Origin of the sequence: Rothia nasimurium (genome assembly GCF_928392795.1) — a bacterium.
Classification (GTDB): Bacteria; Actinomycetota; Actinomycetes; order Actinomycetales; family Micrococcaceae; genus Rothia; species Rothia nasimurium_F.
This window is the reverse complement of sequence record NZ_CAKMTJ010000001.1, coordinates 1-57,671: the sequence shown is the minus strand read 5'-3', so window position 1 is coordinate 57,671 and position 57,671 is coordinate 1. Positions and strand designations below refer to the sequence as shown.

45 protein-coding genes, 1 tRNA gene and 2 riboswitches (1 of these 48 running past the window's edge) are annotated in these 57,671 nt (G+C 61.2%); of the genes, 8 read left to right on the top strand and 38 right to left on the bottom strand.

The features are described 5' to 3' along the window. From tuf to L6963_RS00210, 5 genes are all read right to left on the bottom strand, one after another. Positions 1-357: the 5' end (the start) of an elongation factor Tu gene (tuf, locus tag L6963_RS00230; protein ID WP_237204773.1), read on the bottom strand. 834 nt of this gene lie to the left of the window's left edge; 357 of the gene's 1,191 nt are visible here — the first part of the coding sequence; the start codon lies at positions 355-357; its stop codon lies beyond the left edge, outside the window. 194 nt (positions 358-551) lie between these two features. Continuing rightward, a complete protein-coding gene (gene fusA, locus L6963_RS00225; protein ID WP_237198911.1) occupies positions 552-2,666 on the bottom strand; it encodes an elongation factor G in 2,115 nt (704 codons plus the stop codon). Between the two features lie 74 nt (positions 2,667-2,740). Then, positions 2,741-3,211 carry a 30S ribosomal protein S7 gene (gene rpsG, locus L6963_RS00220; RefSeq protein WP_135012878.1) on the bottom strand — a complete coding sequence of 157 codons (471 nt, stop codon included), beginning with the start codon at positions 3,209-3,211 and terminating at the stop codon, positions 2,741-2,743. After that, positions 3,211-3,585 (bottom strand): 30S ribosomal protein S12, encoded by a 375-nt coding sequence (gene rpsL, locus L6963_RS00215; protein WP_083090707.1) that lies wholly within the window; start codon positions 3,583-3,585, stop codon positions 3,211-3,213. Before rpsL ends, rpsG begins: the two co-directional genes overlap by 1 nt. Before the next feature lie 448 nt (positions 3,586-4,033). Continuing rightward, entirely contained in the window at positions 4,034-6,124 is a 2,091-nt protein-coding gene (locus tag L6963_RS00210; protein WP_237206209.1) for a neutral/alkaline non-lysosomal ceramidase N-terminal domain-containing protein, read from the bottom strand. 152 nt (positions 6,125-6,276) lie between these two features. Here L6963_RS00210 and L6963_RS00205 point away from each other — a divergent pair, with 152 nt between their 5' ends. After that, positions 6,277-7,182: a shikimate dehydrogenase gene (locus tag L6963_RS00205; RefSeq protein ID WP_237206208.1), complete on the top strand. Its 906-nt coding sequence runs from the start codon at positions 6,277-6,279 to the stop codon at positions 7,180-7,182. A gap of 133 nt (positions 7,183-7,315) precedes the next feature. Here the strand turns inward: L6963_RS00205 and L6963_RS00200 are convergent, their stop codons facing one another. The 17 genes from L6963_RS00200 to modA form a co-directional block, all read right to left on the bottom strand. Continuing rightward, on the bottom strand, positions 7,316-11,206 hold the full coding sequence (locus L6963_RS00200; RefSeq protein WP_237206207.1) for a DNA-directed RNA polymerase subunit beta': 3,891 nt from the start codon (positions 11,204-11,206) through the stop codon (positions 7,316-7,318). A gap of 56 nt (positions 11,207-11,262) precedes the next feature. Beyond that, positions 11,263-14,763 (bottom strand): DNA-directed RNA polymerase subunit beta, encoded by a 3,501-nt coding sequence (locus tag L6963_RS00195; protein WP_237185973.1) that lies wholly within the window; start codon positions 14,761-14,763, stop codon positions 11,263-11,265. 282 nt (positions 14,764-15,045) lie between these two features. Beyond that, positions 15,046-16,563, bottom strand: coding sequence for an L-serine ammonia-lyase (locus L6963_RS00190; RefSeq protein WP_272878942.1), 1,518 nt, complete (start codon positions 16,561-16,563; stop codon positions 15,046-15,048). Positions 16,564-16,692: 129 nt separating this feature from the next. After that, entirely contained in the window at positions 16,693-17,811 is a 1,119-nt protein-coding gene (gcvT, locus tag L6963_RS00185) for a glycine cleavage system aminomethyltransferase GcvT (RefSeq protein WP_237206206.1), read from the bottom strand. Positions 17,812-17,832: 21 nt separating this feature from the next. Beyond that, positions 17,833-20,676, bottom strand: a complete 2,844-nt coding sequence (gene gcvP / locus L6963_RS00180; RefSeq protein ID WP_237206205.1) for an aminomethyl-transferring glycine dehydrogenase — start codon at positions 20,674-20,676, stop codon at positions 17,833-17,835. 56 nt (positions 20,677-20,732) lie between these two features. Then, positions 20,733-20,845, bottom strand: a riboswitch (glycine riboswitch). Next, positions 20,846-20,959, bottom strand: a riboswitch (glycine riboswitch). It lies immediately after the preceding riboswitch. Between the two features lie 200 nt (positions 20,960-21,159). Next, positions 21,160-22,380: an MFS transporter gene (locus L6963_RS00175; RefSeq protein WP_237206204.1), complete on the bottom strand. Its 1,221-nt coding sequence runs from the start codon at positions 22,378-22,380 to the stop codon at positions 21,160-21,162. A 10-nt stretch (positions 22,381-22,390) separates the two neighbouring features. Continuing rightward, positions 22,391-23,179 (bottom strand): respiratory nitrate reductase subunit gamma, encoded by a 789-nt coding sequence (narI, locus tag L6963_RS00170; RefSeq protein WP_237185969.1) that lies wholly within the window; start codon positions 23,177-23,179, stop codon positions 22,391-22,393. Next, positions 23,176-23,964 (bottom strand): nitrate reductase molybdenum cofactor assembly chaperone, encoded by a 789-nt coding sequence (gene narJ, locus L6963_RS00165; RefSeq protein ID WP_237206203.1) that lies wholly within the window; start codon positions 23,962-23,964, stop codon positions 23,176-23,178. Before narJ ends, narI begins: the two co-directional genes overlap by 4 nt. A gap of 2 nt (positions 23,965-23,966) precedes the next feature. Then, positions 23,967-25,601, bottom strand: a complete 1,635-nt coding sequence (narH, locus tag L6963_RS00160; RefSeq protein WP_237194736.1) for a nitrate reductase subunit beta — start codon at positions 25,599-25,601, stop codon at positions 23,967-23,969. After that, positions 25,601-29,323 carry a nitrate reductase subunit alpha gene (locus L6963_RS00155; RefSeq protein WP_237206202.1) on the bottom strand — a complete coding sequence of 1,241 codons (3,723 nt, stop codon included), beginning with the start codon at positions 29,321-29,323 and terminating at the stop codon, positions 25,601-25,603. Before L6963_RS00155 ends, narH begins: the two co-directional genes overlap by 1 nt. A 119-nt stretch (positions 29,324-29,442) precedes the next feature. Then, positions 29,443-30,663, bottom strand: coding sequence for a ThiF family adenylyltransferase (locus L6963_RS00150; protein ID WP_237206201.1), 1,221 nt, complete (start codon positions 30,661-30,663; stop codon positions 29,443-29,445). A gap of 174 nt (positions 30,664-30,837) precedes the next feature. Continuing rightward, positions 30,838-31,359 (bottom strand): molybdenum cofactor biosynthesis protein MoaE, encoded by a 522-nt coding sequence (locus L6963_RS00145; protein ID WP_237206200.1) that lies wholly within the window; start codon positions 31,357-31,359, stop codon positions 30,838-30,840. Beyond that, the gene (locus tag L6963_RS00140) at positions 31,349-31,852 is read right to left on the bottom strand and encodes a MogA/MoaB family molybdenum cofactor biosynthesis protein (protein ID WP_237206199.1); all 504 of its coding nucleotides are present in this window, start codon (positions 31,850-31,852) and stop codon (positions 31,349-31,351) included. The genes L6963_RS00145 and L6963_RS00140 overlap by 11 nt, the downstream gene beginning before the upstream one ends. Beyond that, entirely contained in the window at positions 31,849-32,340 is a 492-nt protein-coding gene (gene moaC / locus L6963_RS00135) for a cyclic pyranopterin monophosphate synthase MoaC (protein WP_237206198.1), read from the bottom strand. Before moaC ends, L6963_RS00140 begins: the two co-directional genes overlap by 4 nt. Positions 32,341-32,420: 80 nt before the next feature. Further along, positions 32,421-33,782, bottom strand: coding sequence for a molybdopterin molybdotransferase MoeA (locus tag L6963_RS00130; RefSeq protein WP_237206197.1), 1,362 nt, complete (start codon positions 33,780-33,782; stop codon positions 32,421-32,423). After that, positions 33,779-34,648 carry an ABC transporter permease gene (locus L6963_RS00125; protein ID WP_237206196.1) on the bottom strand — a complete coding sequence of 290 codons (870 nt, stop codon included), beginning with the start codon at positions 34,646-34,648 and terminating at the stop codon, positions 33,779-33,781. The genes L6963_RS00130 and L6963_RS00125 overlap by 4 nt, the downstream gene beginning before the upstream one ends. A gap of 9 nt (positions 34,649-34,657) precedes the next feature. Then, on the bottom strand, positions 34,658-35,425 hold the full coding sequence (modA, locus tag L6963_RS00120) for a molybdate ABC transporter substrate-binding protein (protein ID WP_237206195.1): 768 nt from the start codon (positions 35,423-35,425) through the stop codon (positions 34,658-34,660). Between the two features lie 144 nt (positions 35,426-35,569). Here modA and moaA point away from each other — a divergent pair, with 144 nt between their 5' ends. From moaA to L6963_RS00095, 5 genes are all read left to right on the top strand, one after another. Next, a complete protein-coding gene (moaA, locus tag L6963_RS00115; RefSeq protein WP_237194746.1) occupies positions 35,570-36,703 on the top strand; it encodes a GTP 3',8-cyclase MoaA in 1,134 nt (377 codons plus the stop codon). A 59-nt stretch (positions 36,704-36,762) separates the two neighbouring features. Continuing rightward, complete coding sequence (locus L6963_RS00110) at positions 36,763-37,044, top strand: MoaD/ThiS family protein (protein ID WP_237206194.1); 282 nt, start codon at positions 36,763-36,765, stop codon at positions 37,042-37,044. Between the two features lie 9 nt (positions 37,045-37,053). Then, positions 37,054-37,668, top strand: a complete 615-nt coding sequence (gene mobA / locus L6963_RS00105) for a molybdenum cofactor guanylyltransferase (protein WP_237206193.1) — start codon at positions 37,054-37,056, stop codon at positions 37,666-37,668. Positions 37,669-37,679: 11 nt separating this feature from the next. Next, a complete protein-coding gene (locus L6963_RS00100) occupies positions 37,680-38,909 on the top strand; it encodes a molybdopterin molybdotransferase MoeA (protein WP_237206192.1) in 1,230 nt (409 codons plus the stop codon). Between the two features lie 138 nt (positions 38,910-39,047). Then, a complete protein-coding gene (locus L6963_RS00095; protein ID WP_237206191.1) occupies positions 39,048-40,058 on the top strand; it encodes a LacI family DNA-binding transcriptional regulator in 1,011 nt (336 codons plus the stop codon). Positions 40,059-40,148: 90 nt separating this feature from the next. Here L6963_RS00095 and L6963_RS00090 read toward each other — a convergent pair whose 3' ends face one another. The 16 genes from L6963_RS00090 to L6963_RS00015 all read right to left on the bottom strand — a co-directional run bounded on the left by L6963_RS00090 (position 40,149) and on the right by L6963_RS00015 (position 54,723). Then, the gene (locus L6963_RS00090; protein ID WP_237206190.1) at positions 40,149-40,793 is read right to left on the bottom strand and encodes a GNAT family N-acetyltransferase; all 645 of its coding nucleotides are present in this window, start codon (positions 40,791-40,793) and stop codon (positions 40,149-40,151) included. Between the two features lie 243 nt (positions 40,794-41,036). Continuing rightward, entirely contained in the window at positions 41,037-43,025 is a 1,989-nt protein-coding gene (locus L6963_RS00085; protein WP_237206189.1) for a sucrose-specific PTS transporter subunit IIBC, read from the bottom strand. Positions 43,026-43,222: 197 nt separating this feature from the next. Continuing rightward, positions 43,223-43,789, bottom strand: coding sequence for a PTS sugar transporter subunit IIA (locus L6963_RS00080; RefSeq protein WP_185174253.1), 567 nt, complete (start codon positions 43,787-43,789; stop codon positions 43,223-43,225). A 163-nt stretch (positions 43,790-43,952) separates the two neighbouring features. Next, positions 43,953-45,434 carry a glycoside hydrolase family 32 protein gene (locus L6963_RS00075; protein WP_237206188.1) on the bottom strand — a complete coding sequence of 494 codons (1,482 nt, stop codon included), beginning with the start codon at positions 45,432-45,434 and terminating at the stop codon, positions 43,953-43,955. 154 nt (positions 45,435-45,588) lie between these two features. Next, complete coding sequence (locus L6963_RS00070; RefSeq protein WP_237206187.1) at positions 45,589-46,611, bottom strand: endonuclease/exonuclease/phosphatase family protein; 1,023 nt, start codon at positions 46,609-46,611, stop codon at positions 45,589-45,591. A gap of 132 nt (positions 46,612-46,743) precedes the next feature. Beyond that, positions 46,744-47,121 (bottom strand): 50S ribosomal protein L7/L12, encoded by a 378-nt coding sequence (rplL, locus tag L6963_RS00065; RefSeq protein WP_185174250.1) that lies wholly within the window; start codon positions 47,119-47,121, stop codon positions 46,744-46,746. A gap of 120 nt (positions 47,122-47,241) precedes the next feature. After that, positions 47,242-47,751, bottom strand: coding sequence for a 50S ribosomal protein L10 (gene rplJ, locus L6963_RS00060; protein ID WP_237185947.1), 510 nt, complete (start codon positions 47,749-47,751; stop codon positions 47,242-47,244). Positions 47,752-47,990: 239 nt separating this feature from the next. Beyond that, on the bottom strand, positions 47,991-49,049 hold the full coding sequence (locus L6963_RS00055; RefSeq protein ID WP_237206186.1) for an ABC transporter ATP-binding protein: 1,059 nt from the start codon (positions 49,047-49,049) through the stop codon (positions 47,991-47,993). Between the two features lie 155 nt (positions 49,050-49,204). Continuing rightward, on the bottom strand, positions 49,205-50,116 hold the full coding sequence (locus L6963_RS00050; RefSeq protein ID WP_237206185.1) for a hypothetical protein: 912 nt from the start codon (positions 50,114-50,116) through the stop codon (positions 49,205-49,207). A 258-nt stretch (positions 50,117-50,374) separates the two neighbouring features. Next, the gene (locus tag L6963_RS00045) at positions 50,375-50,851 is read right to left on the bottom strand and encodes a hypothetical protein (RefSeq protein ID WP_237204754.1); all 477 of its coding nucleotides are present in this window, start codon (positions 50,849-50,851) and stop codon (positions 50,375-50,377) included. Continuing rightward, complete coding sequence (locus tag L6963_RS00040) at positions 50,844-51,425, bottom strand: DUF2599 domain-containing protein (RefSeq protein WP_237206184.1); 582 nt, start codon at positions 51,423-51,425, stop codon at positions 50,844-50,846. The genes L6963_RS00045 and L6963_RS00040 overlap by 8 nt, the downstream gene beginning before the upstream one ends. Before the next feature lie 343 nt (positions 51,426-51,768). Continuing rightward, positions 51,769-52,461, bottom strand: a complete 693-nt coding sequence (gene rplA / locus L6963_RS00035) for a 50S ribosomal protein L1 (protein WP_237206183.1) — start codon at positions 52,459-52,461, stop codon at positions 51,769-51,771. A 140-nt stretch (positions 52,462-52,601) separates the two neighbouring features. Further along, positions 52,602-53,033: a 50S ribosomal protein L11 gene (gene rplK, locus L6963_RS00030; RefSeq protein WP_135012423.1), complete on the bottom strand. Its 432-nt coding sequence runs from the start codon at positions 53,031-53,033 to the stop codon at positions 52,602-52,604. Positions 53,034-53,460: 427 nt separating this feature from the next. Continuing rightward, complete coding sequence (gene nusG / locus L6963_RS00025; protein WP_237204752.1) at positions 53,461-54,207, bottom strand: transcription termination/antitermination protein NusG; 747 nt, start codon at positions 54,205-54,207, stop codon at positions 53,461-53,463. A gap of 104 nt (positions 54,208-54,311) precedes the next feature. After that, positions 54,312-54,575 carry a preprotein translocase subunit SecE gene (secE, locus tag L6963_RS00020; protein WP_237194772.1) on the bottom strand — a complete coding sequence of 88 codons (264 nt, stop codon included), beginning with the start codon at positions 54,573-54,575 and terminating at the stop codon, positions 54,312-54,314. Between the two features lie 75 nt (positions 54,576-54,650). After that, positions 54,651-54,723, bottom strand: a tRNA-Trp gene (locus L6963_RS00015). Between the two features lie 251 nt (positions 54,724-54,974). Between L6963_RS00015 and L6963_RS00010 the strand changes: the two genes are divergently transcribed. Then, positions 54,975-56,177: a pyridoxal phosphate-dependent aminotransferase gene (locus tag L6963_RS00010; RefSeq protein WP_237184881.1), complete on the top strand. Its 1,203-nt coding sequence runs from the start codon at positions 54,975-54,977 to the stop codon at positions 56,175-56,177. Between the two features lie 401 nt (positions 56,178-56,578). Continuing rightward, entirely contained in the window at positions 56,579-57,610 is a 1,032-nt protein-coding gene (locus tag L6963_RS00005) for a 6-phosphofructokinase (protein WP_237194775.1), read from the top strand. Positions 57,611-57,671: the final 61 nt, after the last annotated feature.

Below are 57,671 nucleotides of genomic sequence, written 5' to 3'. Positions count from 1 at the left end.
GCGGGTCTGAGCCATGGGGCCGTCGGTAGCAGCAACAACGAGGATTGCGCCGTCCATCTGAGCAGCACCGGTAATCATGTTCTTGACGTAGTCAGCGTGACCGGGGGCGTCAACGTGTGCGTAGTGACGCTTCTCGGTCTGGTACTCGATGTGAGCAATGTTGATGGTAATACCGCGCTGGCGCTCTTCAGGAGCGGAGTCGATCATACCGAAGTCGCGCTGCTCGTTCAGGTCAGGGTACTTGTCAGCCAGAACCTTGGAGATTGCAGCGGTCAGGGTGGTCTTACCGTGGTCAACGTGACCGATGGTACCGACGTTTACGTGAGGCTTGGAGCGCTCGAACTTAGCCTTAGCCAAGAGTATTCCTCCTATAGAGAAGATTTGAGAACCTGCACTCGGGTTTCACACCGGCGCACTCCGCCGTAAAAGGCGGTCTAGCTACCACAATAGCGGATAAGGCCGGTGGGGCGAAACCCGAATGCGGGTTCATTTACTAGGTTTTTTTGAAAAGCGGTGCGGCTCACACGGGGTGAGCCGTACCCGGGCAAGTATTACTCGCCGCGGCTCTTCTGGATGATTTCATCAGCGACGTTCTTGGGAACCTCGGCGTAGCTGTCGAACTCCATGGAGAAGACTGCACGGCCCTGGGTCTTTGAACGGAGGTCACCGATGTAACCGAACATTTCTGACAGCGGAACAAGAGCGTGAACGATCTTGACGCCTGCTGCATCTTCCATGGACTGGATCTGACCACGACGTGAGTTCAGGTCGCCGATAACGTCGCCCATGTAGTCCTCGGGGGTACGTACTTCAACAGCCATCAGGGGCTCCAGCAGGACGGGAGCGGCGCGGCGGGCGCCTTCCTTGAAGACCATTGAGCCAGCGATCTTGAACGCCATTTCTGACGAGTCAACATCGTGGTAAGCACCGTCGATCAGGGTTGCCTTGACACCAACAACGGGGTAGCCAGCGAGGATACCGAGCTGCATTGCGTCCTGGATACCGGCGTCAACGGAGGGGATGTATTCGCGGGGAACACGACCACCGGTGACGACGTTGTCGAACTCGTAGAGCTCTTCAGCATCGAGGGCGATGGGTTCGAAGGAAACCTGAACCTTCGCGAACTGACCGGAACCACCGGTCTGCTTCTTGTGGGTGTAGTCGACCTTCTCGACCTTCTTGGTGATGGTTTCGCGGTAAGCAACCTGGGGCTTACCAACGTTAGCCTCAACCTTGAATTCGCGCTTCATACGGTCAACGATGATGTCGAGGTGGAGCTCGCCCATGCCGCCGATTTCGGTCTGGCCGGTTTCTTCGTTGAGTGAAACGGTGAAGGTGGGGTCTTCAGCAGACAGCTTCTGGATAGCGGTTGACATCTTCTCCTGGTCACCCTTGGTCTTGGGCTCGATAGCCACGAAGATCACGGGGGCGGGGAAGGTCATGGATTCCAGAACTACGGGGTTAGCAATGTCGCAGAGGGTGTCACCGGTGGTGGTGTCCTTCAGACCGATTGCTGCGTAGATGTGACCTGCCTGGATCTCTTCAACAGGGTTCTCCTTGTTGGAGTGCATCTGGAAGAGCTTACCGATACGTTCCTTCTTACTCTTGGTGGCGTTGAGGACCTGCTGGCCCTGTTCTGCCTTACCGGAGTAAACGCGGATGTAGGTCAGCTGACCGTAGAAGGGGTGAGCTGCAACCTTGAAGGCCAGAGCTGCGAAGGGCTCGTCAGCTGAGGGCTTACGGGTTACCTCAACCTCTTCATCAGAGGGCAGGTGGCCGATCATCGCGGGGACGTCCAGCGGTGAGGGCAGGTAGTCGAGAACTGCGTCGAGCATGGGCTGAACGCCGCGGTTCTTGAATGCTGAGCCACAGAAGACGGGGTAGGCTTCGTTAGCAACGGTCAGGGCGCGAACGCCTGCCTTGATTTCCTCGATGGTCAGTTCGCCCTCTTCGAGGTACTTTTCCATGAGGTCTTCAGAGGCTTCTGCTACGTTTTCAACGAGCTCGGCACGGTACTGCTCTGCCTTTTCCTGCAGGTCAGCGGGGATTTCCTGGATTTCGTAGGAAGCACCCATGGTAACGTCACCCTTGGCATCGCCGGGCCAGACGTAGGCCTGCATGGTGAGCAGGTCAACGACGCCGATGAAGTCGTTTTCAGCGCCGATGGGCAGCTGCATAACGAGGGGCTTAGCGCCGAGGCGCTTGACGATGGTGTCTACGGTGAAGTAGAAGTCTGCACCCAGCTTGTCCATCTTGTTGACGAAGCAGATGCGGGGAACTTCGTACTTGTCAGCCTGGCGCCAAACGGTTTCAGACTGGGGCTCAACGCCTTCCTTGCCGTCGAACACTGCAACAGCGCCGTCGAGGACGCGCAGTGAACGCTCAACTTCAACGGTGAAGTCAACGTGGCCGGGGGTGTCGATGATGTTGATCTGGTTGTTCTTCCAGAAGCAGGTGGTTGCCGCGGAGGTAATGGTGATACCGCGTTCCTGTTCCTGAGCCATCCAGTCCATGGTTGAAGCACCGTCGTGGGTCTCACCGATCTTGTGGTTGATACCGGTGTAGAAGAGGATGCGTTCGGTGGTGGTGGTCTTACCGGCGTCGATGTGCGCCATAATACCGATGTTGCGGACCTTATTCAGGTCGGTAAGCACGTCTAGTGCCACTTTGTTCTCCCTTGTGAGAAACTCCGAAAGCCTGCCGCTATGTACTTGTGTAATAACGGCAGGCTACGAAGAAATTACCAGCGGTAGTGTGCGAAGGCCTTGTTGGACTCGGCCATCTTGTGAGTGTCTTCGCGACGCTTCACAGCGGCACCGAGACCGTTGGACGCATCCAGGATCTCGTTCATGAGACGCTCGGTCATGGTCTTCTCGCGGCGGAGCTTTGAGAAGCCAACGAGCCAGCGCAGAGCCAGAGCGGTTGCGCGGCCTGCACGAACCTCGACGGGGACCTGGTAGGTCGCGCCGCCGACGCGGCGTGAGCGAACCTCGAGTGAAGGCTTGACGTTGTCCATTGCCTTCTTGAGGGTTACTACGGGGTCTGCGCCGGTCTTCTGAGCAACGCCTTCGAGTGCACCGTAGACGATGCGCTCAGCGGTTGACTTCTTGCCGTCCAGCAGAACCTTGTTGATGAGCTGGGTAACCAGCGGTGAGCCGTAAACAGGATCGTTTACGAGGGGACGCTTAGGAGCGGGACCCTTACGAGGCATTACTTCTTCTCCTTCTTTGCGCCGTAGCGTGAACGAGCCTGACCGCGGCCCTTAACGCCCTGGGTATCCAGTGCGCCACGTACAATCTTGTAACGAACACCGGGGAGGTCCTTCACACGACCACCGCGAACGAGCACGATGGAGTGTTCCTGAAGGTTGTGGCCCTCACCGGGGATGTATGCGGTAACCTCGACGCCGCCGTTGAGCTTAACACGTGCGACCTTACGCAGTGCTGAGTTCGGCTTCTTCGGGGTGGTGGTGTATACACGGGTGCATACGCCACGCTTCATGGGGTTGCCCTTAAGTGCGGGCGCCTTGGTCTTTACGACCTTGGGTGCACGGCCCTTACGGACCAACTGCTGAATTGTAGGCACTTGTTCTCCGTTTGGTATCGGTGGCCCCGTTAGGGGCTACCGGTTTACTTGCCTTCTGTCACTTGGGATAAGCGCAAAAGAAAATCTTTATGACTTAGCAGGAGCCCAGACACAACAAAAAATGGCATTTAGGCCTCAAGATCGCTGTTCGGGCTAGATGCCCGGGCGAACAAGGCCAAAGGACGGTGTCCATTCTGCCATTGGTTCTTATGTACTGCTCAGAACGTGTCTGTGCGGGCAGTAGATACTACTGCTAAGTACTCCAGGTACTACTCTAGCTGGTTAGAAAGGCTTAATCTACCCCCTGCGTGCTCTGGGGGCAGCTTTAAGCTCTTTAATCGGGTGATGTCTGGCACTTAAGGCTTTTAAAAGCGCAAGGACGCCGGCGCTCCCCTCCCCTGCCCGGGGAGGGGGTGCCGGCGTCCGCGCCATGAAGGAACCTGCCCGCCTAGCTGACGGTGAAGTTCTGGGTTGCTCCGGTGAAGGGGGTGATGGTGCCGACCCCGTTCTTGGAATCCCCGTGGTAGAGAATCCGGTAGGTGCCGGGAACCGCATCGGCAGGAATCTTCCATTCGATGGTCACACGGGACTGGGCCGCCAGGTGCCGCTTCCAGCGGAAGCGGGTAGCCGGGTCGTTATCACCGGCGACGGTCACCCACTGGTTACCCTCTAGACGCTGAACTTCAAGGTAGCTGGAATTGAGCTGCTGGTCGTTGTTGGGGTGGGCTCCCACAAAGAGGGCGCTGACGGTTGCCCCCCGGGCCGTGTTGGCGGGCTGGGTGAGCACCTTACCGTAGTAGTGGCCAGCACCGGGCAGGTCGTACCAGACCTTGCCCACAGCGCTCTTCATGGGGGTGCGTACGATGGGCTTATCACCCAGGGGCAGCTCGGTGCCATCGCGCAGGGAAGTTGCAACGGTATTGAGGGTCTGGCGGAAGGCCCCCATGGTGTTAATACCGAAGACGGTGGCCCCACCCTCGTACTGCTGCGAAACGTATTCCTGCGGGGTCGTCACATAGTGACTGTAGGCGTTGGTGTAGCCCTGCACGATAATCTGCGACTCGTCAACGCCCAGCAGGGCAGCCATATCCTGGCGGTACTGCACGCCGACCGCGCCGTTGTGTTCACCGGGCATACCCAGCAGGTAGTAGTTACCGAAGCGCATGACCTGCACCGGCAGCTTCTGCTGCACCTTCTCGTGGACGGCCAGCAGGTTAGCCTTGGGGTACTGGCAGGCACTCAGGCTGGCAGATGAGCTGTAGGCCAGCCAGTTGAAGTCGCTCCAGACCTTATTGGCGTTAGCCCCCTCATTGAAGCCGGCTGCGCCGGGGCCATCCTCCACGCTACCGGCGGCAAAGGGGGCACCCAGCGAGGCGTTACAGGTGGAACCTGCATAGCCGGTGCCCGTCCACCGGGCGTCCACCTGCACCTTGGAGAAGTCCACGTAGGTGATGCGGGAATCCAGCCCCTGCCCCACCGGGGTACCGGCGCTGGCAAGCTGAGTGCGGACGGCGTCCGCCTGCTTGGTTCCCTGAATCTCAAGGTTGGTGAACATGTCGTTGGTGGGGCCCATGCCCGGTTGCAGCTGGGTGTTGGGTGAGACGTCACCGGTGTTGCTGTTGGCAAAGGCCGCGATAAAGGCATCGTCCTCGGAACCCGCGTTGAGGTTCACCCCGTGATCGACAGTTTCGAGCAGGTACTGGGCGTAGCCCTTGTTATCGGATGAGACCAGGGTGTTTTTGTTGGTGAGGGAGGTGGGGTGGATAGCAAACCAGTTGAGGACGGCCCGGGTCACCCCGTCGTGCTCAAATCGGAAGGTGGTGCTGGTAGGGTCTACCCCGTTAATAAGTTCGTCGGTAAGGTTGGCCGGGTCTTGTTCCAGGGCTACCGCCGAGCGGTTGACGCCCACACCGGTGAGCTGGCTGCTGGAGACCGTCACATTGCCGGGGGCCAGGTCAGCCAGGGCCTCGCGGATAGCCTGCATAGACCCGTTGACCTGGTTGTTGAAGGTAGGCTCGTTGAAGCCCAGGGTTGCCAGGTTGTAGAGCACGTCCTTGCTCACGCCGCCGGGGGTGGCGTGACTGTGGGAGGCCGTGACCATGATGTTGGCTTCGGTGAACTCGGGGCCGAGTTCGGCCTGGATACGGTTCACCAGTTCAGCGCGAATACTGTTCCAGGCGCTTAGAGCATCGAGTACCACAATCAGGTTGCGGGAGCCGCTAGCAGGGTCAATGACCACGAAGGCGCGGGCGTACTGGCGGGTATGAATACCCGAGCCCTTTTGGGTGTCGGCACCGTAACCTACGAAGGCCACCTCTGCGACCTCACCGGTGATATCGGCAACGCCCGCCCCTACCAGGTAGGGGTTAGCAGCGGTGGGCTGGGTGGAGTTCACCAGCTGGGCCAGGCTCTGGGCATTGACACCCGCCGGTGTCAGCTCAACGTCGGCCTGGGACGGGATCAGGTAGGCTCCGGCTGCTAAAGACAGGGCAGCCCCAAAGACGCCAAGTTTGACCCCAACATGTCGTGATAGTTTCATTCAACCCTCAAAGTGTGCGAAAGGCGAGCAGCTGAGGCCGCTCAAGTGTGCTCAAATAAGCCTACCGATGAGACAGCCATCTAGCTAGCTAGGCTTACCCAGCGATTCGTGGTAGAACGGAAGAGCTTTACTCGTAGACAAAGGACAGCCCCGTGAGCACACCCCAAGAGTCATACCTAGTCGGGTTACTGGGAAGCGGTATTACAGCTTCCTTGACTCCCCCGCTGCACGAGTTTGCGGCCGATCGTGCGGGACTGCGATATCTTTACCGTCCCATTGACCTTGATGCTTTAGGCCCTAGCCAGCGGGCAGCTGGCGCCCTGCCCATCGGTGAGCTCCTACACTGGGGCTTTGATTTTGGCTTCAACGCTTTCAACATCACCTTCCCCTACAAGCAAGCGGTACTTGAGCACCTGGATGAGGTATCGGACGCCGCCGCCCGCCTGGGGGCTGTCAATACGGTGGTAGCACAGGAAGGTAGGCTTCTGGGCTATAACACCGATGTCAGTGGTTTTGCCTCGGCTCTGGGCCAGGGCCTCGAGCCTGCCCCCGGCGATCTGAGAGAGGTCACCCAGCTAGGTGTGGGTGGTGCGGGCTCTGCCACCGCAGATGCCCTCCTCAGCCTAGGAACTAGAACGCTCAATCTATTTGACCTCGATGGTCAAAGGGCTATAGCCAAAGCCCAGCAGCTGGCCGAGCTCTACCCGGGCGCAACCGTCCGCGCCGTCACGGAGGATGAGCTAGCTGCTGTTCTTGCTGCCTCTACCGGCCTGGTCAACGCCACCCCTATCGGTATGCACCACCACCCCGGCGCTCCCCTACCCCTGGACTATCTACACCCGTCTCTCTGGGTCTTCGACGTCATCTACCTACCGCAAAACACCCCGCTGATACAGAAAGCCCGTTCTATTGGGTGCAGGGTACTACCCGGCGGGCTCATGGCAGTGGGACAGGCAGCCGATGCCTTTGAACTCATCACCGGCCTGAGCCCAGACAGGGCAGAACTCCTTACTCACTTCGAAAGGCTCCTGGCAGCACAGGGCAACCAGCTCACCTAAGGGCTCCCCGCAAACAGGCGCCCGTCCGTCCGACTGTTCCTTCGCGCAGACTCAACATGCACCTACAAGCAAGGCCCTCCCCCGCAGAAATGCGGGGAAGGGCCTTACCTATACCGAGCTAACGGCGGACGGTTTACTTACCGAACTCGTAGTCATCCAGCGGAATAGCCTGGAACTCGGGGCTGATAGCACCCTCGTTGGTCTCGGCGTAGCTGAAATCATTGTAGGGAGTTGCGGTCTGAGCAAACAGAGCCTCGCGAGCCTCGTCGGTGGGCTCAACCTCGATGTCGTTGTACATGGCAAGGCCAGTACCGGCGGGGATGAGCTTACCGATGATGACGTTCTCCTTGAGGCCGACCAGCGGGTCTTCCTTACCTTCCATCGCAGCCTGGGTAAGGACGCGAGTGGTTTCCTGGAAGGACGCAGCAGACAGCCAGGACTCGGTAGCCAGTGACGCCTTGGTAATACCCATCATCTCGGGACGGCCTGAGGCAGGACGCTTACCCTCAGCCAGAGCCGCACGGTTGGCGTTCTGGAAGGCGATGTTCTCAACCAGCTCACCGGGGAGCAGGTTGGTCTCACCGGAGTCGATGACGGTGATACGACGCAGCATCTGGCGAACGATAACCTCAACGTGCTTGTCGTGGATGCCTACACCCTGGGAGCGGTAAACGCCCTGGACCTCGTCCACCAGGTGCTTCTGAGCCTCACGGGGACCGCGGATACGCAGGATCTCCTTGGGGTCAACAGCACCGGAGACCAGCTGGGTACCGACGGTGATGTGGTCACCTTCAGCAACTTCCAGGCGGGCACGACGCAGCACGGGGTAGGCTACCGGGTCATCGCCGTTATCGGGGGTGACAACGACCTTGAGGGACTTGTCGGTGTCCTCGATGGTAACGCGACCGGTGACCTCTGAAATCGGGGCAACACCCTTGGGGGTGCGGGCCTCGAAGAGTTCCTGAATACGGGGCAGACCCTGGGTAATATCGTCAGCCGATGCGACACCACCGGTGTGGAAGGTACGCATGGTCAGCTGGGTACCGGGTTCACCAATGGACTGAGCCGCGATAATACCGACGGCCTCACCGATGTCGACCAGGTTGCCTGAAGCCATGGAACGGCCGTAGCAGAGGGCGCAAACACCAACTGCTGACTCACAGGTCAGGACGGAGCGGACGCGAACCTCTTCGATACCGGCCTTGAATAGGTCGTCAATGACGATATCGGAGACGTCGGCACCGGCAGCAGCCAGAACGGTACCGTCTTCAGCCACAACATCAACGGCAAGAGCGCGGCCGTGAATTGAGGACTCGACGTTCTCGTGCAGGGAAACCTTGCCAGAAGCGTCCTTCTCAATCAGGGGCAGGGTCAGACCGCGGCGGGTACCACAGTCATGCTCGCGCACGATGACGTCCTGAGAAACGTCAACCAGACGGCGGGTCAGGTAACCGGAGTTTGCGGTACGCAGCGCGGTATCTGCCAGACCCTTACGAGCACCGTGGGTTGCGATGAAGTACTCCAGAACCGACAGGCCTTCACGGTAGGAAGACTTAATCGGGCGGGGCATAATCTCACCCTTGGTGTTGGACACCAGACCACGGATACCTGCAATCTGACGAACCTGCATCCAGTTACCGCGTGCACCGGAGGTGACCATGCGGTTAATGGTGGTGTTCTTCTCAGCCAGGTTTTCCTTCATGGCCTCGGCAACCTCGTCGGTTGCCTTGGTCCAGATGTCGATCAGTTCGGTACGGCGTTCGGCGTCGTCGATCAGACCCATGGCGAACTGGGATTCGATGTTGGCAGCCTGCTCTTCGTAGCCTTCCATAATGGCGGGCTTGGTGGGGGGCGCTGCGATATCGGAGACCGCAACGGTCACACCTGAGCGTGAAGCGTAGTAGAAGCCGGTGTTCTTGAGGGCATCAAGGGTCTTGGCTACCACGTGCATGGGGTACTTCTCAGCAAGGTCGTTGATGAGGGCACCCAGGGACTTCTTGTCGGCAATGCCGGTGTACCAGGGGTAGTCGGCGGGCAGGGTCTCGTTGAAGATGACCTGACCGACGGTGGTTTCTACCAGGACGGGCTGACCGGGCTCGTAGCCTTCGGGGGCTTCCCAGCCCTCGTAGGGTACGAAGTCGTCCAGCACGATCTTGACCTTGGTGTAGAGCTCAATCTCGTGACGGTCCATGGCCATGATGGCTTCAGCGTAGGACGAGAAGAGGCGGCCTTCGTTCTTTTCACCGTCACGGGCGGTGGTCAGGTGGAAGAGACCGATGATCATGTCCTGGTCAGGTACCGCAACGGGGCGGCCGTCTGAGGGCTTCAGGATGTTGTTGGAGGACAGCATGAGGATGCGGGCCTCGGCCTGAGCCTCGGGTGACAGGGGCAGGTGGACTGCCATCTGGTCACCGTCGAAGTCAGCGTTGAATGCTGAACAAACGAGCGGGTGCAGCTGGATAGCCTTACCTTCAACCAGCTGGGGTTCGAAGGCCTGAATACCCAGGCGGTGCAGGGTGGGTGCACGGTTCAGCAGCACGGGGTGCTCGGTGATGATCTCTTCGAGGACGTCCCAAACCTGGGGGCGGAAACGCTCGACCATGCGCTTAGCAGACTTGATGTTCTGGGCGTGGTTGAGGTCCACCAGGCGCTTCATCACGAAGGGCTTGAAGAGCTCCAGAGCCATCTGCTTGGGCAGACCACACTGGTGCATCTGCAGGGTGGGGCCACCGACGATAACGGAACGACCCGAGTAGTCAACGCGCTTACCGAGCAGGTTCTGACGGAAGCGGCCCTGCTTACCCTTGAGCATGTCAGAGAGTGACTTCAGGGGGCGGTTACCGGGACCTGTGACGGGGCGGCCGCGACGGCCGTTGTCGAACAGGGAGTCAACAGCTTCCTGCAGCATGCGCTTTTCGTTGTTCACGATGATCTCGGGAGCACCGAGTTCCAGCAGACGCTTGAGGCGGTTGTTGCGGTTGATGACGCGACGGTAGAGGTCGTTCAGGTCGGAGGTCGCGAAGCGGCCACCGTCGAGCTGCACCATGGGGCGCAGTTCCGGCGGGATGACGGGAACGTAGTCCAGTACCATACCGAGCGGTGAGTTGTCGGTGGTCAGGAAGGCGTTGACAACCTTCAGACGCTTGAGGGCGCGGGTCTTCTTCTGACCCTTGCCGGTCTGGATGATGTCCTTGAGAGCCTCTGCTTCAGCTTCCATGTCGAAGTTCTCAAGACGCTTCTTGATAGCTTCTGCACCCATGGAGCCTTCGAAGTACATGCCGTACTTGTCGACCATGCCGCGGTAGAGGGCTTCGTCGCCTTCAAGGTCAGCGACCTTGAGGTTCTTGAAGCGGTCCCAGATGCGGTCGAGCTGCTCGATTTCGCGTTCTGCGTTCTTGCGGACGGACGCCATCTGGCGCTCGGCTGCGTCACGCAGCTTGCGCTTTTCGGCGGCCTTGCCACCGTCAGCCTCGATCTTGGCGAGTTCCTCTTCGGTTTCGCGGGCGATCAGGTTGATGTCGGCTGCGAGCTGGTCCTGCAGGACCTTCTTGTCGCGGTCGTGGGCGGCCTGCAGGTTGGGCAGGTCCTCGTGGCGGGCTTCTTCGTCCACATGGGTAATCATGTAGGCGGCGAAGTAGATGATCTTTTCCAGGTCCTTGGGAGCCAGGTCAAGCAGGTAGCCCAGGCGTGAGGGCACGCCCTTGAAGTACCAGATGTGGGTCACGGGAGCTGCCAGCTCGATGTGGCCCATGCGCTCGCGGCGCACCTTGGCACGGGTTACCTCTACACCACAGCGCTCACAGATGATGCCCTTGAAGCGCACGCGCTTGTACTTACCGCAGTAGCATTCCCAGTCGCGGGTAGGGCCGAAGATGCGCTCGTCGAAGAGGCCTTCCTTCTCGGGCTTCAGGGTTCGGTAGTTGATGGTTTCAGGCTTCTTAACCTCGCCGTACGACCAGTCCAGGATGTTCTGGGAGGTCGCCAGGCCAATACGCATCAAACCAAGTGAAGATTCGTTGGACATTTGGTCCTTATCTCTTTCCTAGTGTTTTGAAGTCTTGTTCGAACAGATGGGAGGGTTTAGACCTCTTCGACAGAGCTGGGCTCTGCGTGGGACAGGTCAATACCCAGGTCATCTGCTGCTCGGAAGCCTTCGTCTTCTACATCGCGCATTTCGATGGTCTTACCGTCGGTTGAGAGAACCTCAACGTTCAGGCAGAGGGACTGCATTTCCTTGATCAAGACCTTGAAGGACTCGGGCACACCGGGTTCGGGGATGTTCTCGCCCTTAACGATGGCTTCGTAGACCTTCACGCGGCCGTGAACGTCGTCAGACTTGACGGTCAGGATTTCCTGCAGGGTGTAGGCGGCACCGTATGCTTCCAGTGCCCACACTTCCATTTCACCGAAGCGCTGGCCACCGAACTGGGCCTTACCGCCCAGGGGCTGCTGGGTGATCATGGAGTAGGGGCCAGTGGAGCGTGCGTGGATCTTGTCGTCGACAAGGTGGTGCAGCTTCAGGATGTACTGGTAGCCAACGGATACCGGCTCGGGGAAGGGCTCGCCGGAGCGGCCATCGAGCAGGCGGGCCTTACCTGAGCGGTTGATCAGGCGGTCGCCGTCGCGGTTGGGGTTAGCGTGGTCCAGCAGCTCGAACAGTTCCTCTTCACCGGCACCGTCGAACACGGGGGTTGCGACGTTGGTGGGGCCGGTTTCCTTGGGGAAGTTGTGGAGCTTGTCGAGCCAGGCGGGGTTGCCCTCGATCTTCCAGCCCTGCTTGGCCAGCCAGCCGGTGTGAACTTCGAGTACCTGACCGATGTTCATACGACCGGGAACGCCCAGCGGGTTGAGGATGATGTCGACGGGGGTGCCGTCTTCCATGAAGGGCATGTCCTCGATGGGGAGGATCTTGGTAATAACACCCTTGTTACCGTGGCGGCCTGCCAGCTTATCGCCGACGGTGATCTTGCGCTTCTGGGCAACGTAGACGCGGACCAGCTGGTTGACGCCGCTGGGCAGGTCTTCGTCGTCGGTTTCGCGGTCGAAGATACGGACGCCGATAACGGTACCGGACTCACCGTGGGGAACCTTGAGTGAGGTGTCACGGACTTCGCGGGACTTCTCACCGAAGATGGCGCGCAGCAGGCGCTCTTCGGGGGTCAGTTCGGTTTCGCCCTTGGGGGTGACCTTACCGACCAGGATGTCGCCGGCCTCAACCTCGGCACCGATGTGGATGATGCCGCGCTCGTCGAGAGCTGAGAGCACCTCTTCGGAGACGTTGGGGATGTCGCGGGTAATCTCTTCAGCACCCAGCTTGGTGTCGCGGGCGTCGATTTCGTGCTCTTCAATGTGGATTGAGGTGAGCACGTCATCGGAGATCATGCGCTGGGACAGGATGATGCCGTCCTCGAAGTTGAAGCCTTCCCATGACATGTAAGCCACGAGCAGGTTCTTACCGAGTGCCAGCTCGCCCTTATCGGTGGAGGGACCATCGGCAATCAGGCTACGCTCTTCAACGCGGTCGCCCACCTTGACCACAACGCGGTGGTTGTAGCAGTTACCGGGGTTGGAGCGCTGGAACTTGAGGATGGGGTAGGAGGTGGTGGTGCCATCGTCGTTACGAACGACTACCAGGTCAGCGGAGACCTCAGAGACCACACCGGCCTTCTTAGCAACGACGGAGTCACCGGAGTCAAGAGCTGCGTAGCGCTCCATACCGGTACCAACGACGGGTGCTTCTGATTCGAGCAGGGGAACGGCCTGACGCTGCATGTTAGCACCCATCAGTGCTCGGTTAGCGTCGTCGTGTTCCAGGTAGGGAATCAGGGCGGTTGCCACAGACACCATCTGGCGGGGGGAGACGTCCATGAACTCAATCTCAGAGGCGTCTACCAGCACAGCTTCGCCAGAACCGTCGCCCGCACGGCAGAGGACCTGCTCTTCGGCGAAGGTCATGTCTGCGTTCAAGGGCGCGTTAGCCTGAGCGATAGTGTTGCCCTTTTCGTCATCGGCGGTGAGGTACTTGACCTCGTCGGTGACCTGACCGTTCTTGACGATACGGTAGGGGGTCTCGATGAAACCGAAGGGGTTGATGCGGGCGTAGGTTGCCAGCGAGCCAATCAGACCGATGTTGGGGCCTTCAGGGGTTTCGATGGGGCACATACGGCCGTAGTGGGAGGGGTGCACGTCTCGCACTTCCATGCCTGCGCGGTCACGGGAGAGACCACCGGGGCCCAGAGCGGAGAGACGACGCTTGTGAGTCAGACCTGCCAGCGGGTTGTTCTGGTCCATGAACTGGGAGAGCTGGGAGGTGCCGAAGAATTCCTTGATGGAGGCAACCACGGGGCGGATGTTGATTAGGGTCTGAGGGGTGATGGCCTCGACGTCCTGGGTGGTCATACGCTCGCGAACGACGCGCTCCATGCGGGACAGACCGGTGCGGATCTGGTTCTCGATCAGTTCGCCCACGGCGCGGATGCGGCGGTTGCCGAAGTGGTCGATGTCGTCAACGTCAACGCGGATGTCGACTTCCTGGCCGTCGCGGATGCCCTTGATGCTGGTGCCACCTGCGTGCAGGGTGACCAGGTAACGAATCATGGCTGCGATGTCGTCCTGGGACAGCACTGATGCTGAGGGGTCGTTGACGGGGGTATCGATACCGAGCTTGCGGTTGACCTTGTAGCGGCCGACCTTTGCCAGATCGTAGCGACGGGGGGTGAAGTACATGTTGTCCAGCAGGTTCTGGGCAGCATCAACCGTCGGGGGTTCGCCCGGGCGCAGCTTGCGGTAGATGTCAAGCAGGGCCTCTTCACGGGTCTGGACGGTGTCCTTCTCAAGGGTGGCGCGAATGGAGTCAAATTCACCGAATTCAGCCAGAATCTTGGCTTCGCTCCAGCCCAGGGCCTTGAGCAGGGTGGTGACGGACTGCTTACGGCGGCGGTCCAGACGGACGCCTACCTGGTCACGCTTATCGATTTCGAGTTCGAACCAGGCACCGCGGGAGGGGATAATCTTCGCGGTGTAGATGTCCTTATCGGAGGTGCGGTCGGCGGTCTTTTCGAAGTAGGCACCGGGTGAGCGAACCAGCTGGGAAACAACGACGCGCTCGGAGCCGTTGATGACGAAGGTGCCGGATTCGGTCATCAGGGGGAAGTCACCCATGAACACGGTCTGCTGCTTGATTTCGCCCGTGTTGTTGTTCATGAATTCGGCCTTGACGTACAGGGGAGCTGCGTAGGTCGCATCGCGATCCTTGCACTCTTCCATGGTGTACTTGGGGTCGGCGAATTCGGGATCGGAGAAGGACAGGGACATGGTGCCCTGGAAGTCTTCGATCGGGGAGATTTCTTCGAAGATGTCGGCAAGACCTGAGGTCTGGCTGACGGAGGTATCGCCGGTTTCTGCTGCTACAGCGGCTTTGGCTGCCCAGCGTTCGTTACCGACGAGCTGATCAAAGCTGTCGAGCTGGAGCGCGAGCAGGTTAGGTACCTGCAGGGGCTCAGCAATTTTTGCGAATGAGATTCGGCGCTGCGAACCTACGCCGTTAGCGGCTTCAGTGTTAGAGGTGCTCGAGGCGACCAAGATTGGATCCTTCCACAGACATGTCTGTTCGTACCCGCTCCCCCACCAGGGGCGGTACGCTCAAAGACCCGTTGAAGAGGCAAACTAGCCTGTCATAGCACCTGTGCCGTGCTGGGTGGTGGCTAGATTGATGTTCGAGGGTACTGGGGCGTACTTAAAACCTGTTACAACCTGCCCACCGCTATATGAAGGCACAGAAGATTAGGGAAGCGCAAATATTCATGCTACAGCAAAATATTTGCGCTGTCTATACCCAATCTCCGCTCTTTTTGCAAACTCCGGTTAGCACTCCACCACGTTGACGGCCAGGCCACCCATAGAGGTTTCCTTGTAGCGGTGAGACATATCTTCACCGGTCTGGCGCATGGTTTCGATGACCTGGTCCAGAGAGACTCGGTGCTGACCGTCCCCTCGCAGGGCCATCTTGGCCGCGGTCACCGCGTTGGAGGCCGCCATGGCGTTACGCTCAATGCAGGGTATCTGCACCAGACCCCCCACGGGGTCGCAGGTCAGCCCCAGATTGTGCTCCATAGCGATTTCGGCGGCATTTTCTACCTGCTCGTTGGTGCCGCCCATAACCTGGGCCAGGCCCGCAGCCGCCATAGAGGAGGCGGTGCCCACCTCGCCCTGGCAGCCCACTTCAGCGCCAGAGATTGAGGCCCGCTTCTTGTAGAGGGCACCGATGGAGGCAGCCGCTAAGAAGAAGTCAACGACAGCATCATCAATGACCTTTTGACCGCGGTGACGCACCGAGGGCACATAGTTGAGGGCGTAGTGCAGCACGGCGGGGATAATGCCTGAGGCCCCGTTGGTGGGGGCGGTGACGATACGGCCGCCAAAGGCGTTTTCCTCGTTGACGGCCAGGGCGATGAGGTTAACCCAGTCAATAGCGAACTCGGGTGACTTCTTAGGGTCTTCTGCCAGCAGGTCGCGGTGCCACTGGCCAGCACGGCAGCGCACTTTAAGCGGGCCGGGCAGGTAACCCATTCGTTCCAGAGACGAGCCAATACATTCCTTCATGACCTGCCGAATATGCAAGATTCCGGCACGTACTTCGCTCTCGCTGCGCTCGGTCTTCTCGTTTTCCATCTTGAGCTGGGCGATGGACAGGCCCGCGCTATTGGCCATATCAAGGAGCTCTTCGCCCGACCCGAAGGGATAGGGAGCCTTAGATAGCCCGGTGGAACCCGATGATTCTTCGTTTTCTTCAACGATGAATCCGCCGCCGATGGAGAAGTAGGTGCGCTCTAACAGCAGGCTCTCCCCCGCGTAGGCGGTGACCTTGATGCCGTTGGTGTGGCGGGGAAGTACGGTGAGCGGACGCAGGGTGATATCGGCTTCCTTGTAGGCTAGGACGGGCCCGCTCACCTTGGTTGCCTCCGGGCCGGGGGCACCGGACTCGAAGGCTGCCGAGGGGTAGCCTGCCAGGGGCAGGGTACCGTCCACCTGGTTGCGGTCCATGAGAGCCTCGGCGGCAGCAATATCGATGGTTTCGGGCACGAAACCAGCCAGCCCCTTAATGGCTGCGCTCATGGTGCCGTGCCCGGCGCCGGTAGCAGCCAGGGAGCCGTAGAGGTCGATGTGAACCCGGGTGACGTCCTTGAGCGTGCCAGCATCAATCAGTTCAGCGATGAACCGGTTGGTGGCTCGCATCGGGCCCACGGTGTGGGAGCTGGAGGGGCCAATACCGATGGAGAACATCTCAAAGACAGAGATGTCATAGTCCAGGGCTTCTGCTTTGGTCTGCGCTTCTGAATGGGGTGGCTCAGAAAGGTAGTCGGGAGCGTCGTTGAGGTCCATAGGTGATATTCCTTCGGGGTGTCAAGGGGTCCTAGGTCAGAAAGAACCCTGTGCTACCAACCGGTCCAAGGCCGGTTGTGACGGGGTGGCAGTAGCACAGGGTTCTAAAATAGGGGCGCGCTGAGCGGCTTACTTCTCGCGCTTGTAGAAGGGCAGCTCGACGATGTCGAAGGGAGCAACCTTACCACGGATATCGACGTTGACGGTCGCACCTGCGGTAGCGTGCTCGGTGGCCAGTAGAGCCATAGCAACGGGGTAGCCCAGGGTGGGTGAAGGAATACCCGAAGTAATCTCACCGATCTCGGTGCCATTCTCGTCTACCAGCTTGGAGCCCGCCCGGCCGGGGCGCTTGCCCTGGGCCTTGAGGCCGACCAGGGAACGAGCCGGGGTCTGCTCAGAGAGCTGAACCAGGGCGTCCTTACCCACGAAGTTGGCGGACTTCTTGGTCAGGGCAATCTCGACCAGCTTGCCCATTCCCGACTCGAAGGGGGTAATGTCGCGGCCCAGTTCGTGGCCGTAGAGGGGCATACCGGCTTCAAGACGCAGGGAGTCGCGAGCCGCGAGGCCTGCGGGAATAGCCCCGTGCTTCTCGCCGCGCTCGGCTGCCAGGGCCCAGAGCTTGGCGGCGTCCTCGTTAGCGACATAGATTTCGAAGCCGTCCTCACCGGTGTAGCCGGTGCGGGCCAGCAGGGCCTCAATATCACCGAAGCGGATGGGGGCAGCTGCGTAGTAGCCCATGGAAGTAATGGTCTCGGCATCGGAGGGGTCCATGTCGAGCAGGATGGCCTCTGAGGCAGGGCCCTGAACCGCAACCAGGGAAGTCTGGGCGGTCTCGTTCACCAGCTGCACGTCAAAGCCTGAGGTGCGGGCGCTCATGGCCTCGTAGTCGGCTGCCACGTTAGCGGCGTTGGGAATGACCAGGAACTCTTCCTCGCCCAGACGGTAGGTAATCAGGTCGTCGATGACGCCGCCGTCCTCAGCCAAAAGCAGGGAATACTTGGCCTTGCCCACCTTGAGAATGGACATGTTAGAGAGCAGGGCGTAGTCCAGGAAGGCACCGGCGTCGGGGCCGGTGACGCGGAATTCGCCCATGTGGGAGAGGTCGAAGAGACCGGCAGCTGAGCGCACAGCCTTGTGCTCTTCAACGTCGTTGGTGTACTTGAGGGGCATGTCCCAGCCGCCGAAGTCGGTGAAGGCGGCGCCCAGGTCTGCGTGGACCTGGTAGAGGGCAGTTTTCTGGGGTGACATAGGGGTTAGACCTTTCTTACCTTAGGCGCTGTGGACTTCGAGGTCGAAGGCTTCCATGGGCGGGCATTCGCAGACAAAGTTGCGGTCGCCGCCTGCTCCGTCGATACGGCTCACGGGGGTGAAGTACTTGTTCAGGCGCAGCTCGTGGACGGGGTAGGCTGCCTGGGAGCGGGGGTAGGGGCGGGTCCACTCGTCGGCGGTGACGACCTCGGCGGTGTGCGGGGCGTTGCGGAGCACGGATTCCTCGGCGCTAACCTTGCCGTCGATGACTTCCTGGATTTCAGCGTGGATGTTGGTCATTGCCTCGATGAAGCGGTCCAGCTCAGCCAGGGACTCTGACTCGGTGGGCTCGACCATGAGGGTGCCGGGCACAGGGAAGGCCAAGGTGGGGGCGTGGAAGCCGTAGTCCATGAGGCGCTTGCAGACGTCCTCGGCGGTGATACCGGACGCCGCGGTCAGCTCGCGCAGATCCAGGATGCATTCGTGGGCCACCAGGCCGGTTTCACCCGCGTAGAGCACGGGGTAGAGAGAGCCCAGTTTCTTGGCGATGTAGTTGGCCGAGAGGATGGCGGTCTCCGAGGAAGCACGCAGGCCCTCGGCACCGGTCATGGCGATGTACATCCAGGAGATGGGCAGCACGCCGGCTGAGCCGAACATGGCCTGGGAGATGGGCAGAGGCGCATCTGCCAACTGGCCCTCGGCGTCCGCCTCAAAACCGTTGCCGGGCAGGTACTTCTCCAGGTGGGCGCCAACAGCGACGGGGCCGACGCCGGGGCCACCACCACCGTGGGGAATGGCGAAAGTCTTGTGCAGGTTCAGGTGGGAGACGTCGCCACCGAACTTGCCGGGCTGGGCCAGGCCCATCTGGGCGTTGAGGTTGGCGCCGTCCACGTAGACCTGGCCACCGGCGTCATGCACCAGCTGGCAGACCTCAACGACCTGCTCCTCGAAGACACCGTGGGTGGAGGGGTAGGTAATCATGATGCCGGCGATGGTGTCGCCGTACTTTTCAATCTTGGCCTTGAGGTCTTCGACGTCGATGGAGCCGTCGGGAGCGGTCGCAACACCGGCAACGGCCAGACCCGCCAGGGCGGCAGAGGCAGCGTTGGTGCCGTGGGCGCTCATGGGAATCAGGACGACGGTGCGCTGGGTATCGCCGTTGGCCTCGTGGTAGGCGCGGATAGCGCGCAGGCCCGCGTATTCGCCGGACGCACCGGAGTTGGGCTGCAGGGAGATGGCGTCGTAGCCGGTGATTTCAACCAGCCAGGCAGAGAGCTCGTCAATCAGAGCCTTCCAGCCGGCAGCCTGGTCGGCAGGCACGTTGGGGTGGATAGAGGCGAACTCGGGCCAGGAGATGGGTTCCATCTCGGCTGCTGCGTTGAGCTTCATGGTGCAGGAGCCCAGGGGGATCATGGTGCGGTCCAGGGCCAGGTCCTTGTCTGAGAGGGAGCGCAGGTAGCGCATCATGGAGGTCTCAGAGCGGTAGAGGTGGAAGACCGGGTGGGTCATGTAGTCGTCAGTACGCAACAGGGCCTCGGGTAGCTCGTAGGCGTCGGTCTCCCCCAGTTCCCCACCCAGGGCAGCAACCAGGGCTTCGAGTACCTGCTCGGTGTGGGATTCGCCCACCGAGATAGAGATACGGTCGGCTGAGAGGCGGCGGATGTTGATGCCAGCTTCCAGGGCCTTGGCGACCAGCTCGTCGGCGCGGCCCTCGGCTTCAAAGGCGACGGTGTCGAAGAAGGTCTCGTGGACCAGCTTCAGGCCGGCTGCAGTACCGGCAGCGGCGATGCGGGAGGCCTTGTCGTGCAGGCTGTTGGCAATGGCGCGCAGGCCCTCGGGGCCGTGGTAGACCGCGTAGGCACCGGCAGCGATAGCCAGTAGGGCCTGGGCGGTACAGATGTTAGAGGTAGCCTTTTCGCGGCGGATGTGCTGCTCGCGGGTCTGCAGGGCCAGGCGGTAGGAGGGCTTGCCGAAGGCGTCCTGGGAAACACCCACCAGACGGCCGGGCAGGTTACGTTCCATGCCCTTAGAGACAGCCATGAAAGCTGCATGCGGGCCGCCGTACCAGAAGGGCAGACCAAAGCGCTGGGAGGAGCCAACAGCGATGTCGGCCCCCTGGTGGCCGGGGGCAGCCAGCAGGGTCTGAGCCAGCAGATCGGCAATGACAGTGACCAGGGCGCCGCGGTCCTTGGCGGCTTTGATGAGCGGCTCGATGTCGCGGACTTCGCCGTCGTGGCCGGGGTTGGAGATAATGACGCCGTAGAGGTCACCTTCGGGCAGGCCGTCAGCAAAGTCGGTAATCACGAAGGGAATGCCCAGGGCTTCGGCGCGCCCGCGGACGACCGAGAGGGTCTGGGGCAGGGCACGGGAGTCAATAGCGAAGAAGCCGTTCTTGACCTTGCGGTTGGCCCGGTGCATCATGACGGCGGCCTCAGCAACGGCGGTTGCCTCATCGAGCAGGGAGGCGTTAGCGATGGGCAGGCCGGTCAGTTCCATCACGGTGTTCTGGAAGTTTAGTAGTGCTTCGAGACGACCCTGGGAGATTTCGGGCTGGTAGGGGGTGTAGGAGGTGTACCAGCCCGGGTTTTCAAGAATATTGCGGCGAATCACAGCCGGGGTAATGGCATCGTAGTAGCCGGCACCGATCATCTGGTGCTTGACCTGGTTGAGGGCGGCGTAGGAGGCAATCTTGTTCTGGGCCTCAAGCTCGGTCAGGGGGGCGGGCAGGTTGAGGTCGCCCTCTAGACGAATATTGGAAGGGATGACCTCGTTGATGAGGGCGCCAAGGCTGTCATAGCCCAGCACCGAGAGCATGGTTTCTTGGTCGTTTGAGCGGGGGCCAAGGTGGCGGTCGATAAATGACATGGTGACTCTCCAGGGTAGAGGGTAAACCTGCCCACAGGGGTGCCCTGTGGTGGTGCCCTCCCCGCTCTGTTAAAACCTGAGAGTTTTGGTTCGCAGCTACCCATCACGCTTGGTAGCGGGCGCGAATTTTGCCCCTTCGGTGGGGGTTTGACGCCCCTCTCCAGAGTTGCCTAACTGAGCGGTACATTTGCCTGAGAGTTTCCCGGGGAGGGTTTGCTCCTTCGGCGCCGGTGCCCGTGGTCCCTCAACCTCGGGTGTGTACGGTCTCTCCCGCACCAGTTGTAACGGCGTTTTAGTTTTATCAACCCTTATTGTGCCACACCTTACACCTAGAGCACCAGATGAGCGGCTTTCGCGCCTCAAGGCAGGCGGCATCAGAAGGCGGACGCAACCGCGCCCCGCTTCCCTGCCCGAAGGCAGGAAAACGGGGCGCGGGCGTCCACAGAGTACGTTCCCCCCCTCATAGCTGAGGGGGGTATGAGATTAGGCGGGACGGGCGGCCTTCTTATCTGAAGCCATCCAGAGGGAGACCACAATGGAGATGACGCAGGTGGCGCCCAGGGCCAGAACGCCCCAGAAGTAGTTGCCGAAGGCGGTGTAGGCAGCACCCATAATCAGGGGCGGGAAGTAGCCGCCCAGGCCACCGGCTGCCGAGACCAGGCCCGATACGGTGCCGGTGTCCTGCGGGCGAACGACCTTACCCAGCCAGCCGTAAATGGTGCCGGTACCGAAGCCCACGAAGAGAGCCATGACCACGTGAATCAGGGTATTCACGGCGGTGCTCTCAGGCTCAAAGGCGATGCAGATGGCCAGCACGGTCATAGCAACGAAAACGATGAGGGTAGTGAGCTTGCCACCGAACTTATCGGCTGCGACCCCGCCGAAGGGGCGGGCTAGCACGGCGCAGGCCGCGAACATGGCCGCAAAAGTACCGCCGGCAACGGCCTCATAGCCGTAGATGTTCTGCATGTAGGTAGAGAGGAAGTTCGAGAAAGCTACGAAGGCACCGAAGACCACAGCGTAGATGAAGCAGAGCTGCCAGGTGACCAGCTTCTTAGACACAGCCAGAATCTTGGGTAGAACCGGCTCGGGGGTGCGGGCCTTCATGACGGGTGAGTCACGGATAAAGAGCCAGACAATGACGGCATAGGTCAGGGCGACGCAGCTCATAATGACGTGGGTGGGAAAGTAGCCGAAGGTAGCCAGCATGCGGGGGTTAAAGAAGGCAGCGCAGGCGGTACCGACCATACCCATGCCGAAAATACCGGTGGCTAGGCCCTTGCGGTGGGGTTCAAACCAGGCCGCGGCGAAGGGGATGCCCACCGCGAAGATAGAACCGCCAATACCCAGGAAGAAGGCTGCCAGCAGGAGCAGGGAGAAGTTACCCATCTGCCCCACCAGGCCGGTAATGAGCACCATTGAACCGGTCAGGGTCAGCATGATGGTGAACATGATGCGGCCACCGAAGCGGTCAGTCAGCGCACCCACCGGAATACGGGCCAGGGAGCCAACAATCACCGGGGTAGCGATCAGCAGGGAGCGCTGCCCCTCGGTCAGGCCGTAGGTTTCGGTGTAGTACTTGGCCAGGGGGCCAATCATGGTCCAGCCCCAGAAGCCAATCATGGAGGCCAGGGCCGCCATAATGACGTACTTGAACTGGCCAGCAAGCTGCGGATCTTTCGCAGCAACAGCCGTAGTAGACATGGTGTTTTCCTTAGTGGTGGTGGTGCTGGCGCTCGACCGTGCGGGCGTCCTTATTCACGGAGTCTGCGGTGCCTACCGGCGACCAGCCGCGGGCGTGGTTACGCTTGCCCCGTGAGCGGTAGACGATGTAGGGCCGGAAGATGTAGTGCAGGGGCGCGGTGAAGGCGTGGACCAGGCGGGTGAAAGGCCAGAGACAGAAGAGGATCATGGCCACGATGACGTGGATATGGAAGGAGGTGGTGGCGCTCGCCATGGCCTCGACGTTGGGCTGGAAATAGAAGAGGGAACGGAACCAGACCGAGACGGTTTCACGGTAGTTGTGGTGCCCTTCAATTTCCATGGCGTTGAAGAGGGTTGCTACTGAGCCGAGGACGATGGCGCTGGTCAGGGCTACATACATCATCTTGTCGTTCCAGGTGGTGGCGCGGAAGACGGTGGCCGAGGTGCGGCGGCGGTAAATCATGGCGAAGAGGCCGATCAGGGTAGCAACCGCTGCAATGGAGCCCAGTACCAGGGCGTTGATGTGGTAGAAGTGCTCGGAGATGCCAACCGCGTCAGTCCAGGACTTGGGGATCACCAGACCCACGATGTGGCCCACGAGCACGACCAGGATGCCGTAGTGGAACATGGGCGAGGCAATCCGCAGCAGCTTGGACTCGTACATCTGGGAGGAGCGGGTGGTCCAGCCGAACTGGTCGGTCTTGTAGCGCCAGAGAGTACCGCCGATGACGATGGCGAGGGTGATGTAGGGGAAGATGCCCCAGAGGAAGAAGTCGAGGGCGTTAACTGTGCCGGTCACAGGGTGGCTCCGTTCTTATGGTCGGCACCGATGGTGGCGCCGGGTGTCTGTTCGTGGGGCAGCAAAAGAGGTAGCAGGCGGGGGTCGCCGGGGGCCAGGGCCAGGCCGACGGCTTCTGCGGGCGGGCCTGCGGTGACCAGTTTTTGCACGTCCGCCTGAGTTTCTGGGGAAACTCCGGGCAGGGTCTGGCAGACCGCCTCAATCAGCTCATAGTAGGGCAGGTTGTCATCGCGCAGGGCCAGGCGAAGAAGTTCCAGGGAGGGCCGGTAGGCCTGAAGCGCTGCCCGCCCGGCCCGGGCGTCCACCAGGGCGGTGAACTCGAGAACCATGGGCAGGTAGTCCGGCAGTTCCCCGTGCAGGGTGGTGACCATGCCGGAGTCGCGGTACATCTGCTTGAAACGGGCCAGGGCCTCGCCGCGGCGGCGGGTGTCCCCCTCGGTCCAGTAGGACAGGTGGAAAGCGTGGCGACGCGACAGGTCGTATTCCTGCACATATTCAGCCTGCATGGCGTCAAGCTCGGTTGCCTCGTACCAGGTCTTGATGCGGGCTACACCGCGCATTAAGTAGTCATTACCGGTTTCTTGGGCAAGCGCGGTGAGTTCGGGCAGCAGGGCGCGGGTTTCTTCGCTGGGGTAGCGCATGAGGACGCTGGTGAGCTGGTAGACCACGGCGTCGGCGGGGTGGCCGCTCCCCCAGTCCATGTCGAAGGGGTCGCCCGAGGGCGGGGTGGCAGGTTCCACCTCCGCCTCGTTGCGTTTGAGGAGTTTGGAGAAGAATCCTGCCACTGCTAGACCTTCTTGCTTCCGGAGGTATCGGGGAAGAGGGAGTCGGGGCGGGTTTTGCCGTCCCACATGAAGATGTCGACCTTGCCGTCGGCGCGGGCGGCGTTGGCGTAGGAGCCTGCTGAGACGGGGACGGGGCGGTCGCCGGGGTCGGTGAAGGCTCCGTCGTAGAGCATGCCGGGGCCGCCGTCGGTGTCGAGGGAGCAGCCGATTTCTTCGAGGTTGTGGGCGTCCTCCAGGTGGGCCGGAGGAATGACGTAGCGTTCTTCGTACTTGGAGATAGCCATGAGGCGGTACATCTCGTACATTTCTGCACCGGTCATACCGACTTCGTGGGCAATCTCTTCGTTGCCGACGCCGCCGAGGGTGATGTCTCGCATGTAGGCGCGCATGGCGGCCAGCTTTTTGAGGACGTTGACCACGATGGTGGTGTCACCTGCGGTGAAGAGCTCGGCAAGGTATTCGACGGGGATGCGCAGGGAGTCGATGGCTCCGAAGAGGTTGGCCTGGGACTCTGCGTCGTGGCCCTGTTCCTTGAGCAGGTCGATGATGGGTGAGAGCGGCGGTACGTACCAGACCATGGGCATGGTGCGGTATTCGGGGTGTAGGGGAAGGGCGATCTTCCACTCCTTGGCCAGCTTGTAGACCGGTGACTTTTGGGCTGCGGTGATCCAGGAGTCGGGGATGCCCTGCTTGGTTGCCTCACGAATGACCTCGGGGTCGAAGGGGTCAAGCATGATGTCGAGCTGGGCCTGGTAGAGCTGCTTCTCATCGGGTACAGAGGCGGCTTCGGTCACGCGGTCGGCGTCGTAGAGGAAGATACCGATGTAGCGCATGCGACCCACGCAGGTTTCGGCGCAGACGGTGGGAATACCGTGCTCGATGCGGGGGTAGCAGAAGGTACATTTTTCGGCCTTGCCGCTCTTGTGGTTGAAGTAGATCTTCTTGTAGGGGCAGCCGGTGATGCACTGGCGCCAGCCGCGGCACTGGTTCTGGTCGACCAGCACGATGCCGTCCTCTTCGCGCTTGTAGATAGCGCCGGAAGGGCAGGACGCCATGCAGGAGGGGTTGAGGCAGTGCTCGCAGATGCGGGGCAGGTAGAACATGAAGGTGCGTTCGAATTCGAACTTGATCTTCTCTTCTGACTGCTGGCGTACCTTCTCCACAAGGGGGTCAAGGTGGCCGGACTCGTGGGCGCCGCCCAGGTTGTCGTCCCAGTTGGGGCCCCATTCGATGGAGGTGTCCTCACCGGTAATCAGAGATTTAGGACGCGCGGTGGGAAAGTCATCGCCCAGGGGCGCGTTGGTGAGGTTCTCGTAGTCGTAGGTCCAGGGTTCGTAGTAGTCCGAGAGTTCGGGCTGAACCGGGGAGGCGAAGAGGGTAAAGAGTTTCTTGAAGCGGTTACCGCTCTTGAGTTCCAGGCGTCCGCGCTTGTTCAGCACCCAGCCGCCCTTCCACTTTTCCTGGTCTTCGTAGCGGCGGGGGTAGCCCTGGCCGGGGCGGGTCTCGACGTTGTTGAACCAGACGTATTCGGTACCGGCTCGGTTGGTCCAGGCCTGCTTACAGGTGACGGAGCAGGTGTGGCAGCCCAGGCACTTGTCGAGGGCCATGATCATTGAAACTTGTGCCATGACGCGCATTAGTAGGTTACCTCCTGCTTGCGGCGGCGAATTCTTGAAACGATATCTCGCTGGTTACCGGTGGGTCCCAGGTAGTTGAAGGCGTAGGCCTGGTGGGCGTAGCCACCGATCAGGTGGGTGGGTTTGACCATGATGCGGGTGACGGAGTTGTGAATACCGCCTCGCTTGCCCGAGACCTCTGATTTGGGGATGTTGACCAGGCGTTCCTGGGCGTGGTGCACGTAGACCACACCTTCGGGCATACGGTGGGAGACCACCGCGCGACCCACGAAGACGCCGTTGGCGTTCTCACACTCAATCCAGTCGTGGTCCTTGACCCCGATTTTGGCAGCGTCCTGAGGGCTCATCCAGGCATGGGTGCCACCGCGGGAGAGGGTCTGCATGTAGAGGTTGTCGTGGTAGGAGGAGTGGATAGCCCACTTGTTGTGCACCGTCACGTAACGTACAGCCACCGACAGGTCACCGGTCTCACCAATTTCAGGTTCACCGAAGAGGTTGTGCATATCCAGCGGCGGGCGGTAGACCGGCAGCTGCTCGCCCATCTCGCTCATCCAGTCGTGGTCTAGGAAGAAGTGCATACGACCGGTGAGGGTGTGGAAGGGCTTGAGCTGTTCGATGTTGAGGGTGAAGGGGGCGTAGCGGCGTCCGCCGGTCTCAGAACCTGACCATTCGGGTGAGGTAAAGACGGGGCAGGGTCGGTCCTGGGTATCGCGGAACTTAATGCGCTTTTCTTCGTTACCCTCAGCCAGGTGGTGCATCTTTTTGCCCACCCGCTTTTCCAAGGCCTTGAAGCCCTTGAGGGCTACCGGACCGTTGGAGGTACCCGAAAGAGCCAGGATGGTGTCGGCCAGTTTGATATCGGTGTCGAGAGCCGGCAGGCCAGCGCCCTTACCGCTACCCATGACGCCGTGTTCCTCAGCCAGCTGGGCCAACTGCTCGTTGACGTCCACGGTCACGAACTTGGTGGTGGTACCCAGCTTGGAGAGCAGGGGGCCGACCGAGGTGTACATGTCGTAGATAGCCGGGTAGTCACGCTCCACCACGGTAAAGATGGGCATATTCTTGCCCGGGATACCGGCAATTCCCTGGTTCTTCCAGTCAGGCGCATGGCCGCCGGGCTGGGCCAGCTGGCCGGGGGTATCGTGCTGCAGGGGCACGGATACCAGGTCGCTGCGCTTGCCCAGGTGCTTGGCTGCCCACTTGGAGAACAGGTAGGCCAGTTCCTTGAAGACCTGGTGGTCGGTCTTGGTCTCCCAGGGCGGGTTAATGGCCGGGGAGAAGGCGTGGATGTAGGGGTGCATATCGGTGGAAGAGATATCGTGCTTCTCGTACCAGGTAGCAGCGGGGAAGACGATGTCCGACAGCAGGGTGGATGAGGTCATGCGGTAGTCGGTGGTCACCAGCAGGTCCAGCTTGCCTTCGGGCGCATTCTGGGCCCACTTGACCTCGGCGGGCTTGAAATCCTCGGCGTCCTTCCCCATGACCGAGTTGTGGGTGCCGAGCAGGTGCTTGAGGAAGTATTCCTCGCCCTTGGCGGACGAGCCCAGCAGGTTGTTGCGCCACAGCACCAGGGTGCGGGGCCAGTTGACCGGGTTATCGACGTCCTCCACCGAGAAGTCCAGGTCGCCCGAGTTCAGGCGCTGGGCAACGTAGTCTGCCGGGGACTCGGCGGTGCCAGCAGCAACCGCTGCGGCACCGGCGTCCGCCAGGTCCAGGGAGTTCTCGGGGAACTGGGGGTAGAAGGGCATCCAGCCCATACGTACGGAACGGGCCAGCACGTCGGCGGTGTGGACCCCGCGCAAATCGCCCTTAGCGAGGGGGGACTGCAGGGAGTCGGTGGTGCGTCCATCGGAGCGGAACTGGTCGGTATGCATGTACCAGAAGGCGGTGCCTGCCTGGGTGCGCGGCGGGCGAACCCAGTCAAGAGCGTTGGCCATGTGGGACCAGCCGGTGATGGGGCGGGCCTTCTCCTGACCCACGTAGTGGGCCCAGCCGCCGCCGTTGCGGCCTTCAGCGCCGCACATCATGAGCAGGGCTAGAATAGCGCGGTAGGTGGTGTCGCCGTGGTACCACTGGCAGATGCCGGCGCCCATGATGATCATGGTGCGGCCACCCGAGTCGATGGAGTTCTGGGCGAACTCGCGGGCGGTGCGAATCACAGCTTCAGCGGGGACGGAGGTAATGGCCTCCTGCCAGGCCGGGGTGTACTGGGTTTCGGCGTCCTCAAAACCGGCAGCCCAGGTACCGGGCATGCCGGGGCGACCGATACCGTACTGGGCCAGCATGAGGTCGAAGACGGTAGTGACGGTCTTACCCTCAACCGTGATGGTGGGTACGCCGCGGGTAATGATCTTGCCGCGGCCCGAGGGCTCGTCAAAGGCGGGCATCTGGATTTCGACGGCACGCTCGGCGCCGGTGGGCAAATCCAGGATGGACAGGGCAGGCTTGACGCCCTGTAGGTCCAGGTTCCATTTGCCCTCGTCCTCAGCGTTGTAGCGGTACCCCAGGGAGCCGTTGGGCACCACGACCTCGCCGGTTTCGCGGTTGAGCAGGGCGGTCTTGAAGGACGCATCGGGCACCTGGGCGTGCTCGGCAAGGTTGGCGGCGGTGAGGAACTTAGCCGGAACCGTCACCCCGTCTTCGCGGGTCTCAAGGGTGACCAGGAAGGGGAAGTCGGTGTAGGTGCTCACGTAGTTCTCGAAGAACTCAACGCGGCGGTCAACGAAGTTCTCCTTGAGAATTACGTGCCCCATAGCCATAGCCAGGGCAGCGTCGGTGCCGGCCTGGGCTGGCAGCCACTCGTCGGCGAACTTGGTGTTATCGGCGTAGTCGGGCGAGACGGAGACAACCTTGGTGCCGCGGTAGCGTACCTCGGCCATCCAGTGGGCGTCGGGGGTGCGGGTGACCGGGATGTTGGAGCCCCACATCATGAGGTAGGTAGCATCCCACCAGTCACCGGATTCGCGCACGTCGGTCTGGTCACCGAAGACCTGGGGTGAGGCCACCGGCAGGTCGGCGTACCAGTCGTAGAAGGAGGTCATCACGCCGCCGATGAGCTCGATGTAGCGAGCACCCGAAGCGTGGGAGACCATGGACTTGGCAGGAATGGGCGAGAAGCCGATGTTGCGGTCGGGCCCGTAGGTCTTGATGGTGTGAATCTGGGCTGCGACCACCATTTCCAGGGCTTCTGCCCAGGAGCCGCGTACCAGGCCGCCCTTACCGCGGGCGCTCAGGTAGCGGGAACGCTTTTCGGGGTCAGAGACGATCGAGGCCCAGGCTTCGACGGGGTCGCCCAGGCGGGTGCGGGCTTCGCGGTACATCTCCAGCAGCACACCGCGGATGTAGGGGTACTTCACGCGGGTCGGTGAGTAGGTGTACCAGGAGAAAGCCGCGCCGCGGGGGCAGCCCCGCGGTTCGTACTCGGGGCGGTCGGGGCCGACGGTGGGATAGTCGGTGGCCTGAGCCTCCCAGGTAATCACACCGTCTTTGACGAAGACCTGCCAGGAACAGGAGCCGGTGCAGTTAACGCCGTGGGTGGAGCGGACGACCTTGTCATGGCTCCAGCGATTGCGGTAGAAAACATCGCCTGCGCGACCGCCCTTGAGGAAGGCTGCGCGGCCGTCGTCGGTTTCATCCCACTTGGTGAAGAATTTGCCGAATTTGATGAGCTTGTCAGTGAGCGGCCCGTCGGGCCCAGGTGTGTGTGATGCCTGCTGTGTCATGGGCACCAGTCTACCCAATAATTCGCACAATAAATACCGAATAAAAATCTTCGCTAATTAAGCATCAGGCATACACATATTCAGCGGCGGCAGGGCTTTAAACCACCCGCTCAGAAGCCCTACCCCTGGCTTGTCAGCCAGGAGTCGATGCCACCTTCCACGCTGTAGAGATCACTGAAACCAGCATCGGTGAGCAGCTTCAGCGCCTTGAGCGAGCGCACCCCCGCCGCACAGTAGAGGGCGTAGCGCCCCTGGTGGCTGGGCAGAATCGTGTCAATGGCCGACCCTAGAGCCGGATCGGCAGAAGCGGCTTCAATCAGCGACAGGGGTAGGTTGAAGCTGCCCGGAACAGCCAGCGCTGCGTGCTCGTGGGGCTCTCGCACATCAATGAGGGGAACCCCCTCGAAGTAGGGTGAGCTGGCAATATCAGCCCAGGTAACTTCCATACCGTACTGGTCAGGTTCGGCAGTAGCGGGTTCCCAGTCGGCAGCAGGCGGACGTAGGGGCGCAGGGGCCTGCCCCTTCCCCGCTACCTGCTCACCGGCGTCCGCACCAGAAACTGCCGTGCGGACGCTCGGACCGGTACCCGAACTAGAGGCGGCGCGGGAGGTAGAGGCAAGCAGGGGGATGTACTCCCAGCGTCCGGTCAGACCGGTATAGTAGCCCACCTCGCCCATCAGCGGCTGCCCAATACCGGCCAGCAGCTTAATAACTTCCAGGGCCATCGCGGTTCCAACGACCCCAGCCAGGGCACCGATCACCCCTGCGGTAGCGCAGTTGGGTACCGAACCGGGGGCTGGTTCGAGCGGGTACAGGTCCTCGTAGACCGGCCCATGCCCCGCCCAGAAGACGCTCATCTGGGCGTCAAACCCGAGAATGGCACCCCACACATGGGGAATACCCAGGGCGGCAGCAGCGCGAGAGGCAGTGTAGCGGGTGGGGAAATTATCGGAACCATCAACCAGCACATCCACCCCGGCCAGTAGCTCTGCCGCATTAGCGTCGGTCAGACGCTCCTTGACAGCTTCGACCCTAATCAGGGGGTTGAGTTCGCGCAGGGTTTGGGCGGCTGAGTCAGCCTTGGATGCCCCCACCCGGGCATAGGAGTGGATGACCTGACGGTGCAGGTTAGAGGTTTCTACCGCATCATCGTCGATGATGAGAATACGACCGACCCCCGCCCCGGCCAGGTAGAGCAGAGCCGGGGAACCCAGGCCACCTGCCCCAATCACCGCAACCGTTGCCGCGCTCAGCTTTTCCTGACCAGCCTGCCCCATCTCCGGCAGAATCATCTGCCGCCCGTAGAGCTGGTAGGCCAGCGACGTTAGTTCAGAGGTCATGGTAGGTCTTTCTCTAGAGTGAAGCGGGCTCTTCCCGCTGGTCAGGTCTCGCATTCTCGCCCGCAGACCCTCTTGGGGCTCGCGCTGGGGCGCTCGCCCCAATTCACGCCAGCCCCGAGCCAGCGGGCTCGGAACGCGAGACCTGCCCCAGCAGCATCTGCATCTTCTATGCTTCTAGCCGGTGGGCGTATCGATTCCCACCCACTGCACGCTGCCGTCGGTGAGTTCTTGTTCTTTCCAGATGGGTACTTCTGCTTTGATGCGGTCAGCTGCCAGGGAGCAGGCGGTGAAGGCTGTGCCGCGGTGGGCTGCCGCCGCAAGGACAGTGAGGGCGGATTCGCCGATGGGGATGGGGCCGATACGGTGGGCTGCCCACAGGCGCACGCCGGGGATTTCTTCTGCCACCGAGTGCAGGACGCGCTCCAGGTAGTCGGTTGCCTGGGGGTGGGCGGTGTAAGCCAGAGCCGCTACAGGCTCACCGTGGTCGTGGTCGCGCACGATACCGTCAAAGACGACCAGGGCGCCCATGGCGCGGGTCATGGTCGCTTCTTTAGCTCCTGCCAGGAGCGGTTCGAGAGGGTCTTCGGTAATGGAGGCGTGAACGACCGTGGAGTCCACCGGTTCGAGCGGACGCCCCGCGTAGGGGTTAGCCACCGAGGGGCCTGTGGTGTGAGGGTATGGGTGGTTAGTGGTCATGGTAGTCCTCTAGCTGGCGGCAGATGTGGGTAACGAGGGGTTCGAGCACGGCACAACCGTCTTTGACTCCCCCGGTGGAGCCGGGCAGGGTCATGATGAAGCTGGTGCCGATGACGCCTGCGATTCCGCGGGAGAGCACAGCGGCGGGGGTGTTTTTGAGACCCTGATTCCAGAAGGCGTGCATGATGCCGGGAACTTCTTTAGTCAGGTGGGGGCGCACAGCCTCAACGGTTGTATCGTCTGAGTTGAGGCCGGTTCCGCCGCTGGTCAGAATGAAGGTGGGCAGCTGCCCTGAGGCCACCAGCCGGTCGAAGTAGGCGGGCATGTCGGCGTCCGCCACCACGACGGTGTCGGGGGTTTCAAAGCCCTGGTCGCGCAGCCAGGTGACCGCTAGGGGGCCGGATTTATCTTCGTAGATGCCGCGGGCAGCCCGGGTGGAGGCCACAATCACTAGGCCGGTACGGTTCTCGGGCAGGGCGTAGCTGCTGCTCACTGCTCTACCTTCCAGTCACCGGATTTACCGCCGGTTTTTTCCAGTACCCTGATCCCGGTCAGTACGGCCTGCTTATCAACGGCCTTAATCATGTCGTAGACCGTCAGCGCCGCCCCGGAGACAGCGGTGAGGGCTTCCATTTCCACCCCGGTGACGCCGCGGGTTTTAACCAGAGCCTCGATGCGGATACGGTCGGGGTGCCGCTCAAAGTCGATGGTGATTTTGCCCAGGGGCAGGGGGTGGCAGAGGGGGATGATCTCGGGGGTTTTCTTGGCTGCCATAATACCGGCGACGCGGGCCACGGGCAGGGCATCGCCCTTGGGCAGGTCGGCGTCAAAGATTTTTTCAATGACGTCTGCCCGGGTAACGATATAGCCCTCAGCCACGGCGGTGCGGGTGGTTTCGTTTTTCTCAGTGACATCGACCATGTGGGCGCTGCCGTCGGCGCGCACGTGGGTGAGCTGGTCTGCGGGGGTGGGGGCGGTCATGATTCTTGGCTAGCCTCTCAACACAAAATTAATCAGTATTTACTATACGTGATTTGCAGGCGGGGTAACTTTTGGTGCATCTACAGGGGAATATACCGCACCAGCTCACCGCCGCGATAGGTACGCCCGGGTTCCAGCTCCACCAGGGCATCGGCGCGGGCTGCCTGTAGTAGCAGGTGGGAGCCCGTAGCCGCGCTCGGAGCCAGCAGGGTCAGGACGCTCCCGTCCGGCTGGACCTGCCGGGTCAGCTGAGCCCGCCGGTACTGGGTTTTACCTTCCGGGGCAGCAACGGGAGCTTCGAGCACCAGCCTGCCACGGGCGTCTTCCCGTTCTTCACCCACTAGATGAGCCAGGGCTGGCCGCAGCAGCAAGTGGTAGCTGATGAGGGTACTGACCGGGTTACCCGGCAGGCAAACCACCGGGAGTACCCTGCCAGCAGGAAGACCCAGCAGGGCCAAACCCTGGGGGCCGCCGGGCTGCTGGGTGGCGTGACCAAACCAGTGCGCAAGCACCCGAACCGTGCCTCCAGCAGCAGTGCCCCGAGCAGCAGGGTTAGCAGCCAGGGCCGCCAGACCCAGACGAACCACCTCATACTTACCGTGGCTGATACCGCCGCTGGTGACGATCACATCGGGTACCCACTCTGCGAGCGCCCTGCCTAGGGCCGCAGTAAATTTTTCCACGGAGTCGCCGATGGGTAGGTGGTCGGTGGTGCAACCGTCCTGCTCGGCAAGAGCAGTAAGCACCGGCCCGTTGGCATCAAATATCTGCCCCGAGGCAGGGGCTGTGCCAGCAGAAGCTACCTCGTCGCCCCCGGTAATGATGAGCAGGTTCAGAGGGCGGTAGACCTCCACTTCCCCGATCCCCTGGGCAGCCAGGGCACCAAGCAGGGCCGGAGTCAGACGGCTACCGGCGTCGGCCAGGAGCTGACCGGCGGCAACGTCCTCCCCCACGCTGCGCACAAAAGTACCGGGAGAAGCCTGCGGTAGCTCAACCTGCCCGCCCTCGCCCACGAAACCGGCGGCGTCCGGCTGCCCTACCAGCGGGCGGCTGCGCTCAACCGGTACCACGGTGGTGTAACCTGCGGGCACGGGAGCGCCGGTCATAACGGGGTAGACCACATCATCAGCCACCGGCAGCCCGCTCACGGGCGCCCCGGCGGGAATATCGGGACCCACCCGAAAGATACGAGCTTCCCCCTGTGCCGCACTACTGGTCAGGGCGTAGCCGTCCATCTGGGAGTTGGCGAAGGAGGGCTGTGGAATCAAGGCGTAGAGAGGTTCTGCGAGCTGGCGGCCGGCGGTCTGCTGCAGGGGTAACCGCTGACTGGTGGGGGTGACGGTAGCAGCTACCAGTTCACGCACACAGGCAGCATAGGTGCCCGGCGCGATACTCTCCCCCGCGGGGAGCAGCCGGTCAAGGGTCTCTTGGGCTTGTGTCATGCTCGGCGGTTTCCTTTCAGTCGGCCCAGCCAGAGGGCAAAGGCCCCGGCGGCCAGCAGGCCCAGGTAGAGAGCGATCAGCATGAGCGCCGCCCCCAGGGCAGCATCCATGCGGTTAGAGCTTAAAGCCAGGTCAATAGCCAGCGGAAGAGTGCGGGTCACACCCTCAACATTCCCGGCAAAGGTAACGGTGGCACCGTACTCCCCAAGAGCGCGAGCAAAGGTCAGGACGGCTGCCGTCAGCAGGCCGGGAGCAGCCAGGGGTAAGAGCACACGGGCAGTAACCTCGGTGGGGCTCGCCCCCTCAAGCCGGGCAATCTCGGCGTATTCAGGAGGCAGCGCTCGCAGGGTGGTGACCAGGGTGGCCACAAAGAAGGGCAGGGCCACAAAGGTTTGGGCCAGAACCACAGCCAGCGGGGTGTAGGCCACCGATAGGCCTGCCGTTTCAAGCCAGGAGCCGAGCAGCCCTCGCCTGCCCCAGAAAAAGAGCAGGGCCAGACCAGAGACCACCGGGGAGAAGATGATGGGGGTGTAGATCAACCCGTAGAGGGCCCAGCTCAGGCGGCGAGCGCGAGACTGCTCGAGTACCGTGGCCAACACCAGGGCTGTAGGGGTGCCCAGCAGGGCTGATACAGCGGTGGCAGCTAGAGCGGTGAGCACCGAGAGCCGGACGGCAGCCAGGGCAGCTGGTTCTGCAAGCAGCTGGGGCAGACTCCCCCAGGGCGTACGAACCAGGAGGGAAAGCAGGGGACCCGCAATGAGTGCCAGGGTGAGCAGGGTGGGAAGCACGGCGTGCACGGGGACAGATGTGAAGGAGCTGGCCCGCCCTCGTGGCGGCGGGGTGGGTGCGGGGCCGGGTGTGCTCATGGTTCTAGTTTAGGCAGGTTCGAAGCCGTAGTCGACAAGAATCTGGGCGGCGGCATCCGAGGTCGTCAGCCAGTGCGCAAAGTTTTGGGCGCTTTCCTTACCTTGACCGCTGCCGGTAAGAGCTAGGGGGTAGGCGTTGCGTTCAACCTGGGGCAGGCGGACGACGGTGATATCGTCGGTGGCTGAGATAGCGGTGGCGTCGGTGGAGTAGATGAAGCCGGCATCCACCTGGCCGGTGGCTACCTTGGTGGAAACTGCCGAGACGTTAGCTTCTTCGGTGGAGGTGGCTAGCTCTACGCCCTGGCGGCTAAGTTCCTGGTGGGCCAGGCGTCCGCAGGGCACCTGCTCGGCGCAGATAGCGGTTAGGACGCCGGGTGAGGCCAGGTCATCAACGCTATCAATGGCGGCAGGGTTACCTGGAGCAGTTGCCAGCACCAGGGCGTTGGTGGCAATAGTCTCAGGGGTCGCAGCAGCGAGCTCTTCAACCTTTTCAAGAGCCTGGTTCATGGTGGTGCTATCGGCTGTAATCAGCAGATCGGGGGTAGCACCTTCGACCATCTGCGTAACCAGCTGGGATGACCCCGCGTAGGTGGCAGTGATAGAGACCTGCGGGTTTTCTTGACGATAGGCCGCTATGAGCTCATCGCCCACAGCCCCCAAGGAGGCCGCTGCAAAGAGCTGTACCTCAGCGTCCTGCCCCTGTGGGGAGGTTGCTACTCCCCCGCAGGCGGTAAGACCCAATAGAAGGGGGACGAGAAGGGTGCTCAGGCGGCGCATGGGGTCTCCAATGACGGGGTAACAGTGGCTAGCAGAGGGTCTTTGTCTATAGATTAGTGTAGAGCCAGGTGGTGTTCTTCACCCGGTTTAGCTAGGCTAAATATTACATCTGAAATGCCGATTAAGATTTGTGAAAGTGCGGGTATGCCCCAGTCTTCAGCCCCCAATCCCCCGGTGCCCCTGGGTTCGTCTATCCCAGTTGTGACCGGCGGTGCCAGTGCAGCTGCACACCCGGGCGTGCCCACCACCGGGCCCCTTGCCGACCGCTGGGGCCGAACCGCCACTGACCTGCGCATTTCCCTGATGGACAAGTGCAATCTGCGCTGTGTGTACTGTATGCCCGCCGAAGGCCTCAACTGGTTGCCCGGCACACAGCTTCTAACCCTCGATGAGGTCACCCGCCTGGTAAGGGTAGGTGTGCGAGATCTAGGAATCGAAGAGGTACGCTTTACCGGTGGCGAGCCCCTAGTACGAGCTGACCTCACCGATATTATTGCTGCCGTCCGCGCCGAACACCCCCACTTGCCCATCGCCCTGACGACCAACGGCATCGGACTCGATAAAAAGGTAGATGCCCTGGTTCAGGCCGGGCTCAACCGGGTCAACGTCTCCCTCGACACCATCTGCCCCGAAACGTTCGCGCAGCTCACCCGCAGGGATAAGCTAGCCTCGGTACTCACAGGTATTGAAGCCGCAGCTGCCGCCGGGCTCACCCCCCTCAAAATCAACGCGGTCCTCATGGCCGGCGTCAACGATGAGCAGGGCCATGAACTCCTCACCTGGGCTTTAGAGGGCGGCTACCAGCTCCGCTTCATCGAACAGATGCCCCTGGACGCCGACCACAACTGGACCCGCGAAGGCACCATCACCGCCGAGCAGATTCGTCAGCGCCTGGCTGACCACTACGACCTGCTGCCCCACGGGCGTCCGCGCGGGGCCTCCCCCGCAGCCCTCTGGGACGTCTACCCACTGGGTCACGCCGGCACAGCAGAGCCCCTGGGCCAGGTAGGCATTATCGCCTCGGTCACCGAGCCTTTCTGCTCGGCCTGCACTCGCACCCGCATCACCGCCGACGGCAAGGTGCGCTCCTGCCTCTTCTCCCTGACCGAAACCGACCTCATGGGCGCCCTGCGCGGCGGAGCCAGCGATACTGAACTGGCTCAGATCTGGCGCGGAGCCATGTGGGCCAAGCCCAAGGCTCACGGCAAGGATACCGTCGGTTTCGACGCCCCCGACTTCACCCAACCTACTCGATCCATGAGCGCCATCGGCGGCTAGTCATGGCCAACTAGCGCCTACGAGCCCACCACCTGTACATCGATATAAAGGTAAAAGACATGCAGATTAACTTCTTCGCTGCGGCCCGGGCGGCAGCTGGCCTACCCGGCGTGACGGTTGAGCTAGAGCAGCTCCCCACCCCCACACTCGCCGGTCTTCAGGCCTACCTAGCGCGCGAATTTACCGGGGCTACTCCCTCGGGCCAGACCCTGGCCGATATTCTGCCCCGCTGCACCTTCCTCGTGGACGGGGTTGCAGCAAGCCCAGATTCCCTCGATGATGCAAAACTCCTGCAGGAGGCCCAGCGTCTGGACGTCCTGCCGCCCTTTGCTGGTGGATAGGCAGCGCTTATGACCGACGTGAAGTTTTCAGCCCTGATATTGGCGGGCGGACGTTCCTCCCGCCTCGGAGGGGTACCCAAGGCCCTCCTGTCGAATGGCTCGTCCACCCTGCTTGAGCAGGCCCTGGCAGCCTGCGCCGGGGCCGTTGCCCGGGTTGTGGTGGGCCCAGCAGAACTAGCCCTACCCGCAGGAGTGTCGCAGACCCGGGAAGAACCGGCCTTCAGTGGGCCAGCAGCTGGGATCTCCGCTGGGCTGAGCGCCCTCAAGAAAACCAACCCGGGCCTCTTGAGCTCGTCCCAGCACTGGGTGCTAGTTCTTTCCTGCGACCTGCCCCGCGTTGGGGCCGCAGTTCCCCTGCTCCTTGAGGCGGCGGCGTCCGCACCGGAGCAGGTGACCGGCTACTGGGCTGTGGCGGAGGGTATCACTCAGCCCCTGCTGGGTATCTACCGGGCTACCTCCCTGGCCCCGGCCTTTGGGGGAGAAACCGCAAACGCCTCCGTCCGCCGCTTTCTCAGCCCCCTTGACCCCGCAGAACTAGAGCTACCTGCTGAACTGACCGCCGATGTTGATACCTGGGAGGCCGCCCGCGCCGCAGGCTACACCCAGGCACCGCCCCAGCCCTAAGGAGGACCACCGTGCACCACACCAGCTGGCACCAGGCCAGGCAGCTCCTCCACCGGGCGGGGGCAGCTCTGACCCTCACTGAAGAAGAGGTCCCCCTCGCCAATGCCATGGGCAGGACCCTGGCCCGTGACGCCCGCGCCCTGCTGCCCGTTCCCCACTACAATTCCTCAGCTATGGACGGCTACGCCACCGCCGGGGCTCCGCCCTGGCAGGTACTGACCCACCCGCCAGCTGCCGACGGCGAGAACGTCCACCGCAAAACCCTCCCCCTCGACCCCGGCCAGGCAACCCCCATTCTGACCGGCGGGCTACTTCCCCCGGGTGCCGAAGCTGTCATCCGCCAGGAACATGCCCTGCGAGAAGGCAACACACTCAGCCCCGACCCCCGCTTTTTCGACGGACGAGGCTACCCCAGCCCGGGGGCCGATATCCGCCGGGCGGGTGAAGAGCTCCCTGCGGGCAGCAGTGTGCTTGCAGCGGGCACCCGTATCACCGCCCGGCATCTCGGCGCCCTTGCCACGCTCGGCCTTGACACCCTGACCGTAACCGCCCGCCCCACCGTGGCTATCGCCTACACCGGCAACGAAATTATTACCGCAGGTCTCCCCGGCCCCGGCCAGGTGCGCGACGCCTACTCCCTGGCCTTCCCCTCCATCATCGAAAACCTGGGAGCCAGCGTTAGCAGCGTCCGCCGTCTGCCCGACAGCAAAACCCAGCTCACCAACTGGCTCACCGCCACCGGCGCCGACCTGCTACTTATTACCGGCGGCTCCTCAACCTCCACCGCCGACTGGGTGCGCCGCGCCCTCCACGACCTTCAGGCCAGCTACCTCTTTGAATCCGTCGCCATCCGTCCCGGCCACCCAGCCCTGGCCGCCCGCCTACCTGCCAGCAGCAACCCCACCTCCCCTCTCGTCCTCGGCCTACCCGGCAACCCGCTGGCGGCCTACACCGCCCTCTACTCCTACCTCACCCCCTGGCTCACCGGCGCCACTGCTGCTCCCCTAACCGAGCTGGCTGAAGGCGTCCTCACCCACCCGGTACCCGGCTACCGCAAACACGACCTGCGCCTGCTACCAGCTACCCTTACTCCCACCCCCGAGGGCAGAAAGCTCACCCCCCTGCCCAAGACCCAGTCCCATATGCTCACTTCCTTTGCCACCGCAGACGCTCTGGCGCTCATCCCACCAGACGGAGCTGCTGCCGGTCAGGCTGTCTCCTACCTTCCTCTTCCCAGCTAGCCCCTTACCGGGGCGGCGCCGTCAGTCTCAGGGCACAGCTTAGCTCCCGTCACACAGCTCAACACTTCCCAGGGCCTGTTAGACAGGCCCTATAATTGAGAACAGCCCGAGCCCACCCCCAACAGACCGGAGCACCGCGTGCCCAAACCAAAACTTGGCGATGTCGCTGCGCTGGCAGGCGTCTCCCCCACCACCGTCTCCCGGGTACTCAACAACCGGGGCTACCTCTCCGAAACCACCCGCGTCAAAGTCTTCGACGCCATGCAGCAGCTCGGCTACCGGCCCAACGCCATCGCCCGATCCCTCCAGGGGCAAAAAAGCCAACTCATCGGCCTAGTCTTCCCCTCCGTTGCCAACCCCTTCTACGGGGAAATGGCCTACCGCATCGAATCCCACCTGGCCGACATCGGTTACAAGACGATTCTCTGCAACAGCAACGACCACCCCGAATCAGAGCAGCGCTACCTCGATATGCTCATAGCCAACCAGGTCGACGGCGTCATCACCGGCGCCCACTCCCAGGTTGTTGCCAACTTTCCCCATCTGGGTGCTCCCCTTATCACCATCGACCGCCAGCACACCGGCCGCGGCCCCAACATCAGCTGCGACAACTTCGACGGGGCCTACCGGGCCACCCACCTACTTCTTCACGGTGGGGCCACCAATATCCTGCACATCACCTCAACCATCTCCCTCGACAACGCCCGCCAGCGCGGCTACCAGCTAGCGGTCACCGAAGCCGGCTACCCCCCGCATATTCTCGAACTGGGCTTCACCACCCCGCAGGCCACCAAACGCGAGCGCATCTTCACCTACCTCGACGAGCACCCGCAGGTTGATGCTGTCTTCGCCTCAAACGATGTCTATGCCGCCATGGTGCTGGGCTATGCCCGCGCTAGCGGCCGGCAGGTGCCCCAGGACCTACAGGTCATCGGCTTTGACGGCACCGAAACCAGCCGGGCCCTTCTGCCCGAGCTGACCACCGTGGTGCAGCCGATTGACGCGATGGCTCAGCGGGCTGCCGCCCAGCTCATGCACGCCATGAACGGCGAAGAAAAAGAGCTCACCGGCAGCGATACACTCCCGGTGAGCCTCCATGAGGGGGCAAGCACCCGCTCCCTGCTCTGGGTAGAGAGCGCGGTGGCATAAGCTAACGTCCCCTGCCCGACCTCTCCGCGATTTCTATTCTTTGACACATAGCGCACTCATGAGCGCCCCCGAACCAGAGAAAAAAGAATTTTACTTGCTGCTGTGGTGGTCGTGAAGCGACACCTGGGTTACCGGCGCCGGGTGCAACATGCCCAGGGCGGGCTTGCCGCCCTTAAACCGGAAAAGCTCAACAAACCCGTGGCGGGCATAGAGAGAAGCTGACCGGTAGGTAGAAGCCTCCAGGTAGGCGGGCACCTCGCCCAAACGCTCGCGGCGGTAATCCAGCAGGTGGGAGCCGATGCCGTGCCCGCGGGCGTCCTCATGCACACCGATGGTGTAGAGGTACCAGTGGTCGAATTTTGGGCGGGCCGCCAGCAGGCGTAACTCGGTGACGGTGGCACGGGCCAGCCCCTTCCCCAGCACCCGGTAGTAGTCGGGCAAGGCCTTAATGTCGGCCAGCAGGTTACCCTTCTGGGCTTCGGGCGAGAGCCAGAGGGCAGCGCCCAGCACCTTGCCGTCGGCGGTGACGGCGATATCGATAGTGCCCTTCGGGGCGTAGGTGGTGCGCAGCTGGAACTCAAAAAGGCCGCGGACGGTCTCGGTGCGGCCGTCCCCGCCCATAGCCTTGTTCATGACCGGGTCGTGCTCAAAAGCATTGGTCAGCGCCTCAATCACGCCGGGGTAGTCAGCTTCGGTCGCTTCACGCACGGTAAAGTCGTAGGTTTGCTCGGGCATGGAATCCTCCTGGGTACGGTGTTACCTTTCAAGGTTACTCTGTAGCTGAGGTGAGCGGAGGAATCTGCGTCTTGGCTCGTGACCCTCTTGCTCCTCGCCCGGGGGCTCGTCGCAATTCACGCCAGCCCCGAGCCAACGAGCTGCGACGCAGATTCCTCCGCCCCCTCGCGCAAAGCAACCCGCCCCGCGCGCGTCCTTACTATCAGGACGGGCACGGGGCGGGTTTTCTTCGCCGGGAAGGTTTTAGACGGTTGCGGTCTTAGCGGCTACGCTGACCAGCTCGTCGCGGCCTGCGGCCACGGTTGAGCCTGCAGCAACGGCAAGAGCTGTTGAGTCAACGGTCTTCTTGGCGTTGGTGATGACCAGCGGGGTGGTCAGGGGGTAGCCTGCGGCCTTGATGGCAGCCATGTCGAACTCGACGAGCACGTCGCCGCGCTTGACGTCCTGGCCCTTTTCGACCTTGGGGGTGAAGTGCTTGCCGTCCAGCTCGACGGTGTCGAAGCCGATGTGCATGAGGACTTCTACGCCCTTGTCGGTGCGCATGCCGATGGCGTGGCCGGTGGGGAAGGCTACGGTGACCTTGCCGTCGGCGGGTGCGTAGAGCTTGCCTTCGGTGGGTTCTACGGCTGCGCCGGGGCCCAGGGCGCCGGAGGCGAAGGTGGGGTCTGATACCGCTGAGAGTTCCACGGCGGTGCCGTTGAGGTGGGCGGTCAGTTCGTAGCCTTCGGTGGCTTCTGCGGGGGCGGACGCGGCGGGGGCAGCTACAGATGCAGCGGTAGCTGCGGGAGCGGCAACTTCAACCTCTTCTTCGGCAACCTGGCCGGCGAAGGCGCGCTTACCGTAGATGAAGGAGGCACCGGTGGAGAGGACGGCTGAGGTCACGATAGCGATGGCGAAGCCGGTCCAACCCATACCCAGGTCGTTATTGATGGAGGGGAAGCCCAGGAAGCCTGCCGCGCCCAGGGCCTTGGCCTTGACACCGAAAAGAGCAATCAGAGCTGATGCGATAGCTGAGGCACCCATTGCGATGTAGAAGGGCCAGCGCAGGCGCAGGTTGACGCCGAAGATGGCGGGTTCGGTGATACCGAGGAAGGCTGAGGGTGCGGTGGCGCCCGCCAGGCCCTTCATCTTCTTGTCCTTGGTGGTCAGGTAGACACCGAGGGCGGCACCGCCCTGGGCCACATTAGCCATGGAAGCGATAGCGAAGATGAAGGAGCCGCCGGTTGTGGCGATGAGCTGGAGTTCAATGGGCGGGAAGGACTGGTGCAGGCCGGTAATGACAACCGGTGAATAGAGCAGACCGAGGAGGAAGCCACCGAGGGGGCCAGCGGTGTCGTAAAGCCAGTTGATGCCTTCGCCCAGCATAGTGCCCAGCTTGAACATGGGCGGGCCGACCAGCATGAAGGTGACAAAGCCGGTGATCAAGAGGGTGAGGGTGGGGGTGAACATGAAGTCGATGACACCCTTGAGAATCTTGTGGAAGAACTTCTCAATGTTGGCCAGGATGAAGGCAACCAGGATGACGGGCAGGACAGTGCCCTGGTAGCCAGCCTGCTGCACCTGGATGCCGAAGACGTCCCAGTAGGTCATGGTGCCGTCCTGCAGGGCGGCTGCTACATTGTAGCCGTTGACCAGGGAGGGGAAGACCATGGCAGCACCCATGGTCATACCCAGGTAGGGGTTACCGCCGAAGACCTTGGTGGCGGTGAAGCCGACGAGCACGGGCAGGAAGGCGAAGGCCGCTGCCGAGAGCAGGTTGACGATTTCGGCGAAGCCGGTCCAAGCGGGATAGAGCTGGATGAGTGACTTATCGGGGTCAAAGATACCGGTTGCGGTAAGCACGTTGTTGAGTGCCATGAGCAGACCGGAACCGACCAGCACGGGGATGATCGGTAGGAAGATTTCTGAGACGACCTTGATGAAGCGGGTGAAGAGGTTGCCCTGGTCCGCTGCGACGTTCTTGAGTTCGTCCTTTGATACCTGTTTCATGCCGGCTGCGGCCATGTGCTTGTAGACCTCGTCAACGTCGCCGGGTCCCACGATGATCTGGAACTGGCCGGAGTTGTTGAAGGTACCTTTGAGGTCCTCGTCGTTGTCCAGGGCAGCCTGGTTGATGACGTTCATGTCTTTGAGCACCAGTCGTAGGCGGGTGGCGCAGTGGGCGCCTGCTGCGATGTTGTCCGTGCCGCCAACGGCGGTGAGGACTCGCTCAGCCACGGATTTATGATCCATGTCTTCTCCTTGGTGTATGGGCCAGGCTCCCCCTATATCTGTGGTTCTGCCTCGGCGCGAGTGTGTATGTTGTGTGTAAAAACAAACATGCCAATCGTTTGACATACTAGCACCAAAAAAGGGGCCAAAACAGCCCCTTACAGAAGGTCGGTGACCACCTGCGTTAGGTGACCACCGACCCTATCTCAAGCTTTGTTTTAGCCCTTGCGAGCTGCGGTGATGAAGTCAGCACCGGCTGCTACGTCACTTCCTGCGTTGGCAACTGTCAGGTCGGCAACGGAGCTCTTGGCGTTGGTGATAACCAGCGGGGTGGTGACGGGGTAGCCTGCAGCCTTGACCTGCTCCAGGTCAAACTCCACCAGCACCTGGCCGCGGGTGACGGTATCACCCTTCTTGACCTTGGGTTCAAAGAACTTGCCGTCCAGCTCCACGGTATCGAAGCCTACGTGAATCAGGATTTCCAAGCCGTCTGCGGTACGGATGCCGAAGGCATGGCCGGTGGGGAAGGCGACAGTTACTTCGCCGTCTGCGGGAGCCACAACCACACCTGCGGTCGGCTCAATGGCGGCACCGGGGCCCAGGGCGCCTGAGGCGAACATCTGGTCGCTCACGCCGGCAAGCTCGACAACGGTACCGTTCATGTGGGCGGTCAGAGCGGACGCGCCAGCTGCGGACGGTGCTGCCGCGGGAGTAGCTGCGGGAGCGGGAGTCTGCGCTGCGGTGTCGTCGCTACCGCCGAAGAGCTTTTTGAAGAAGCCTGCCATGGTTGTCACCTCATAGTGGTTGGGAGTGGTGGGGCCGCTGTGTGCGGCGTCTCTACCAGCCTACCACCGTCGACAACCTGTGAGACAGGTCTTACTGTTTCCTGCCGGTGCCAGGTCACGGAAAATTTTTCGCCCCGTGCACTAAGGCACCGGCCCCTCTCCCCTAGTCTTCTACAAGCCGGGCAGCTTCGAGGCTCAGCACGGCCGCTTCGTCTGCTACCAGGCGGACGGTGCGCTTAGCTCCGGTGAAGTAGGTTCGGGATGAGAAGACGGCGGCTCCCCCATCGAGGAAGAGTTCGGTTCCGGAGGCATCGACCAGCAGGTCGAAGGTGCGGGTAGCGCTGTGCTCTAGGGTGCGGTGGCGTTCTGCCCCGCCCACGGTGTAGCGGCTGCCGGTGCGGTCCAGGTGGGCGCCGTCCTCGCTCAGGGTCAGCACCAGGGCCTGCCCTGCAGCGTCCTCAACGATAATCTGCACGGGCTCGGCTACCGCTACCTCACCGCGCAGGCGCCAGACGCGGGCGTCCGCCAGTTCTGCAATCTCGCCATGAGCTGCGGGCACAACAGGGGCTGGTGCCAGGGCGCGATCAAGCTGCTCCACGGGGTTCTGGTAGATACGACCAGCGCGCAGGGTGAGGCGGCGGGGGTAGGTCTGCATGTGTACCCAGTGGTTGTCCCAGGAGGGGTGGTCGTCCTGGTCGGCATTGCCGAACCAGCCCTGGAGCACCGCGTGGGAGCCGTCCTGCCCCACCCCGTGGAAGCACTGGGGGGCATAGAACTCGGTGCCAGCGTCCAGCTCGGTGAAGGGGGTGGTGACCTCAAAGTGGGTGCCGGTGAGGGTGCCCACGATGTAGCCGGTCTGGAAGATGTTGTTGTACTTCTCCCCGTCGGCTTCCATGCCCTGGGGGCTAAAAATCAGCACGTCCTTGAGCTCGCCGGTTTCTTCGTCGCGCAGCTGAATCAGGCCGGGACACTCGTACATGTAGCCCAGGTTGGCCAGGGCGGGGTCTGAGAAGGTGAGCTCCCCGTCGAAGGTCCAGGTGCGGCGGTCGGGTGAGGAGTAGAGCACCACAGCCCCGGTTTCGTCCTCGCGCTGGGCGCCAATGACGGCGTAGAAGGTGCCCTCGCGTTCAATCACGTGGGGGTCGCGGTAGTGGGCGGTGTAGCCCTCTTCGGGGCCGTTGATAAAGACCTCCTGCTTGGTGAAGGTCTTGCCCTGGTCGGGTGAAGTGAAGAGTACCTGGTAGGCTTCCCGGTTGCCGTCGGCGTCCTTGACATTGCCGGTGTAAAAGAACTCAAAGGTGCCGTCCTCGCCCACGAAACCCGAGCCCGAGTAGCAGCCATTCTTATCGAACCAGTCGGTGGGGGCGATGGCGGTGCCGCGGTCCTGCCAGTGGGTGAGGTCGTCGCTGGTAGCGTAGCGCCAGAAGACGGCGCGGGTGGGGTGGACGGGGGAGTACTGGTAGAAGGCGTGGTAGGTGCCCTCATGATAGATCAGCCCGTTGGGGTCGTTGAGGCGGCCCACCGGTGGTGCCAGGTGTAGGGCCGGGTAGTCGGGGTCGGTGCGTACCTGCTCGTGGTAGGTGGCATAGGCTTGCTCGGCGGCTGCGAGCAGTTCGGCGGCGTCCGGACGTCCGGGCTTAGTCACGCGGGGCTCCTTGGGTGGGTGCGATAGCGGGGTCTGTCAATCGTTAGTCATATCCAGCTTACCCCCTGCCCTCTCCCCAGGTCTTAGGTCGGCAGTCTGCAGAGCAGACCGGCAAATATTCCAGTTTGTGATAGGGGGCTAGCCCACGAAGGTTCTACCGACAGATGCTGGTGGTGGCGCTTACGGCCAGATGGTCAGAATCGCCCACCTGCTGGTAGGTTATATCCTCGCTGTGAGCAGGTGGCCCCTGCATCACCATGATGTGGTCGATCGGGGCCCGCATTCCTAGCACTCCGCCTACCGGCCAGGTGCCCTCAATCCGGTGGGTGGCCAGGGCAGCATCCGCACCCAGGTATGAGCCCACCCCCGCGTAACTGGCCAGTCCGCCGTGGAGCAGGGTCGCGTTGAAGTCGCCGGCGATCAGGTCAGGGCGGCTCTCGTCGCGAGCCAACCGGTCGATGGTGGCTAAGTCATCGCGCCACTGCTGCATGTAGGAGGGCACGGGCGGGGCGGTGTGCACCGCCAGCAGTGAGGGGTGGCCGGTATCGTCATTTTCAGGAGCCAGCATCAGGGCGCCGAAGGTCATGGGCACTTCCTGCGCGGTGTAGGTGCCCAGCCGGTCGCTCACCAGGGTCAGCGTCGGGGCGATGTGGGCCTTTCCGCTGGTGGAGGCGAACACCTGGTAGCCCGAAACACCGCCAGCAAGAGCGGGTGTATCGGGTGAGACTTCAGGGAGCACCAGGAAATCCGGCTCATCGGCCAGCAACCGAGCCAGGGACTGGTCGGTCAGGGTATCGAGGGCATTGTAGGTAGTGACCCGGTAGGTCTGCATATTAACGCACCCAATGGCAGGCACCCCTCGCGCATGATAGCGCGCAGCCCCGTAGGGGTCGGTGACAGCCAGCAGACTAGAAGCGGCACAGGCTACCGCCGTCAGCCCGGCAAGGGCGCGGGTAGCTCCGCTGGTTGCGCGGCGCAGTGTCACCGGTAGTGCCACAATCAGGACGCCCGCCTCGGCCACCGCAAGCAGGGTGGGGAAGGCGACGGCCTGGGCTATAACCAGGCGGGTGGTCAGCCAGGAGGTGACCGGGTGCCCCGGCCACACCAGGATAGCCAGCCAGGCCAGAGCACCGGCCAGCAACAGACACCAGAATGCACGAATCAGAGTCTTACCCATGACCCCAGCCTAACTAAAACCAGCAGGCAGGGGAAGAGGTGGGGGCGGCGTCCGTCCTTAAACAAAAAGCCGCAAGGGCGGCAACCCGTAATGGGTGCCGCCCCTGCGCCAAAGATAAGAAAAGTAAGAAACTTACTTGAGGGTGACGGTTGCGCCAGCGCCTTCGAGAGCTTCCTTAGCCTTCTCTGCGTCTTCCTTGGAAACGCCTTCGAGAACGGGCTTGGGAGCGCCGTCAACGAGGTCCTTAGCTTCCTTCAGACCCAGTGAGGTGAGGGCGCGAACTTCCTTAATAACGCCGATCTTCTTGTCGCCAGCTGATTCGAGGATAACGTCGAATTCTGACTGCTCTTCAGCAGCACCAGCGTCGCCACCGGCAGCACCAGCAACAGCAACGGGAGCAGCTGCGGTTACGTCGAATTCTTCTTCGAATGCCTTAACGAATTCGGAAACCTCAACGAGTGACAGTTCCTTGAATGCTTCAATGAGTTCTTCGATTGAAAGCTTAGCCATGAGATTGGCTCCTTCTTTGATTCAGTTGCAAGCCTCAGTATTTCAGCCTGCGAGCTTGAAAATTGTGGGGTGGCCCGGGCAAGTGGGCCGAAGTCTGTGCGGTGGGCAGCTTCGAGGCGATTACTCGGCCTCGGGTGCTGCGCCTTCCTGCTCTTCGAGCTTGATACGCAGAGCGTCAACGGTGCGAGCAACCTTTGCGATTGCGCCCTTTGCGCCGCCTGCGACCTTTGCAAGAAGTACCTCGCGTGATTCGAGGCTTGCAAACTTGTTGATGCCAGCTTCGTCGAGAGCTTCGCCCTCGAAGTAACCGCTCTTAACGATCAGCTGGGGGTTAGCCTTGGCAAAGTCACGCAGACCCTTCGCAGCATCAATGAAGTCGCCCTTGATGAATGCGATTGCGCTGGGGCCGTGGAGCTGACCATCGAATGCGTCGATGCCAACTTCCTTAGCCGCGATAGCGGTCAGAGTGTTCTTTACCACGGCGTACTCGGTCTCAGCACCCAGTGCACGACGAAGTTCCTTCATCTGTGCAACGGTGAGACCACGGTACTCGGTGAGAATTACGCCGTTTGAGGATTCAAGGAGTTCCTTGATCTCAGAGACGGCAGCAATCTTATCCTGTGTTGCCATGGTGTTCCTTCCAGTTCTTATCCCGCCAGGCCAACAAAAAATGCCCCGACGCGCAGGCATCGAGGCATAATACAAACTCAGCAAAAACTGGTTTGTATTCTGTTATCGGCACCTACGCAGGTGGGCTGGTTAGCCCTTATCGTGCCTGTAAAAGGCACAGACCGGCGGTCTTTGGTTACTTCATCTAACCACGGTTTGCGGGGCTCTGGCAAGTTAAAACCGGGTTTAAGGGTGCTTAATCACTTAAATACGTGCAGAGTACCTGGTCGGAGCTTCAGGCAGAGCCCCTCTTCCGTACCTACCGGAGTTTCTGGCAGCACAGCGGTCAGCGAGCTACCGGCGGGAATGGTCACGGCACCGTCCGGGTGTGGCAGCTCTACCGCCTGGGTAGTTTCAAGGCTAAAACGGCTCCCTGCCGTATGGGCGAGCACGCCCAGCACCCGTACGGACAGGGTACCCGGGGTGTCGGCGTCCGTCCGCTCAAAACCGTGGGCAGAGGTACCGGCCGGTATTGCCCGCCCATCCCGTTCTACCTCTAGCTCGTTGTAGAGCGGGTGCAGCAGGCGGGCAACCTGCGCGGACGCCGGTGCGGCCAGCACCTGCCCCGGGGCGGCAACCTGGGCCAGGCGTCCGCCCTCTAGCACCGCAAGCTGCTGGCCCATCGCGAGGGCTTCGTCGGGGGTGTGGGTGACGTAGATGCCCGTGAACCCTAGCTGGCGGTGCAGGGTCAGCAGGTCGGTGCGGATAGCCTCGCTCAGATGCTCATCGACGCTGGAGAGCGGCTCGTCAAAGAGAGCCAGCGTGGGTTTACGCACCAGGGCCCGAGCAATACCGGCCCGCTGGGCCTGGCCACCCGATAGTTGCGCCGGCCTCTTCCGCAGGTGCTCCCCCAGACCCAGGGTATCGACAAGGGAAAGGTAGTGGTCGCGATCCAGCTGCTCCTGGGCGCGCAGACGCTGGGCGAAGAGGATGTTCTCTTCCAGGCTCAGGTGAGGGTAGAGCACGGGCTTTTGAAAGACAAACCCCACCGGCACGGCCCCTGCCTGCTGGGTTTTGGCCGTGCCCTTAATGCGGGTGCCTCCCCCAACACCTACCGGCCGGTGGCCGAACAGCACACGGCCGGCGTCCGCCTGTTCCAGCCCGGCAATAATGCGCAGCAGGGTGGACTTGCCCGCCCCCGACTCCCCCACCAGGGAGAGCAGGCTGCCACCGGGCACGGTCAGGTTAATTCCGCTAAGCACGGCGGACGCACCAAACAGCTTGGTCAGGCCGGTGATGGTAAGAGCGGGGCTGGTCATGACCTCTATTATGCCTGACGATTGCACGGTAAGCCCTGACCGCAGCTTTCCCACCGCAGCGCGACCCTGATTCGACTGAGCGTGCGCCTTATCGCTGAGCGTGCATCTATCTGCGGCACGCTCGGCGATAAGGTGCACGTTCGTTAGGGAAGCTGTTAGCCTCGTGCCTGCTCAATGCGGTCATCGGGGTAGATAATCTCACCCTGCTCTACCAAATCTCGAATTGAACCGGGCAGGTTCTCACCGCTCAGCCCGGGAAGTAGCCCTGCGTCAGCCTCTCTGCCCCACACCGTGGGCGCCAAGTCTCGGCCCCATTTGAGGACGCCACCCCCTCTATGAATCTTCGCGGTATAACCGATACTAGGGGCAAGCTCCCCCGGGTGGACTGGCCTGTCGCTTACTGTATCGGGGTGGACGACCTGTACTAGACGGTTAAGGAGTGGCAGGGGCTCCTCGTCATCAGTGTGCTGTGCGAGCTGCTCTGTGTACCAGGTGCAATCTTCGCTGTGCTCTACTGCGAACCAGTGGGGCAGGTGGCGCTCGAAGTTATGTTCGTTGATGGTCAGCTCGTCGCTCAGAAGCTGCGGGAGGTCCCAGGTGATAACCTGCCCTTCTTCGATGGTCTCAGGGGCTTTGGCCGGAGCCTGGGCCAGGTACTCAATTAGGGTTTTCACATGCGGGTGTAGCCAGTGGCCGGGGTCTTGTTCGTCCCAGCGGATTTCTCCGGTGCGGGTCAGTAGCCCCTGTGAGATAAGCTTTCCAGCGCGGTCTTCGAAACGGGAGTAGGCTTCAAACTGATACATCGGCTCCCCGTCCCCGCGTTCTTCTGCAGGCCCCAGGGCGGAGATATTAATGCGCATTTCGCTCTCAAGGGGTCCACCAGCATAGTTATAGATGGTGTAGTCGGTGGGAAAGTCCCCCTCGTACAGGGTTTCTAGGCGGTAGAGAAAGACGGTTTGACTCACCGGTTCTTGCAGGGCAAGCAGGCCGGGGTAGAGCGACTTTTCGTCGCGGTAGGCGGGCAGGTCGGACGGACGCGGGTAGGGGTAGTAGGCGACACGGTACATGGGGCGGGGCCTCCAATCATCTTTGATAGGGGTGTGCTCTTGACCACAAGAATAGCTGCCTGTGCCTGCGAAAGCTAGACCCAATCGTCCCTGTACCCCCCTCCTTGCCCCGCCTCCCCGCCACAACAAAAAGCAGGCTCCCCGCGACACATGCGGGGAGCCTGCCTTGTTTAACCGTTAGGGTCTAAGAAACTTAGGCTACGGTGGTGGGGCCTATCAGGGAGGAGTGCTCTACACGCTAAATCAGGCGTTCAATGCTTATAGAGGATATCCAGCTTTGCCAGCCGCTATCGAAACCACAAATTTTCCTGCACCGTTGGGAGTTTCCCAGGTTCCATTTGAAACATAGATTTCATGAGTGGTTGCTTTCCCCTCACAGATATAAGGAATTGCAACTGAAATCGTGCCATCTAACTTCCTACTTTTTACGTCTTCTACTTCCTGTGTCGCTAAATCGCATGTATCCGGTAAACCTACTGCTTTCTTAAGGTCATCAATAGTTGCTATTGAAACTGTTGAATCAGCGAAGACATCGTACAGAGAGGTAGAACTATCGAAATCTTCTTTATCTAGCGTGTATGCGAAAGCTAAAGCAACTTCTTCTGGAGTAGATTCGTAGGGGCTTGCAGCAATTTTAGAATAAGTCACTATAGCGCTAAAACTGCTGCAGATAAAAATGAGGAAACCAAGGGTTACTATACTGAGTACACCTACGAGATACTTATACTTATGCATAACGGCTACCTCCCGGGTTATATTGGTCAACCAAGTTCAGTTGCTGCCACCAGGGCCTATAGGGCAACCAGGATTCCATATTATAATCTTCTCTCTCGAAAAGGTTACCAGCGACATGGCAGAGATACTGTTCTCGGATAGTTGGTGTTATCCGTCCCCGTGCGGTCTTCGAGACAAGTTCATCAACATGTGCCTTATGTGCCGCGACTCCACTAAAAGCCCTGCCCCAACTAGTGGCTACAACATTTACCTTGTAGCCTTCACGATGGTTAGTTACCCAGACGCGGCTAATCAAATCCCGTCCTAGCCAAGGGTCAGCTGTCACAGGATACGCCACGCTCTCCTGTCCCCGATGCTCTACAATCTGCACCAAATCAGATCCCCGAATCTCATAATGAGTCGGTACGTCCGCTCCCCCGGCGTCCTTAGCCCAAGGAGCAGCAACACCAGCCATAAAATTCCCCTCAGCATCTTCTACAAGAACAAGACCGCCCTCAAGAATCTCCATGCTGGCGCCTTCCGGCAAATCAAAATCATAAACGTATTCCTTAAAGGCAGAGGAATCAGCAATCATAGTTACCATCTGCACAGAGCTATCTTGGCTCCTTGGAACTGAACTATCAGCTGAAGCAGGTGCAAGACCTACTCCACCAATCAACACAGCGCCAACCGCACAGATACTAAAAGCAGAACGGGGGGGTAAAAGGGACATCTTTATCTCTTTTCTCTAACATGCCAGACTCCTTGATGGAGCTGGTTGATAAGTAGCCTATAACCGGGGTGCAGGAAAAACCAGAGTTATTCTGTCACTAGACTAAAGAGAGTACTTAAGTACTTTTCTTTAATCTGAAAAAGCAGGCTCCCCGCGCACTAGACGCGGGGAGCCTGCCGTGAATAACCGTTAGGGTCTAAGAAACTTAGGCTACGGTTGAGGGGTCAACGGGAACGCCAGGACCGAAGGTGGTGGCGATGGTTGCCTTTGAGATGTAGCGGCCCTTAGCTGATGAGGGCTTGAGGCGGTTAACCTCTTCGAGAGCTGCTTCGAAGTTCTCGGTCAGCTGCTCAGCGGTGAAGGAAGCCTTACCGATGATGAAGTGCAGGTTTGAGTTGCGGTCAACGCGGAAGTCAATCTTACCGCCCTTGATGTCTGCCACTGCCTTAGCAACATCCATGGTGACGGTGCCGGTCTTGGGGTTGGGCATGAGGTTACGGGGGCCCAGAACCTTACCCAGACGGCCAACCTTGCCCATCATGTCGGGGGTTGCAACTGCTGCGTCGAAGTCGGTCCAGCCGCCAGCGATCTTTGCGATCAGGTCGTCTGAGCCAACGAAGTCAGCGCCAGCTGCTTCTGCTGCTTCAGCCTTTTCACCGGCTGCGATAACTACTACGCGGGCAGTCTTACCGGTGCCGTGGGGCAGGTTGACGGTACCGCGTACCATCTGGTCTGCCTTGCGGGGGTCAACGCCGAGTCGCAGTGCGACCTCAACGGTTGAATTGGGCTTGTCTGCCGCGATGTCCTTTGCTACTGCAATAGCCTCGGCGGGTGCGTAGAGCTTGTCCGCTTCAATCTTGGCTACAGCTGCCTGGTACGCCTTGCTGCGCTTTGCCATCTGCTTTTCTCCTTTGCAGGTGTGGTCTTTGGTGAGCCGCGCTCGGCTCTGCCACATGCCTCCCGGGTGGGAGACTCTAACAATTGTCTTTGGGTGAGGTGTGAACCTCGGTTCCCCACGGTGGGCGGGGTGGAAGGGTTTTAGCCTTCGACGGTGATGCCCATGGAGCGGGCGGTGCCGGCGATGATCTTCGCTGCGGCGTCGATGTCGTTAGCGTTGAGGTCTTCCATCTTGGTCTGGGCGATTTCCTTGACCTGGTCCAGGGTCAGTGAGCCGACCTTCTGGGTGTGGGGTACGCCGGAGCCCTTAGCAACGCCAGCTGCCTTCTTGATGAGCTGTGCTGCGGGAGGGGTCTTGGTGATGAAGGTGAAGGAGCGGTCCTCGTAGACGGTGATTTCTACGGGGATGATGTTGCCGCGCTGGGATTCGGTGGCTGCGTTGTAGGCCTTGCAGAATTCCATGATGTTGACGCCGTGTGCACCGAGTGCGGGGCCAACGGGGGGCGCGGGGTTAGCGGCGCCTGCCTGAATCTGCAGCTTGATGAGGCCTGCGACCTTCTTCTTGGGAGCCATTTGTGTTTGGTCCTTTTCTTAGCTGGTGGACCGGCGCACAGGAGTATGCACCGGGCGGTGGTGCTGCCATGGCGGCGGCGGCACCGTGTAGGGGCGCACCGGCGTGGGTGCGCACATACAGTCTTCTATCTTAGTACGGTCTGAGCTTTAAAGCTATTGCGGGGCGGACGCCTGCCCCTGGGTGCTTGCTCACAGGCGCGGGTAAGTGCGGGGTCAGGTCACGTCCGCGCGCGTCCTCCCATAGACTCCCCGCGAACAAACGTCCTCCCCTAGTTTCCCCGCATTTATTCTGGTTTACCCGCAACTAGGTGCGGGTAAACCAGAATAAATGCGGGTAACCCTAGGTGCACACACCGTGTTTTTCACCTAGACACAGAAAAGGCCGCCCCACATCAAGCGGGGCGGCCTGTAACCGGTCTGACCGGTGTTACATCTTGGTGACCTGTGAGAAGTTCAGGGTCACGGGGGTCTCGCGTTCGAAGACGGAAATCAGCACAACCATGGATGAAGCTGCTGCGTTGATCTCTGAGATGGTTGCGGGCATGCCCTCGAAGGGGCCTTCCTTAACGGTGACGGCCTCACCAATCTCAAAGCCGGTCTCGACGGCGGGTGCAGCCTTGGGAGCGGCGCCTGCTTCTGCCTGCTCAGCCTCAAAGACGGGAGCCAGCATGTCGACAACCTCATCAAGACGCAGGGGAACCGGGTTGTAGGCGTCCTGCCCCACGAAGCCGGTCACACCGGGGGTGTGGCGCACAACGCCCCAGCTCTCGTCGGTCAGATTCATACGCACCAGGGCGTAGCCGGGCACGCGCACGCGACGAACCAGCTTCTTGGTGGTGTTCTTGACCTCCATGACCTCTTCCATGGGGACCTGAACCTCAAAGATGTCGTCTTCAGCGTTCATGGTCTGGGCACGGGATTCGAGGTTGGCCTTGACCTTATTCTCGTAGCCGGCGTAGGTGTGAATGACGAACCATTCACCTTCCTGGCGGCGCAGCTTAGCCTTGAATTCTTCGAGCGGGTCAACGGCGGGCTCACCGGCTTCTTCAGCTTCGGTGACTTCTTCAACGACCTCAGCGGCTGCTACTTCAACAGCCTCGTGGCCCTCGTCGGTTGCCTGCTCTGCAGGTTCTACGACCTCTTCGGTTTCAGGTGCAACTTCCTGCTCGGACACGCTTTCCTGCTTTCGTCATTGGGGTTTACTTGAGGGCACATAGACCCTTACATTCACAAAAGATTCTACGGGCTAGGCCGCCATCGGCCTAGCTACCGGAGCTACTAGTTGATGCCGTTACCAAAAATCCAGAAGGCTCCCTGACCGAAAACATAATCTAGGCCCGAGATGAAGAGCATCATAAAAGCAACAAAGAAAAGAACAATAATCACGTACTGCACCAGTTCTTTACCGGTGGGAGTGGTGACTTTTTTGAGTTCTGCGATAACTTCGCGCAAGAACTGGAAAATACGGCCGAAGAAGCCCAGCTTCTTCTCTGCGCCTGGTTCTTCAGAATCGGCGGTCCTGGCGGCGATTGATTTAGCCATTGTAGGCCCGCCCCTTTCTAGACTCATCATGAACATCAACTGTTCGATTGACAAATAAACCTGTGAGGCTTGAAGCAGGGCGGACAGGACTCGAACCTGCAACCTGCGGTTTTGGAGACCGCTGCTCTACCAATTGAGCCACCGCCCTTTGAAGGTTACCCCTTCAAGGAGGCTTGAAACCTTTACGGGCACAAACCTAAAGCTGTTCGGTTGCGAACAACGTTATCTACTGTAGAACAAATTTTTTGCTTTGGCAATTTGGTGCGCGCCAGCCCCTCTCCCAACTGCCGTCCGACCTATGATTTAAGGGGCAGGTGCCAGCTGCCGCGCTGGCGTCCGCGCCCTTCATTTGCCCCACCCCGACGGTCCTGCCCGCAGGACGGAAGCGAGAACCTCACCATGACTGCCCGCGTATCACGCCGCATCGGCGCTATCGCCCCCTCGGCCACCCTGGTCGTTGACGCTAAAGCTAAGGCCCTGAAGGCACAAGGACGCCCGGTGATCGGCTTCGGTGCGGGCGAGCCCGACTTCCCCACCCCCGACTACATCGTGGACGCCGCCCGCAAGGCTCTCGATGATCCCGCTAACTTCCGCTACACCCAGGCCGCAGGCCTGCCCGCCCTCAAGCAGGCAATCGTTGAGAAGACCAAGCGCGATTCCGGTATCGATATCGATGCCTCACAGGTGATCGTGACCAACGGTGGCAAGCAGGCCGTCTACCAGGCCTTTGCCACCGTCATTGACGAAGGCGACGACGTGCTGCTACCCGCCCCCTATTGGACCACCTACCCCGAGGCTATCCGCCTGGCCGGTGGCAACCCCATTGAAGTCTTCGCCGGCGCCGACAAGGAGTACAAGGTCACCCCCGACATGCTGGAGGCAGCCTACACCCCCGCCACCAAGGCCCTGATTTTCGTATCCCCATCTAACCCCACCGGTGCGGTCTACACCCCCGAAGAGACCAAGGCTATTGGCGAGTGGGCGCTGGAGAAGGGCATCATCGTGCTCACCGACGAAATCTACGAGCACCTCACCTACGACGGCGTACCCTTCACTTCCATCGTCAAGGCCGTGCCCGCCCTGGCTGAGAACACCGTCATTCTCAACGGTGTTGCCAAGACCTATGCCATGACCGGCTGGCGCGTGGGCTGGATGATTGCCCCCGCCGACATCACCAAGGCGGCAACCAACCTGCAGTCACATATGACCTCTAACGTCAACAACATCGCCCAGCTGGCGGCACTTGAAGCTGTCTCGGGTTCCCTCGACGCCGTCAACGAGATGCATAAGGCCTTCGACCGCCGCCGCAAGACCATCGTTGAGGGGCTTAACGCTATCGAGGGCGTCCACTGCCCCACCCCCAAGGGTGCCTTCTACGCCTACGCCGACGTCACCGGCCTGCTGGGCAAGACCATTGCAGGCAAGACCCCGCAGACCTCCGCCGAGCTTGCCGAAATCATCCTGGAAGAGGCCGAAGTAGCGGTTGTTCCCGGTGAGGCTTTTGGTCCCTCCGGTTACCTGCGCCTGTCCTACGCCCTGGGCGATGAAGACCTCGCCGAAGGCCTTGCTCGCATGCAGAAGCTGCTGGCAACCGCGCAGTAATTTGCCTGACGCGGGTATACAGGCGCGTGCGCCTCAGTGGTACGCAGGACGCCAAGTAAGCGCGGCATATGAACCGCAAGCAAGCTGGCTCGGCGGCTGGCGTGAATCGCACCTGAGCGAAGCGAAGCTGCGAGAGGGTCGCTTGCGAAGGTTCATGTGCCGCGCTATCTGTATATCCGGTGCGCCCGAACCTACTACCTCACCCGACATAAAGTCATCACTGACTCTAACGGCGAGGTTGAAAACATACAGCGCAACCTACCCCACAGCTACCCAACGCAACCCCTCTTTACTACAATAGAAACCAACAAAGACCCACACTTTGGGCTGTCTAAACGGGCAGAAACCCAACAGGGTCACCACCATCATTCCCCATCAGGAATAACACAAGGAGTTTCTCCATGAAGATCGGTCTGCTCACCTCCGGCGGCGACTGCCCCGGCCTGAACGCTGTTATCCGTGGCGCTGTGCTCAATGGCGTCAAGACCTACGGCGACGAGTTCGTTGGCTTCCGCGACGGTTGGCGCGGTGTTGTTGAAGGCGACTTCATGGATTTGCCCCGTACCAAGGTTCGTGGTCTGGCTCGTACCGGTGGCACCATCCTGGGTACTTCCCGCACTAACCCCTTCGATGGTCCTAAGGGTGGCCCCGAGAACATCGAGATCATGATGGAACGCAACGGTATCGACGCTATTGTCGCTATCGGTGGCGAGGGTACCCTGGCTGGTGCTAAGCGCCTGGCTGACGCGGGCCTGCCCGTGGTTGGTGTTCCCAAGACTATTGATAACGACCTGCAGGCAACCGACTACACCTTCGGTTTCGATACCGCAGTTTCTATCGCAACCGATGCCCTGGACCGTCTGCGTACCACCGGCGAGTCCCACCACCGCGCCATGGTCGCTGAGGTCATGGGCCGTCACGTTGGTTGGATTGCCCTGCACTCCGGTATGTCCGGCGGCGCTCACGCTATTCTGATTCCCGAGGTTAAGGTCTCGATGGAAGAGGTTTCTGGCTGGGTCAAGGAAGTTCACGACCGCGGCCGCTCCCCCCTGATCGTTGTTGCTGAGGGCTTCATCCCCGAAGGCTTCGACGATGTGATGGCAGGCAAGGGCCAGGAGAAGGACGGCCGCCCCCGCCTGGGCGGTATCGGTGACTGGGTTGCCCAGGAGATCGAGCGCATCACCGGCATTGAAACCCGCAACACCACCCTGGGCCACATCCAGCGCGGTGGCGCCCCTACCGGCTTTGACCGCGTACTTTCCACCCGCCTGGGCATCCAGGTTGTCGACATGATTCACGACAAGGAATGGGGCAAGATGGTTGCCATGCAGGGCACCGAGATCAAGCGTGTTGATTTCGCTGAGGCCCTCAACGGCCTCAAGACCGTTCCGGTTCACCGCTACGAAGAGGCTAAGGTCCTCTTCGGCCGCTAGGCCCTAGAGGCATAAGAAGTGGCCCACCACCCCAGGCGGGGGGGAGGGGCACGTAGTTTGT

What these genes read in the sequence shown, in the direction of transcription:
- rpsG (WP_135012878.1), bottom strand. Translation starts at nt 3,211, where the DNA reads ATGCCTCGTAAGGGTCCCGCTCCTAAGCGTCCCCTCGTAAACGATCCT.
- L6963_RS00210 (WP_237206209.1), bottom strand. Translation starts at nt 6,124, where the DNA reads ATGAAACTATCACGACATGTTGGGGTCAAACTTGGCGTCTTTGGGGCT.
- L6963_RS00200 (WP_237206207.1), bottom strand. Translation starts at nt 11,206, where the DNA reads ATGTCCAACGAATCTTCACTTGGTTTGATGCGTATTGGCCTGGCGACC.
- L6963_RS00190 (WP_272878942.1), bottom strand. Translation starts at nt 16,563, where the DNA reads ATGGACCTCAACGACGCTCCCGACTACCTTTCTGAGCCACCCCATTCA.
- gcvT (WP_237206206.1), bottom strand. Translation starts at nt 17,811, where the DNA reads ATGTCACCCCAGAAAACTGCCCTCTACCAGGTCCACGCAGACCTGGGC.
- gcvP (WP_237206205.1), bottom strand. Translation starts at nt 20,676, where the DNA reads ATGTCATTTATCGACCGCCACCTTGGCCCCCGCTCAAACGACCAAGAA.
- L6963_RS00175 (WP_237206204.1), bottom strand. Translation starts at nt 22,380, where the DNA reads ATGTCTACTACGGCTGTTGCTGCGAAAGATCCGCAGCTTGCTGGCCAG.
- narH (WP_237194736.1), bottom strand. Translation starts at nt 25,601, where the DNA reads ATGCGCGTCATGGCACAAGTTTCAATGATCATGGCCCTCGACAAGTGC.
- L6963_RS00155 (WP_237206202.1), bottom strand. Translation starts at nt 29,323, where the DNA reads ATGACACAGCAGGCATCACACACACCTGGGCCCGACGGGCCGCTCACT.
- L6963_RS00150 (WP_237206201.1), bottom strand. Translation starts at nt 30,663, where the DNA reads ATGACCTCTGAACTAACGTCGCTGGCCTACCAGCTCTACGGGCGGCAG.
- L6963_RS00145 (WP_237206200.1), bottom strand. Translation starts at nt 31,359, where the DNA reads ATGACCACTAACCACCCATACCCTCACACCACAGGCCCCTCGGTGGCT.
- moaC (WP_237206198.1), bottom strand. Translation starts at nt 32,340, where the DNA reads ATGACCGCCCCCACCCCCGCAGACCAGCTCACCCACGTGCGCGCCGAC.
- L6963_RS00130 (WP_237206197.1), bottom strand. Translation starts at nt 33,782, where the DNA reads ATGACACAAGCCCAAGAGACCCTTGACCGGCTGCTCCCCGCGGGGGAG.
- L6963_RS00125 (WP_237206196.1), bottom strand. Translation starts at nt 34,648, where the DNA reads ATGAGCACACCCGGCCCCGCACCCACCCCGCCGCCACGAGGGCGGGCC.
- modA (WP_237206195.1), bottom strand. Translation starts at nt 35,425, where the DNA reads ATGCGCCGCCTGAGCACCCTTCTCGTCCCCCTTCTATTGGGTCTTACC.
- moaA (WP_237194746.1), top strand. Translation starts at nt 35,570, where the DNA reads ATGCCCCAGTCTTCAGCCCCCAATCCCCCGGTGCCCCTGGGTTCGTCT.
- L6963_RS00110 (WP_237206194.1), top strand. Translation starts at nt 36,763, where the DNA reads ATGCAGATTAACTTCTTCGCTGCGGCCCGGGCGGCAGCTGGCCTACCC.
- mobA (WP_237206193.1), top strand. Translation starts at nt 37,054, where the DNA reads ATGACCGACGTGAAGTTTTCAGCCCTGATATTGGCGGGCGGACGTTCC.
- L6963_RS00090 (WP_237206190.1), bottom strand. Translation starts at nt 40,793, where the DNA reads ATGCCCGAGCAAACCTACGACTTTACCGTGCGTGAAGCGACCGAAGCT.
- L6963_RS00085 (WP_237206189.1), bottom strand. Translation starts at nt 43,025, where the DNA reads ATGGATCATAAATCCGTGGCTGAGCGAGTCCTCACCGCCGTTGGCGGC.
- L6963_RS00080 (WP_185174253.1), bottom strand. Translation starts at nt 43,789, where the DNA reads ATGGCAGGCTTCTTCAAAAAGCTCTTCGGCGGTAGCGACGACACCGCA.
- L6963_RS00070 (WP_237206187.1), bottom strand. Translation starts at nt 46,611, where the DNA reads ATGGGTAAGACTCTGATTCGTGCATTCTGGTGTCTGTTGCTGGCCGGT.
- rplL (WP_185174250.1), bottom strand. Translation starts at nt 47,121, where the DNA reads ATGGCTAAGCTTTCAATCGAAGAACTCATTGAAGCATTCAAGGAACTG.
- rplJ (WP_237185947.1), bottom strand. Translation starts at nt 47,751, where the DNA reads ATGGCAACACAGGATAAGATTGCTGCCGTCTCTGAGATCAAGGAACTC.
- L6963_RS00055 (WP_237206186.1), bottom strand. Translation starts at nt 49,049, where the DNA reads ATGACCAGCCCCGCTCTTACCATCACCGGCCTGACCAAGCTGTTTGGT.
- L6963_RS00050 (WP_237206185.1), bottom strand. Translation starts at nt 50,116, where the DNA reads ATGTACCGTGTCGCCTACTACCCCTACCCGCGTCCGTCCGACCTGCCC.
- L6963_RS00045 (WP_237204754.1), bottom strand. Translation starts at nt 50,851, where the DNA reads ATGCATAAGTATAAGTATCTCGTAGGTGTACTCAGTATAGTAACCCTT.
- L6963_RS00040 (WP_237206184.1), bottom strand. Translation starts at nt 51,425, where the DNA reads ATGATTGCTGATTCCTCTGCCTTTAAGGAATACGTTTATGATTTTGAT.
- rplA (WP_237206183.1), bottom strand. Translation starts at nt 52,461, where the DNA reads ATGGCAAAGCGCAGCAAGGCGTACCAGGCAGCTGTAGCCAAGATTGAA.
- rplK (WP_135012423.1), bottom strand. Translation starts at nt 53,033, where the DNA reads ATGGCTCCCAAGAAGAAGGTCGCAGGCCTCATCAAGCTGCAGATTCAG.
- secE (WP_237194772.1), bottom strand. Translation starts at nt 54,575, where the DNA reads ATGGCTAAATCAATCGCCGCCAGGACCGCCGATTCTGAAGAACCAGGC.
- L6963_RS00010 (WP_237184881.1), top strand. Translation starts at nt 54,975, where the DNA reads ATGACTGCCCGCGTATCACGCCGCATCGGCGCTATCGCCCCCTCGGCC.
- L6963_RS00005 (WP_237194775.1), top strand. Translation starts at nt 56,579, where the DNA reads ATGAAGATCGGTCTGCTCACCTCCGGCGGCGACTGCCCCGGCCTGAAC.